Annotated in this window: 54 protein-coding genes, 1 tRNA gene and 3 riboswitches (1 of these 58 only partly in view); of the genes, 36 read left to right on the top strand and 19 right to left on the bottom strand. The window is 68.0% G+C overall.

Features of this window, described 5'->3' with window-relative positions; translation table 11 throughout:
- A partial coding sequence (locus tag ETC07_RS12780) for an ABC transporter permease family protein (RefSeq protein ID WP_497706968.1) occupies positions 1-244 on the bottom strand: 244 nt, incomplete at its 3' end.
- 397 nt (positions 245-641) lie between these two features.
- On the opposite strand from ETC07_RS12780, the gene ETC07_RS12785 reads away from it, so the two are divergent.
- The 7 genes from ETC07_RS12785 to ETC07_RS12815 all read left to right on the top strand — a co-directional run bounded on the left by ETC07_RS12785 (position 642) and on the right by ETC07_RS12815 (position 7,468).
- A complete protein-coding gene (locus tag ETC07_RS12785; RefSeq protein ID WP_136248910.1) occupies positions 642-1,103 on the top strand; it encodes an SUF system Fe-S cluster assembly regulator in 462 nt (153 codons plus the stop codon).
- 69 nt (positions 1,104-1,172) lie between these two features.
- The gene (gene sufB, locus ETC07_RS12790; protein WP_136248911.1) at positions 1,173-2,615 is read left to right on the top strand and encodes a Fe-S cluster assembly protein SufB; all 1,443 of its coding nucleotides are present in this window, start codon (positions 1,173-1,175) and stop codon (positions 2,613-2,615) included.
- A gap of 92 nt (positions 2,616-2,707) precedes the next feature.
- A complete protein-coding gene (gene sufC / locus ETC07_RS12795) occupies positions 2,708-3,460 on the top strand; it encodes a Fe-S cluster assembly ATPase SufC (protein WP_136248912.1) in 753 nt (250 codons plus the stop codon).
- Complete coding sequence (sufD, locus tag ETC07_RS12800; RefSeq protein ID WP_136248913.1) at positions 3,457-4,806, top strand: Fe-S cluster assembly protein SufD; 1,350 nt, start codon at positions 3,457-3,459, stop codon at positions 4,804-4,806. Before sufC ends, sufD begins: the two co-directional genes overlap by 4 nt.
- Positions 4,807-4,809: 3 nt before the next feature.
- Complete coding sequence (locus ETC07_RS12805) at positions 4,810-6,051, top strand: cysteine desulfurase (RefSeq protein WP_136248914.1); 1,242 nt, start codon at positions 4,810-4,812, stop codon at positions 6,049-6,051.
- A gap of 74 nt (positions 6,052-6,125) precedes the next feature.
- Positions 6,126-6,701 (top strand): putative Fe-S cluster assembly protein SufT, encoded by a 576-nt coding sequence (gene sufT, locus ETC07_RS12810; RefSeq protein ID WP_136248915.1) that lies wholly within the window; start codon positions 6,126-6,128, stop codon positions 6,699-6,701.
- A gap of 11 nt (positions 6,702-6,712) precedes the next feature.
- Complete coding sequence (locus ETC07_RS12815; RefSeq protein ID WP_240724649.1) at positions 6,713-7,468, top strand: SanA/YdcF family protein; 756 nt, start codon at positions 6,713-6,715, stop codon at positions 7,466-7,468.
- On the opposite strand, the gene ETC07_RS12820 is transcribed toward ETC07_RS12815, so the two are convergent.
- The 4 genes from ETC07_RS12820 to ETC07_RS12835 form a co-directional block, all read right to left on the bottom strand.
- Positions 7,389-7,835, bottom strand: coding sequence for a hypothetical protein (locus ETC07_RS12820; RefSeq protein WP_136248916.1), 447 nt, complete (start codon positions 7,833-7,835; stop codon positions 7,389-7,391). The two genes, ETC07_RS12815 and ETC07_RS12820, sit on opposite strands and share 80 nt — an antisense overlap.
- Positions 7,836-7,923: 88 nt before the next feature.
- The gene (rimK, locus tag ETC07_RS12825) at positions 7,924-8,832 is read right to left on the bottom strand and encodes a 30S ribosomal protein S6--L-glutamate ligase (RefSeq protein WP_136248917.1); all 909 of its coding nucleotides are present in this window, start codon (positions 8,830-8,832) and stop codon (positions 7,924-7,926) included.
- A gap of 26 nt (positions 8,833-8,858) precedes the next feature.
- Positions 8,859-9,296 carry an ATP-dependent zinc protease family protein gene (locus ETC07_RS12830; RefSeq protein ID WP_136248918.1) on the bottom strand — a complete coding sequence of 146 codons (438 nt, stop codon included), beginning with the start codon at positions 9,294-9,296 and terminating at the stop codon, positions 8,859-8,861.
- 28 nt (positions 9,297-9,324) lie between these two features.
- Positions 9,325-10,350, bottom strand: a complete 1,026-nt coding sequence (locus tag ETC07_RS12835) for a DUF3549 family protein (protein ID WP_136248919.1) — start codon at positions 10,348-10,350, stop codon at positions 9,325-9,327.
- A gap of 323 nt (positions 10,351-10,673) precedes the next feature.
- Here ETC07_RS12835 and ETC07_RS12840 point away from each other — a divergent pair, with 323 nt between their 5' ends.
- From ETC07_RS12840 to ETC07_RS12860, 5 genes are all read left to right on the top strand, one after another.
- Positions 10,674-11,432 (top strand): amino acid ABC transporter substrate-binding protein, encoded by a 759-nt coding sequence (locus tag ETC07_RS12840; protein ID WP_136248920.1) that lies wholly within the window; start codon positions 10,674-10,676, stop codon positions 11,430-11,432.
- Positions 11,433-11,450: 18 nt separating this feature from the next.
- Positions 11,451-12,125 (top strand): amino acid ABC transporter permease, encoded by a 675-nt coding sequence (locus ETC07_RS12845; protein WP_136248921.1) that lies wholly within the window; start codon positions 11,451-11,453, stop codon positions 12,123-12,125.
- Positions 12,122-12,877, top strand: coding sequence for an amino acid ABC transporter ATP-binding protein (locus ETC07_RS12850; RefSeq protein ID WP_136248922.1), 756 nt, complete (start codon positions 12,122-12,124; stop codon positions 12,875-12,877). Before ETC07_RS12845 ends, ETC07_RS12850 begins: the two co-directional genes overlap by 4 nt.
- A gap of 68 nt (positions 12,878-12,945) precedes the next feature.
- A complete protein-coding gene (locus tag ETC07_RS12855) occupies positions 12,946-13,278 on the top strand; it encodes a YqcC family protein (protein WP_136248923.1) in 333 nt (110 codons plus the stop codon).
- A gap of 124 nt (positions 13,279-13,402) precedes the next feature.
- Positions 13,403-13,903, top strand: a complete 501-nt coding sequence (locus tag ETC07_RS12860; RefSeq protein WP_136248924.1) for a gamma-glutamylcyclotransferase family protein — start codon at positions 13,403-13,405, stop codon at positions 13,901-13,903.
- 138 nt (positions 13,904-14,041) lie between these two features.
- Here the strand turns inward: ETC07_RS12860 and ETC07_RS12865 are convergent, their stop codons facing one another.
- On the bottom strand, positions 14,042-14,650 hold the full coding sequence (locus ETC07_RS12865) for an OmpW/AlkL family protein (RefSeq protein WP_136248925.1): 609 nt from the start codon (positions 14,648-14,650) through the stop codon (positions 14,042-14,044).
- A gap of 272 nt (positions 14,651-14,922) precedes the next feature.
- Between ETC07_RS12865 and ETC07_RS12870 the strand changes: the two genes are divergently transcribed.
- Positions 14,923-15,231: a hypothetical protein gene (locus ETC07_RS12870; RefSeq protein WP_136248926.1), complete on the top strand. Its 309-nt coding sequence runs from the start codon at positions 14,923-14,925 to the stop codon at positions 15,229-15,231.
- 79 nt (positions 15,232-15,310) lie between these two features.
- On the opposite strand, the gene putP is transcribed toward ETC07_RS12870, so the two are convergent.
- The 6 genes from putP to ETC07_RS12900 form a co-directional block, all read right to left on the bottom strand.
- Positions 15,311-16,798, bottom strand: coding sequence for a sodium/proline symporter PutP (gene putP, locus ETC07_RS12875; RefSeq protein WP_136248927.1), 1,488 nt, complete (start codon positions 16,796-16,798; stop codon positions 15,311-15,313).
- A 272-nt stretch (positions 16,799-17,070) separates the two neighbouring features.
- Positions 17,071-20,262: a bifunctional proline dehydrogenase/L-glutamate gamma-semialdehyde dehydrogenase PutA gene (putA, locus tag ETC07_RS12880; RefSeq protein ID WP_136248928.1), complete on the bottom strand. Its 3,192-nt coding sequence runs from the start codon at positions 20,260-20,262 to the stop codon at positions 17,071-17,073.
- A 174-nt stretch (positions 20,263-20,436) separates the two neighbouring features.
- Positions 20,437-21,249 (bottom strand): AraC family transcriptional regulator, encoded by an 813-nt coding sequence (locus ETC07_RS12885; protein WP_136248929.1) that lies wholly within the window; start codon positions 21,247-21,249, stop codon positions 20,437-20,439.
- A gap of 61 nt (positions 21,250-21,310) precedes the next feature.
- Positions 21,311-21,688: a hypothetical protein gene (locus tag ETC07_RS12890; protein WP_136248930.1), complete on the bottom strand. Its 378-nt coding sequence runs from the start codon at positions 21,686-21,688 to the stop codon at positions 21,311-21,313.
- A 115-nt stretch (positions 21,689-21,803) separates the two neighbouring features.
- Positions 21,804-21,877 (bottom strand) — tRNA-Gly (locus tag ETC07_RS12895).
- A 270-nt stretch (positions 21,878-22,147) separates the two neighbouring features.
- Complete coding sequence (locus tag ETC07_RS12900; protein ID WP_136248931.1) at positions 22,148-22,555, bottom strand: CBS domain-containing protein; 408 nt, start codon at positions 22,553-22,555, stop codon at positions 22,148-22,150.
- A gap of 243 nt (positions 22,556-22,798) precedes the next feature.
- Between ETC07_RS12900 and ETC07_RS12905 the strand changes: the two genes are divergently transcribed.
- From ETC07_RS12905 to ETC07_RS12935, 7 genes are all read left to right on the top strand, one after another.
- Positions 22,799-23,356, top strand: coding sequence for a YqaE/Pmp3 family membrane protein (locus tag ETC07_RS12905; RefSeq protein ID WP_136248932.1), 558 nt, complete (start codon positions 22,799-22,801; stop codon positions 23,354-23,356).
- A gap of 68 nt (positions 23,357-23,424) precedes the next feature.
- Positions 23,425-24,294, top strand: coding sequence for a carboxylate/amino acid/amine transporter (locus ETC07_RS12910; protein ID WP_136248933.1), 870 nt, complete (start codon positions 23,425-23,427; stop codon positions 24,292-24,294).
- 64 nt (positions 24,295-24,358) lie between these two features.
- Complete coding sequence (locus ETC07_RS12915) at positions 24,359-25,240, top strand: NAD(+) kinase (RefSeq protein ID WP_136248934.1); 882 nt, start codon at positions 24,359-24,361, stop codon at positions 25,238-25,240.
- A 16-nt stretch (positions 25,241-25,256) separates the two neighbouring features.
- The gene (locus ETC07_RS12920) at positions 25,257-26,243 is read left to right on the top strand and encodes a metallophosphoesterase (protein WP_136248981.1); all 987 of its coding nucleotides are present in this window, start codon (positions 25,257-25,259) and stop codon (positions 26,241-26,243) included.
- Positions 26,244-26,421: 178 nt separating this feature from the next.
- Positions 26,422-27,285 carry a rhomboid family intramembrane serine protease gene (locus ETC07_RS12925; RefSeq protein ID WP_136248935.1) on the top strand — a complete coding sequence of 288 codons (864 nt, stop codon included), beginning with the start codon at positions 26,422-26,424 and terminating at the stop codon, positions 27,283-27,285.
- 237 nt (positions 27,286-27,522) lie between these two features.
- The gene (locus ETC07_RS12930; RefSeq protein ID WP_136248936.1) at positions 27,523-27,807 is read left to right on the top strand and encodes a YeaC family protein; all 285 of its coding nucleotides are present in this window, start codon (positions 27,523-27,525) and stop codon (positions 27,805-27,807) included.
- Positions 27,791-28,630, top strand: a complete 840-nt coding sequence (locus ETC07_RS12935) for a DUF2797 domain-containing protein (RefSeq protein WP_240724651.1) — start codon at positions 27,791-27,793, stop codon at positions 28,628-28,630. Before ETC07_RS12930 ends, ETC07_RS12935 begins: the two co-directional genes overlap by 17 nt.
- A 310-nt stretch (positions 28,631-28,940) precedes the next feature.
- Here the strand turns inward: ETC07_RS12935 and ETC07_RS12940 are convergent, their stop codons facing one another.
- Entirely contained in the window at positions 28,941-30,551 is a 1,611-nt protein-coding gene (locus tag ETC07_RS12940; RefSeq protein ID WP_136248937.1) for an OpgD/OpgG family glucan biosynthesis protein, read from the bottom strand.
- A gap of 216 nt (positions 30,552-30,767) precedes the next feature.
- Positions 30,768-30,980: a hypothetical protein gene (locus tag ETC07_RS12945; protein ID WP_136248938.1), complete on the bottom strand. Its 213-nt coding sequence runs from the start codon at positions 30,978-30,980 to the stop codon at positions 30,768-30,770.
- Positions 30,981-31,199: 219 nt separating this feature from the next.
- A riboswitch (cobalamin riboswitch) is annotated at positions 31,200-31,401 on the top strand.
- A gap of 341 nt (positions 31,402-31,742) precedes the next feature.
- Between ETC07_RS12945 and cobT the strand changes: the two genes are divergently transcribed.
- The 12 genes from cobT (at position 31,743) to ETC07_RS13005 (ending at position 43,158) form a co-directional block, all read left to right on the top strand.
- The gene (cobT, locus tag ETC07_RS12950; RefSeq protein ID WP_168709225.1) at positions 31,743-32,780 is read left to right on the top strand and encodes a nicotinate-nucleotide--dimethylbenzimidazole phosphoribosyltransferase; all 1,038 of its coding nucleotides are present in this window, start codon (positions 31,743-31,745) and stop codon (positions 32,778-32,780) included.
- Positions 32,781-32,785: 5 nt separating this feature from the next.
- The gene (locus ETC07_RS12955; protein WP_136248940.1) at positions 32,786-33,538 is read left to right on the top strand and encodes an adenosylcobinamide amidohydrolase; all 753 of its coding nucleotides are present in this window, start codon (positions 32,786-32,788) and stop codon (positions 33,536-33,538) included.
- Entirely contained in the window at positions 33,535-34,515 is a 981-nt protein-coding gene (gene cbiB / locus ETC07_RS12960) for an adenosylcobinamide-phosphate synthase CbiB (RefSeq protein WP_136248941.1), read from the top strand. Before ETC07_RS12955 ends, cbiB begins: the two co-directional genes overlap by 4 nt.
- Before the next feature lie 14 nt (positions 34,516-34,529).
- Positions 34,530-35,615, top strand: a complete 1,086-nt coding sequence (gene cobD / locus ETC07_RS12965) for a threonine-phosphate decarboxylase CobD (protein WP_136248942.1) — start codon at positions 34,530-34,532, stop codon at positions 35,613-35,615.
- Positions 35,612-36,148, top strand: a complete 537-nt coding sequence (locus ETC07_RS12970) for a bifunctional adenosylcobinamide kinase/adenosylcobinamide-phosphate guanylyltransferase (protein ID WP_136248943.1) — start codon at positions 35,612-35,614, stop codon at positions 36,146-36,148. Before cobD ends, ETC07_RS12970 begins: the two co-directional genes overlap by 4 nt.
- The gene (gene cobS / locus ETC07_RS12975; protein WP_136248944.1) at positions 36,145-36,903 is read left to right on the top strand and encodes an adenosylcobinamide-GDP ribazoletransferase; all 759 of its coding nucleotides are present in this window, start codon (positions 36,145-36,147) and stop codon (positions 36,901-36,903) included. Before ETC07_RS12970 ends, cobS begins: the two co-directional genes overlap by 4 nt.
- 31 nt (positions 36,904-36,934) lie before the next feature.
- Positions 36,935-37,603, top strand: coding sequence for a histidine phosphatase family protein (locus tag ETC07_RS12980; protein WP_136248945.1), 669 nt, complete (start codon positions 36,935-36,937; stop codon positions 37,601-37,603).
- On the top strand, positions 37,555-37,977 hold the full coding sequence (locus ETC07_RS12985) for a bifunctional adenosylcobinamide kinase/adenosylcobinamide-phosphate guanylyltransferase (RefSeq protein WP_136248946.1): 423 nt from the start codon (positions 37,555-37,557) through the stop codon (positions 37,975-37,977). The genes ETC07_RS12980 and ETC07_RS12985 overlap by 49 nt, the downstream gene beginning before the upstream one ends.
- 279 nt (positions 37,978-38,256) lie before the next feature.
- Positions 38,257-38,501, top strand: a riboswitch (cobalamin riboswitch).
- A gap of 128 nt (positions 38,502-38,629) precedes the next feature.
- The gene (locus ETC07_RS12990; RefSeq protein ID WP_136248947.1) at positions 38,630-40,468 is read left to right on the top strand and encodes a TonB-dependent receptor domain-containing protein; all 1,839 of its coding nucleotides are present in this window, start codon (positions 38,630-38,632) and stop codon (positions 40,466-40,468) included.
- Positions 40,468-41,379, top strand: coding sequence for a cobalamin-binding protein (locus ETC07_RS12995; protein WP_136248948.1), 912 nt, complete (start codon positions 40,468-40,470; stop codon positions 41,377-41,379). The genes ETC07_RS12990 and ETC07_RS12995 overlap by 1 nt, the downstream gene beginning before the upstream one ends.
- Entirely contained in the window at positions 41,366-42,364 is a 999-nt protein-coding gene (locus tag ETC07_RS13000; RefSeq protein WP_205742551.1) for a FecCD family ABC transporter permease, read from the top strand. The genes ETC07_RS12995 and ETC07_RS13000 overlap by 14 nt, the downstream gene beginning before the upstream one ends.
- Positions 42,361-43,158 (top strand): ABC transporter ATP-binding protein, encoded by a 798-nt coding sequence (locus tag ETC07_RS13005; RefSeq protein WP_136248949.1) that lies wholly within the window; start codon positions 42,361-42,363, stop codon positions 43,156-43,158. The genes ETC07_RS13000 and ETC07_RS13005 overlap by 4 nt, the downstream gene beginning before the upstream one ends.
- Before the next feature lies 1 nt (position 43,159).
- On the opposite strand, the gene ETC07_RS13010 is transcribed toward ETC07_RS13005, so the two are convergent.
- The 5 genes from ETC07_RS13010 to ETC07_RS13030 are packed head-to-tail and all read right to left on the bottom strand — an operon-like array spanning position 43,160 to position 46,607.
- Positions 43,160-43,336: a DUF1289 domain-containing protein gene (locus tag ETC07_RS13010; RefSeq protein WP_136248950.1), complete on the bottom strand. Its 177-nt coding sequence runs from the start codon at positions 43,334-43,336 to the stop codon at positions 43,160-43,162.
- Complete coding sequence (locus tag ETC07_RS13015; RefSeq protein ID WP_136248951.1) at positions 43,336-43,698, bottom strand: hypothetical protein; 363 nt, start codon at positions 43,696-43,698, stop codon at positions 43,336-43,338. The genes ETC07_RS13010 and ETC07_RS13015 overlap by 1 nt, the downstream gene beginning before the upstream one ends.
- 46 nt (positions 43,699-43,744) lie before the next feature.
- The gene (locus ETC07_RS13020; RefSeq protein ID WP_136248952.1) at positions 43,745-44,509 is read right to left on the bottom strand and encodes an ABC transporter ATP-binding protein; all 765 of its coding nucleotides are present in this window, start codon (positions 44,507-44,509) and stop codon (positions 43,745-43,747) included.
- Complete coding sequence (locus ETC07_RS13025) at positions 44,506-45,561, bottom strand: FecCD family ABC transporter permease (protein ID WP_136248984.1); 1,056 nt, start codon at positions 45,559-45,561, stop codon at positions 44,506-44,508. The genes ETC07_RS13020 and ETC07_RS13025 overlap by 4 nt, the downstream gene beginning before the upstream one ends.
- A 29-nt stretch (positions 45,562-45,590) precedes the next feature.
- Complete coding sequence (locus tag ETC07_RS13030; protein WP_136248953.1) at positions 45,591-46,607, bottom strand: ABC transporter substrate-binding protein; 1,017 nt, start codon at positions 46,605-46,607, stop codon at positions 45,591-45,593.
- Positions 46,608-46,862: 255 nt separating this feature from the next.
- A riboswitch (cobalamin riboswitch) is annotated at positions 46,863-47,087 on the top strand.
- Between the two features lie 123 nt (positions 47,088-47,210).
- Between ETC07_RS13030 and ETC07_RS13035 the strand changes: the two genes are divergently transcribed.
- The 4 genes in view from ETC07_RS13035 to cobN are tightly spaced (each overlapping or abutting the next) and all read left to right on the top strand, a layout consistent with a single transcriptional unit that may run on beyond the window.
- Positions 47,211-48,986 carry an AAA family ATPase gene (locus ETC07_RS13035; protein WP_136248954.1) on the top strand — a complete coding sequence of 592 codons (1,776 nt, stop codon included), beginning with the start codon at positions 47,211-47,213 and terminating at the stop codon, positions 48,984-48,986.
- Positions 48,983-50,413: a cobyrinic acid a,c-diamide synthase CobB gene (locus tag ETC07_RS13040; protein ID WP_136248955.1), complete on the top strand. Its 1,431-nt coding sequence runs from the start codon at positions 48,983-48,985 to the stop codon at positions 50,411-50,413. Before ETC07_RS13035 ends, ETC07_RS13040 begins: the two co-directional genes overlap by 4 nt.
- On the top strand, positions 50,410-51,510 hold the full coding sequence (gene cobW / locus ETC07_RS13045) for a cobalamin biosynthesis protein CobW (protein ID WP_136248956.1): 1,101 nt from the start codon (positions 50,410-50,412) through the stop codon (positions 51,508-51,510). The genes ETC07_RS13040 and cobW overlap by 4 nt, the downstream gene beginning before the upstream one ends.
- Positions 51,510-54,618, top strand: partial view of a cobaltochelatase subunit CobN gene (gene cobN, locus ETC07_RS13050; RefSeq protein ID WP_136248957.1) — the 5' portion only. Its footprint extends 884 nt past the window's final position; 3,109 of the gene's 3,993 nt are visible here — the first part of the coding sequence; the start codon lies at positions 51,510-51,512; its stop codon lies off the right edge, out of view. Before cobW ends, cobN begins: the two co-directional genes overlap by 1 nt.

The following is a 54,618-nucleotide window of genomic DNA, read 5'->3' on the forward strand; positions in this document are numbered from 1 at the left end:
CCTGGCCGATCAGCGACAGCACCGGGATCATGATCCCGAACAGCGCGATGGAGGGCACCGTAACGATGATCGAGGCGGCGTAGAGGACGCCTTTGGCCAGGCGTTCATTTTTCGTGATGGCGATGCCGATGGGCACGCCGGTGAGGGTGGCGATGCCCACGGCGACACCGACCAGGGCGATGTGCTCGAGCGTTCTCGAGAACAGCAGGTCGAGGTTGTCCAGGGCGTACTGAATCAGTTCCAAATCCCTATCTCCTTGCGGGGCCTATGCCAAGGAAGCATAGCCGTTGGCGTACTTTGACGTCTCGGGCACCCCCTCGCGGTGAAATGGTTTGAGGCGCTAGGGCCCCGTGAAGCGAGCAGCAGCTTAACAAAGCTTCATATCACTTTGTTTTTCCATGGATGACGATACGCAATGGGTTAAATTGCGGAGCCTGATGAATGGGGCGGAGTCGGGGGTGGCGATAGAGTCATCAAAGAGTAGTGATAACGATTGTCGTTAACGTCTCTAACGGGGTCGAACATGTCGCCAACGGTGCGCTCGGTGGCGTTAAACGACATGGCGAGGGTTCACATCGTCGGCATACAGGACTAAAATGGTCCGCAATCGATCAACAGGGGTGTTCCCGGGGAGGCCTGCCTTGCTGAAGCTGTCCAGACTGACCGACTATGCGGCGGTGGTGATGGCGCAGATTGCCCGTCACCCGGAGCAGCCGCATGCGGCGGCGGAGCTTTCCGAGGCTGTGCAGGTTCCGCATCCGACGGTCAGCAAGACACTCAAGATGCTGGTACGCGCCGGGTTACTGGAGTCCCGCCGTGGCGCCCAGGGGGGTTACTCCCTGGCGCGCCCGGCCTCGCAGATCACCGCCGGCGACATCATCGCGGCGATCGAGGGGCCGGTGGCGATGACCGAGTGCAGCCAGGCCGAGGGCGACTGCGAGCTGGTAGACACCTGCGGGGTGTCCGACAACTGGCAGCGTGTGTCGCTGGCGGTGCAGACCCTGCTCCACAGCGTGACCCTGGCGCACCTGGCCGCCACCACCCCGATCAAGCTGCCGGTGCAGCTTCCCATACAGAGCGTGAGCCTGGCCGCCGAGGCCTGATCACCCGCGGATTCACCACCCGAGGCGAGCTCGCCTCGCCGACCCAACCAGCCCGGGAGGGGAGACATCATGGCAAGTCAGGAAATGGAACAGCTTGTCCGTCGCGAATACAAAGAAGGTTTCGTGACCGACATCGAGAGCGATACGGTACCGCCGGGTCTGGACGAGAACACCATCGCCTTCATCTCCAACAAGAAGGGCGAGCCGGAATGGATGCTGGAGTGGCGCCTCAAGGCCTACCACCAGTGGTTGAAGATGACGCCGCCCTCCTGGGCGCACCTGGACTATCCGCCGATCGACTATCAGGCGATCTCCTACTACAGCGCGCCCAAGCGTGAAGAGGATAAGCCGCAGAGCCTCGACGAAGTCGACCCCAAACTGCTCGAGACCTACGAGAAGCTCGGCATTCCGCTGCACGAGCGTGCGGCGCTGGCCGGGGTCGCGGTGGACGCGGTCTTCGACTCGGTGTCGGTGACCACCACCTTCAAGGACAAGCTCCACGAGGCGGGGGTGATCTTCTGCTCGATCTCCGAGGCGATCCGCGACTACCCGGAACTGGTCAAGCAGTATCTCGGCAGCGTGGTGCCCCAGGGCGACAACTACTTCACGGCGCTGAACTCCGCGGTGTTCACCGACGGCTCCTTCGTGTTCGTGCCGGAAGGCGTGACCTGCCCCATGGAGCTGTCCACCTACTTCCGCATCAACGCCGCCAACACCGGCCAGTTCGAGCGCACCCTGATCGTCTGCGAGAGCAGCGCCCAGGTCTCCTACCTGGAAGGCTGCACCGCGCCCCAGCGCGACGAGAACCAGTTGCATGCCGCGGTGGTCGAGCTGGTGGCCCTGGACGATGCCTCCATCAAGTACTCCACCGTGCAGAACTGGTATCCCGGCGACGAGGATGGCAAGGGCGGCATCTACAACTTCGTCACCAAGCGTGGCGACTGCCGCGGCGATCGCTCCCACATCAGCTGGACCCAGGTCGAGACCGGCTCGGCGATCACCTGGAAGTACCCCTCTTGTGTGCTGCGCGGCCGCGACAGCGTCGGCGAGTTCTACTCGGTGGCGGTGACCAACGGCCGCCAGCAGGCCGATACCGGTACCAAGATGATCCATATCGGCGAGGGCTCACGCTCGACCATCGTCTCCAAGGGCATCTCCGCCGGCCGCTCCGACCAGTCCTATCGCGGCTTGGTCAAGGTAGGGCCGCGGGCCAAGGGAGCGCGCAACTATACCCAGTGCGACTCGCTGCTGATCGGCGATACCTCCGGGGCGCATACCTTTCCTTATCAGGAGATCGGCAACAGCACCGCTACCGTGGAACACGAGGCGACCACCTCCAAGATCGGTGAGGACCAGCTGTTCTACTGCCAGAGCCGCGGTATCTCCGAGGAAGACGCGGTGAACATGATCGTCAACGGCTTCTGCAAGGACGTCTTCCAGGAGCTGCCGATGGAGTTCGCCGTGGAAGCCGAGGCGCTGCTGAACGTCACCCTGGAAGGCGCGGTGGGTTGAGGAAACGGCTGCGCGTTTCTCCGGGTTCGCGAAAAGGTCACAAATTTCAAGGAGTCGCGCCGTCGGCTCATCACGAATCAAGGGTAGTCAAGATGCTCGAAGTCAAGGATCTGCACGTCACGGTCGAGGGTTCCGAGATCCTCAAGGGCCTCAACCTGACCCTCGGCGCCGGCGAGGTGCACGCCATCATGGGGCCCAACGGCGCCGGTAAGTCCACGCTGTCCGCGGTGATCGCCGGCAAGGACGGCTACGAGGTCACCGCCGGCTCGATCACTTTCGAGGGCCGCGACGTGCTCGAGATGGAGATCGAGGAACGCGCCCGTGTCGGCCTGTTGCTGGGCTTCCAGTACCCGGTGGAGATCCCCGGGGTGAAGAACATCTACCTGCTCAAGGCCGCGCTCAATGCCAAGCGCGAGGCCGAGGGGCTGGGCGAGATTCCGGCGCCCGAGTTCATGAAGCTGATCAAGGAGAAGATCGCCTTCATGAAGATGGATTCAAGCTTCCTGCAGCGCGCCGTCAACGAGGGCTTCTCCGGCGGCGAGAAGAAGCGCAACGAGATCCTGCAGATGCTGGTGCTGCAGCCGAAGCTCGCGATGCTCGACGAGATCGATTCCGGCCTCGATATCGATGCCATGAAGGTGGTCGCCGAGGGCGTCAACTCGTTGCGCGCCGAGGATCGCAGCATCCTGCTGGTGACCCACTACCAGCGCCTGCTCGACTACATCGTGCCCGACCGCGTGCACGTGCTGGTCGGCGGTCGCATCGTCAAGAGCGGTGACGCCGAGCTGGCGCGTGAACTCGAGGAGCGCGGCTACGACTGGCTGGTGGAGGGCTCTGCGGCATGAATGACGACGTGCAACGCTTCCTCGATCGCCTGAGCGAACGCAACGCCGTCCGCGGCGATGAGCCGTCCTGGATCGCCGCGCGCCGCCAAGCCGGTGCCGCGCGTTTCGAGGCGGTGGGCTTCCCGCACCGTCGCGTCGAGGCATGGAAGTACACCGACGTGCGCGATATCGCGCGCACGGACTTCGTCCTGAGCGACGATGCCACGTTCTCCCCGGCTGCGGCGGCGGCGTTGACCCTGCCGCTGGAGGCGCACCGGCTGACCTTCGTCGATGGGGTCTTTGCCCCGGCGCTGTCGGATCTTGGTGAGCTGCCGGCCGGCGTGCAGGTGCTGCCACTGTCCCAAGCGCTCGCCGACAATCATGAAGCCGTGGGCGGTCCGCTCGGGCGGCTCACCGGCGTCGACTTCTCGGCCTTCTCAGCGCTCAACACCGCCTTCTTCGAAGAGGGCGCGCTGGTCCGCCTGGCGCCACGCACCGTGGTCGACAAGCCGATCGCGCTGCAATTCCTGTCGCGGGCCGGCGAACAGCCGGTGATGAGTCATCCACGCATCCTGGTCGAGGCCGGTAGTCGCAGCGAGGCGACCTTGATCGAGCACCATGCCGGGGAAGAGGGCGCGGCCAACTTCACCAACCTGGTGGAGGAGGTCATCCTCGACCGCGGCGCGATCCTGACCCATTACAAGCTGCAGGAAGCGCCGCTCAAGGATCGCCACGTGGCCAGCATCCAGGTGGAGCAGGGGCGCGACAGCCGCTACACCTCGTTCAACCTGAACCTGGGGGGCGGCCTGGTGCGCAACGACTTCATCAACGATCTCAACGGTGAGGGCGCCGAGGCGGCCCTGCACGGGCTGTTCTACGGCCAGGGCCGCCAGCACGTGGACAACCACACCGAGGTCAATCACAACGCGCCGCACACTCGCTCCAGCGAGAACTATAAGGGCATCCTCGACGATCGTGCCCATGGCGTGTTCAACGGCCGGGTGGTGGTCAAGCGCGACAGCCAGAAGATCGAGTCCGAGCAGAGCAACGCCAACCTGCTGCTCTCCGACCGCGCCGAGATCGATACCAAGCCTGAACTCGAGATCTATGCCGACGACGTCAAGTGCGCCCACGGCGCCACGACCGGCCAGCTCGACGAGGAAGCGGTCTACGCCCTGCGTGCCCGTGGCATCGACCAGCAGACCGCCCGCGGCCTGCTGACGCTGGCCTTCGCCGGTGAGGTCATGGACCTGGTCGATCTCGACGCCGTGGCCGAGCGGGTCGAGCTGACGGTCGCCGGCAAGCTGCCGGAACGCTTCAATCTGGCCGGGCTGGTGGAAGCCGCCGCGGCGCTCAACGAGGACTGATCCATGGTCGACTTCAGCGATCTGTTGCTCGACGTGGCGCGGGTCCGCCGCGACTTCCCGATCCTCGATCGGGAGGTCCACGGCAAGCCGCTGGTCTATCTCGACAACGCGGCGACCAGCCAGACCCCACGCCAGGTGATCGACGTCTTCGATGACTACTATCGCCGGCTCAATGCCAACATCCACCGCGGCCTGCATACCCTGGCCGACGAGGCGACAGCGGCCTTCGAGGGCACCCGGGAAACCGTGCGTGCCTTCCTGAGCGCCGCCGAGACCCGTGAGATCGTCTTCACCCGCGGCACCACCGAGGCGATCAACCTGGTGGCGAACAGCTGGGGGCGTGCCAACCTGGGCGAGGGCGACGAGGTCTTGATCTCGCGCCTGGAGCACCACTCCAACATCGTGCCCTGGCAGCTGCTGGCCGCCGAGCGCGGTTTCACCCTCAAGGTGATCCCGGTGGACGAGCGCGGCGTGCTCGACCAGGCCGCCTACCGCGACCTGATCTCCGAGCGCACCAAGCTGGTGGCGGTCAATCACGTCTCCAATGCCCTGGGCACCGTCAACCCGGTGGCGGAGATGGCCCGAGTGGCCCACCAGCACGGTGCGCTGATCCTGGTCGATGGCGCCCAGGGGGTGCCCCACCAGCCGGTCGATGTGCGTGAGCTCGATGTCGACTTCTATGCCTTCTCCGGGCACAAGATCTATGGCCCCACGGGGGTCGGCGTGCTCTATGGTCGTGCCGAACTGCTCGAGGCCATGCCTCCCTGGCAGGGTGGCGGCGAGATGATCGCCACGGTATCTCTCGATGCGCCGACCACCTTCGCCGGCATTCCGCATAAGTTCGAGGCGGGAACCCCGGCCATCGCCGAGGTCATCGCCCTGGGGCGCGCCCTGCGATGGGTCGACGAGATCGGCCTTGAGCTGATCGGCGCCTGGGAGGAACGATTGCTTCGGCATGCCACCGAGCGGGTGACACGCATCGATGGCCTGCGCATCCTCGGCACCGCTCCCGAGAAGGCCGGGGTGCTGTCCTTCGTGGTCGATGGTGCTCACTCCCAGGACATTGGGCTGTTGATCGATCAGCTCGGCGTGGCGATACGTACCGGCCACCATTGCGCGCAGCCATTGCTGTCGTCGTTCGGTGTCGATGCGACGTGCCGTGCTTCCTTCGCCGCCTACAACACGCCCGAGGAGGTCGACGTGTTCGTCGATGGCCTGGAGCGGGTCGTGGGCATGCTGCGCTGAGCGCCGCTTCTGCTGGATATCGGCCGGAGCGAGTGCTCGCTTCGGCCGCTGAGAAAGTCGCTTCAAGGAGTCCTATGAGCGAGATCGATGCCCCCCTGGCGAGCCTGAACAAGGGTCAGGTCCTGCCCCTTCAGCGCGACGTCGAGGCCATCTCGATCCCTTTCGGTAAGACGGTGACGCTGGCCGAGGATAGCGAGGTCAATGTCATGCAGGCCAAGGGAAGCTCGGTCAGTGTGGGCCACGAGGGGCGGCTCTACCTGATCGAGGGTAGCCATCTGGATGCCCTGGGGCTCGAGGCCTTGCCCCGCCCGACCCTGCCGCCAGAAGCCTCCGAGGAGGCGATCGAGCAGTTCGTCTGGGATCAGTTGCGGACCTGCTTCGATCCTGAGATTCCGGTCGATATCGTGGAACTCGGGCTGGTCTATGGCTGTCGTATCGAGCGCTTGATCGGTGGTGAGCGCATCGTCACCATCCGCATGACGCTGACCGCTCCCGGGTGTGGCATGGGCGACGTCATCGCCGCCGATGCGCGCCACAAGATCCTCGGTGCCCCGCAGATTCACCAGGTGCATACCGAGATCGTCTTCGATCCTCCCTGGAGCCGTGAGATGATGAGCGACGAAGCCAAGCTTGAGCTCGGCATGTTTTAACCGGTGAGGGGATGCCCATCTCAGTATGCAAGGGACTCAGGGGGCTGTTGATGTCGCTGGGGGCGTGCGCGCTTCTGGCGATTTTTCTGTTCGTGGGCGGCAACCTGTGGATACTGAGCGAGACGCGCGAGCGGATCGATCATGGACTCGAACAGTGCGTCCCCGAGCGGGTGGGGATCGTCTTCGGTACCTCCCACTGGACCCGCAGCGGTAAGCGGAACCCACACTTCGAGGGGCGCATGCAGGCGGCGGCCCGGCTGTATCGCGACGAGCGGGTGCAGCACCTGCTGCTCTCCGGCGATAACAGTACCCGTTATTACAATGAGCCGGTGACCATGTGGCGCGACCTGCGGGGGCGGGAGATACCCGATGCGGCCATGACGCTGGACTATGCCGGCTTCAGCACCTTCGACACCCTGTCCCGGGCCCGCCACGTCTTCGGGGTGGATCGAGCGCTGCTCGTCACCCAGTCGTGGCATCTGCCGCGGGCGCTGTTCATCGCCGAGGCGTTGGGCATCGAGGCGCGCGGCTGTGCGGCGCCGGAGCGCCCTGCGGATGGTGCGCTGCGTTTGAGGGCACGGGAATGGGTCGCGCGGGTGGCGACCCTGGGGGATCTCTACATCTGGGGGCGTGAGCCCCACTTCCTGGGGCCCAAGGAGCCGCTAAAGATCGTGCCCCGAGAGGCGCTCAGCGCCGCTGGTGTTTCTTCTGTTGCCGATAGAGCTCGCGAATCAGGGAGCGACAATGCTTCCAGCACTCCTCGATGACCGCTTCGATGGCATCGGGCAACGGGTGGGTGTAGAGGGTCGAGAGCGCCTGCATCAGCACCCTTTCCTGCTCCAGCAGCTCGTTGATCAATACCTGGCTGTCGTCGCCGACGAAGCTCTTCAGGCGGCTCCATAGCCACATGTAGTCGTCGCGCTCGACATCGGCATCGCGGGGGAGGAGGGCGAGATGCCGGCGGGCGAGTACCTGAAGCTTGCGCATCAGGCTTTTCCGAGTATCGAAATAGGGCTGCAGGACCTCACGCAGGCTCGGCCGCAGGCGCTCGTGGTTGTCCTGGAAATAATCGATGCTGTCGGCCAGCGCCTCGAGGACGCTGTCCATCGCCACCTGGCGATTATCGAGAAACATGGGCGGTCACCTCCTCCGGTGACGCAGATTGTGGGGGTGTCGACGGGCTTTTGCCACCCCTCGCCAGCAAATATTTAGGCGATTCGGCTTAACCTTTCGGCTTGGGTGGGGGCGAGCGTCGCGGGGTCGAGTTCTTCTCTAGATGTTCGATGACCAGCCCGGCGACATCCTTGCCGGTGGCGGTCTCGATGCCCTGCAGGCCGGGGGAGGAGTTGACCTCCATGATCACCGGGCCATGGTGCGAGCGCAGCAGGTCGACACCGGCGACCCCGAGCCCCATGGCCTTGGCTGCGCGGATCGCCGTGGAGCGCTCCTCCGGCGTGATACGAATCACGCTGGCGCTGCCGCCACGATGCAGGTTGGAGCGAAACTCGCCCTCCGCTGCCTGGCGCTTCATCGAGGCCACCACCTTGTCGCCGATCACGAAGCAGCGGATATCGGCTCCCTTGGCTTCCTTGATGTATTCCTGAACCATGATATTGGCCTTCATGCCCATGAAGGCCTGGATCACCGATTCGGCGGCCTGGTTGGTTTCGGCCAGCACCACGCCGATGCCCTGGGTGCCTTCCAGCAGCTTGATGACCAGCGGCGCGCCGCGAACCATGGTGATCAGGTCGGGGATATCGTCCGGCGAATGCGCGAAGCCGGTCACCGGCAGGCCTATGCCCTTGCGCGACAGCAGCTGCAGCGAGCGCAGCTTGTCCCGCGAACGGGTGATCGACACGCTGTCGTTGAGCACCGGGATGCTCATCATCTCGAACTGGCGCAATACGGCACAGCCGTAGAAGGTCACCGAGGCACCGATGCGCGGGATCACGGCATCGAAGGGCTCTAGTTCCGCGCCCTTGTAATGGATCGAGGGATGATGGGAGGCGATGCTCATGTAACAGCGCAACGTATCCACGACTCGGGTCGTGTGGCCCCGCTGCTCGGCGGCTTCGATCAGCCGGCGAGTGGAATAGAGCCCGCGATTGCGGGATAGCAGCGCGATATGCATAAGGCCTCCGGTGCCAGGGGGCGGGATCAGGGTTCGCCGTGTAGAAAGCCGGCGCCAGGTGCCACCAGAAGCCGCCGTAGCGCGCGGCGTCCGAGCAGCATGGGATGGCGCATCTGGCGGCGGTCGGTGAGCGTGAGCTCGACGTGGAATTCCAGGTCGCCGAGCTGAATCGGCGTGCGGATCACGTAGCGCCATTCGGCCTGGCCGTTGGAGCTGGTGATCCGGCGACGATCGTGCAGGTATAGACAGTGTACATGAGCCGGGCTTGCCGGCCCGCCGCCCCGGGTGGTGAAGTTGACCCACAGCTGCCCGTCGTCCTCGAAGGACTCGATATCCTCGGCGTGCAGCGCCGAGGTGCGGGCTCCGGTGTCGGCCTTGGCGCACAGCGTCAGGCCGAGTTCCGGCAGGGTCACCATTTCGCGGCGGCCGATGACCGCCTTGGCCTGGTAGGGCAGTTCCTTCATGACAGCGTTCCTCATGACCTCTTCGGCGTCAGCGGGGCAGGGCGCCCAGGCGGCGGCCAATGGCGGAGTCGGCGTCGGCGTCGCGTAGCGTCATCAGCAGTGGCAGACGCAGGCGCGGAATCAGCGCCAGGTCGCGAGCGACGACGGTGAAGTCCGCGTGCGGAGACTCGGCCAGCCGGTTCAGGAAGCGGGGCAGGCGCGTCGCATCCTCGAGATGCCGCCAACCGCGCCCGGCCATGGCCGCCAGCAGATCCGGTCCGCAGGCGTCGGGATCGACCAGCAGGGCGTCGAACCAGCTGCCGGTCGTCTCGGTATCGGCGCCGGACACCGCACGCACGCAGGCGCAGAAGGTCTCGACGTCGCCGGCCTCGGCGGCCGCCTCGCCCCGGGCGCGCAGCGCCCCGGCCAGCGCCGCGGGAATATCGACATGCTCGAGACAGTAACACAGCGAGTCTAGCACTTCGCCGGGCAGCGTCGGCAGGCGTGCCGCCAGACGCTCGGCCTGGGCATCGCTCATGCGTACCACGAAGTCGGCCAGGCCCTGCAGGCCCAGTGTGTGCCAGTCCAGATCCTGACGGCCTTCCAGATAGGTTTCCGCGAGTGCCAGGTGGGAGCTGGCGGCGCGCCCCGCATCGTGGCTCGCACGGGCGTGCAGGACGGCCTGGAAGGGCAGGGTGGGCGTGAAGGCCAGCGGGTTGTCCTGCATCAGGTTGTCGATCGCCTCGCCATCCTCGCGGCCGAGCTCCTGGACGTTGCGCCCCAGGGTCTCCAGCAGGCGTTGCAGGAAGGCATCGCGGGGCGCCGGGTCGAGCATGCCCTGTTCGTCCAGCGGCAGCGCCAGGAACCAGATCAGCGGGTCTTCCATCTGGCCCAGGCGCAAGACCATCGCTAACCGGGCCTTGCCCTGCCAGGGCTGAGGCCAGGGTTGCTCGTCGTGCTCCAGGGCCGTCAGGGTGGTGAGCTCACAAGGTTCTACGCGGCGTCCCAAATGGTAGAGCCGCACCTCGGCTCCGGTGCGCGCGAAGAAATCGTGAAAGCTGTCGATCGGCTGCATGCTGTGTCCCTCGTTTCCGAGCGTGCACTCTACCGCGGCACCCGGAACCTGTCAGCCCGAGGCACGAGATGGCCGTTCAAGAGGTTGATCAATTCCTGATCGATCGACCGATTCCCCCTTCACAGGGGCGGTTGGGCCGGCTTTCCAGTGGTTATCCACAGGGACGTTCAGCGTCACTGTGAATGAATGGCCGGCGCTCTCGGCGTCGACGGTCACACCTTCGTGATGGTCGCCGACGAGATTTTGCCTGGTTGATGCGCTACAATAGAATATGGTTTATTGTTTTTTATTCCAAAAACGCATTTAAGAAGCAGGAGGCCTTCATGTTTCGTACCCTCTCTTTCGCGCTGCTCACCGCCGGTGCCGTCGCCTTCACGGGCCCTGCCTTTGCCGAGGAGGATCCCTTGAAGGTCGGCATGTCCGGCGGCTACTTCCCGTTCACCTTCGTCGAACAGGATACCCTCAAGGGGTTCGAGGTCGATGTGATGGAGGCGGTGGCCGAGGAAATGCAGCGCGAGGTGACGTTCGTCACCGCTAACTTCTCCGGCCTGTTCGGCATGCTGGAGTCCGGTCGCATCGACACCATCGCCAACCAGATCACCATCACCGAGGAACGTGAAGCGAAATATACCTTCACACGACCCTACGTCTACGACGGGGCTCAGGTGGTGGTCAAGGAGGGCAACGACGCGGTCGCTGGTGTCGAGGACCTGCGCGGCAAGACGGTGGCCGTCAACCTCGGCTCCAACTACGAGCAGCTGTTGCGTGAACTGCCCTACGCCGATGACATCGATATCCGCACCTACGAGAGCAACATCGAACAGGATACCGCCCTGGGTCGCGTCGATGCCTTCGTCATGGATCGCATCAGTGCCAGCCAGGTGATCAAGGAGAAACCGCTGCCGCTGGCCCTGGCCGGTCAGCCGTTCTCCGAGATCCGCAATGCCCTGCCGTTTCGTGACACCGAACAGGGTCGCGCCCTGCGTGACGGCGTCGATGAGGCACTCTCAGCGCTGCGTGAGGACGGCACCCTGGCCGAGCTCTCCGAGCGTTGGTTCGGCACCGACATCACCCGGCACTGAGGAGCGTAGACGCCCGATATGAGCGTGCTCGATTTTGACTATATGCTGGGCCTCTTGCCCATCCTGCTGGGGTATTTGCCGCTGACGCTGGGCATGGCGATGGCGGGAATGGTGCTGGCCCTGGCGTTGGCCTGTGGCCTGGCGGTGATTCGGGTGCTGGAGATCCGGGGATTGAACGCCGTCACCCTGCTGTTCATCTCGTTCTTCCGTGGCACGCCGCTGCTGGTGCAGTTGTTCCTGTTCTATTACGGGCTGCCTCAGGTGCTGGCCTTCCTGACCCAGATCGATGGTGTCACCGCTACCATCATGGGGCTGACGCTGCACTTCTCTGCCTACATGGCGGAATCGATCCGCGCCGCCATCGTCGGGGTGGATCGCAGCCAGACCGAGGCGGCGCTGTCGATCGGCATGACCAATGCTCAGCTGATGCGACGCATCGTGCTGCCCCAGGCCACCCGTATCGCCGTGCCCACGCTGATGAACTACTTCATCGACATGATCAAGGCGACCTCCCTGGCCTTTACCCTGGGGGTGACCGAGTTGATGGGGGCGACCCAGAAGGAGGCCGCCGGCAGCTTCCTGTATTTCGAGGCCTTCGTCACCGTGGCGGTGATCTACTGGGCCATCGTCGAGGCCTTCGCCTGGTTACAGCGGCGCCTCGAAACGCGACTCAATGAGGCCTATCGCCGATGATCAAGGTAGCCAATCTCGTCAAGCGTTTCGGCGATGCCAGCGTCCTCGATGGCATCGACCTGGAGATCGAGCAGGGCGAGATCATCGTGGTGATCGGCCCCTCTGGCACCGGCAAGTCGACCCTGCTGCGTTGTCTCAACTTCCTCGAACAGCCCGACGCCGGCCGGCTGACTCTGGGTGACCTTGCGGTCGACGTCACCCGGGCCAGCCGCGCCGATATCCTGGCCGCGCGGCGCCACACGGCGTTCGTGTTCCAGAACTATGCGCTGTTCGCCAACAAGACGGCGCTCGAAAACATCGCCGAGGGACTGATCGTGGTCAACCGCTGGCCCAAGGCCCGCGCCCATGCCCGGGCTCGCGAGATCCTTGAGCGTATCGGCCTGCTCGACAAGGCCGACGCCTATCCGGCCTCGCTGTCCGGTGGTCAGCAGCAGCGGGTCGGCATCGGTCGTGCCATGGCCGCCCAGGCCGAGGTGATCCTGTTCGACGAGCCGACCTCCTCGCTGGATCCAGAGTGGGTCGAGGAGGTGCTGACGCTGATGAAGCGGCTCGCCGCCGAGCGCCAGACCATGCTGGTGGTGACCCACGAGATGAGTTTCGCCCGCGACGTGGCCGATCGGGTGGTGTTCATGGACGGCGGGCGCATCGTCGAGCAGGGCCCTCCCGCGCGGCTGTTCAACGCTCCCGAAGATCCGCGTACCCGCGACTTCCTGCGCAAGGTCCTGGCCGCCCAGCCTGGCGAACCTTCCTGAGTCGGGGTTGGCCCTCGGCGCTTCGAGGCGGGATAATGGGCGCACAGCCAGACGAGAGGTATTTTCCCATGACCGTTCATGACGAACTCGGGCAGGCGCTGCGCGAGCTCGAGTCCACCATGAAGGCCTCCGACCTGTGGCGCATGGAGCGTCCCGCGCCGGAGGCCTTCGACAGCACTCAGCCGTTCTGCATCGATGCCATGTCGCTGCCCCAATGGTTGCGCTTCGTGTTCATTGCCCGACTCGATGCGCTGGTGGAGGCGCGTGCTCCGCTGCCGGCCAGCTGTGATGTGGCACCCGCCGTGGAGGCCTATCTGGTTCAGGAAGGCGCGAAGACCAGTCAGCGAGTGATGATGAGCAAGTCGGTGGAGCGCATCGACCAGCTGGTCACCGAGAGCTGACGCGGTGATGGCTCACCTTGGCGCCCGCCCCTGAGGGGCGGGCGTCAGCCACCGTGGCTTGAGTGGCGATGTCGTCGTCCTGTCGGGCCTGGCTTCGTCACCCGATGCCCCCTCTGAGGTCGCTATGCCTTACTACTTCGCCTACGGCAGCAACATGAACACGGCCCGGGTGGAAGCGCGGATCGGCGCGACCCGGCGTGCCCTGCCTGGGGTCCTGCACGATCATGCCCTGTGCTTCGACAAGGCCTCCCGGGTGTCCGGCATCAGCCACGCCAATGTGGTGGCCATGCCGGGCGAGCGGGTGGAGGGTGCGCTATTCGAGCTGCTTGCCCCCGCGCAGATCGAGAGCATGGACCCCTTCGAAGGCTATCCTCACGACTATGATCGGCGCCGCATGAGCATTGATACCGGTCGGGGCCCCATCGAGGCCTGGGTCTACATCGCGGCGCCGGGTACTACCGGTGAGTCTCTCAGGCCGGCCCGAGAGTATCTCGAACATCTGCTGGCCGGCGAGGCCTTCCTGAGTGCCGACTATCACGCCCGCCTGTCCGGAGTGGCAAGCGTGGAAGGGCTCGACGATGCAACCCTCGAATCCCTGGGGCTATCTCGCCACTCCGCGCGGTAGTCGTTCGCTCCCCCACCCCTCATGCACAAGGCCCGCCGAATGGCGGGCCTTGTGCATGAGGGGTGGCAACAGCGTGCTCGACAAGATGACGCCGGGCACTGGGCCCGGCGTCATGGGGGTCACACATTGAAGCGCCGATCAGAAGCGGTAGGTGACACCGCCGCCGACGGTGACCGGGTCGACGTCGACATCGCCCGCGTCGCTGCCATTGACCTCGATATCGGGGCTGACATCGGCGTAGTTGGCGAAGGCGCCGATCATGAAGTTATCGGTCAGGGCGAAGTCCACGCCGAGCTGGGCGGCCGCGCCGTAGGAGTCGTCGACGTCGAGGCCATCGACCGTCACGTCGTTGAAGTAGGTGTAGTTGAGGCCCGCGCCGGCATAGGGCTGAACCCGCGAACCGGTGCCGCCCAACGGATAGTAGTTGAGCATCAGGTTGACCGGGCGACGGTCCAGGGAGCCGGCATCCCCGCCACCGATGCTGATGTCGTGCTCGATATCCTGGGTACCGTTGAGCTCGACGCCAAGCTTGTCATGGAACTGATAGCCCAGGCCGTAGGAGAAGCCGCGTTCGTCGGAGGCCTCGATGTCGTTGCCGTTCAGTGAGCCGATGTCATCGTTGACCTCGGACTTGGCGATGCCGCCGCGCACGTAGACGTCGCCGGCCTGGTTGGCCATGACGGACTGGGTTGCGACGAGACCGGCCGCGGTGAAGGCGGTGGCGGTGATCAAGCGGGTCATGTTCATGGGTAGCCTCTCTGTGTCGTCCAAGATGCCGATGTCGAAGTGTTCGACGTCCTTGCATGTGGTGATGAGAAGTATAAAAACACTGTTTCTAAATGTCTTGTAAAATTTCCCTATGACCATAAGCCCAGGAGATGCTCTTTCTTCATGAGCCTCCGGCTGGCGGGGGATGAGAGGCATAGGTTGTGTATAGGTTTTCACATTTCCTGCACACGACCTCGCCGAGGCGCGTGTTTTCGGCTTCACTGAAAGAAAAGGCGGTGTGGGGGGCGAGCATGCTGTTCAGGACACTCTTCGTCGGGATGCGTCGCGGTCGGGACGACCGGCCACTGGCGGCCTTGTTGTTGGCGTCGGGGTTGGCGGTGTGGCTGCTGTGGCAACCGGGGCTCATCCTGGGTCTGGCGTGGCCCTGGCGCTGGTCGATGGTCGTGCTGGGGAGTTGGGCGCTGGGCTGTGCCTTCGTGCGCCCCCTGGCCCTGGACGTCGGCGAACGGGGAGCCTGGCGGCTGGCCGGTATGGGCGGGAGTCGCGCGGCCTTGCCGGTCTTCGCGTTGTTGCTGGTGGGTCGTGGCCTCTTTGGCTGACGCCGTAGGCAGGCACCGGCACATAACCACGAAAAGGGGCTCCCGCAGGAGCCCCTTTCGTTCATTGCGTTGCCGGCGTTCAGCGCGTGATGTGCTGATACTCTCCGGCATCGGCTGTCACGCTGCTTACCACCATGATGGCGATGAAGGCGGCGATGAAGCCCGGAATGATCTCGTAGACGCCAGGCCCGCCCATGAAGGAGCCGTTCCAGCCCAGCGAAATCCAGATCATCACGGTGAGGGCACCGATTACCATGCCGGCGATGGCGCCCGCGCCGTTGGTGCGTGACCACATCAGCGACAGGATGATCAGCGGGCCGAAGGCCGCACCGAAGCCCGCCCAGGCGTTACTGACCAGCCCCAGGACCTGGGAGCCCGGGTCGGAGGCGATAACGGCGGCCACCAAGCCCACCAGGGCGACACAGACGCGGCCGACGGTGACGATTTCCTTCTCCGATGCCTCCTTGCGCAGGAACAGGCGATAGAAGTCCTCGGTCAGTGAAGAAGACGCCACCAGCAGCTGGCTGGAGATGGTGCTCATGACCGCCGCCAGCAGGGCGGCAAACAGGAAGCCGGTGATCAGCGGATGGAACAGCAGGTCGGCCAGCAGGATGAAGATCGTTTCGGGATCTTCGACATTCATGCCATTGCGCACCGCGTAGGCCCGGCCGAAGATGCCCAGAGAGACCGCGCCGATCAGTGAAATGAGCATCCAGCTCATGCCGATGTTACGAGCGGTGGGCACATCCTTGAGCGTGCGGATGGCCATGAAACGCACGATGATATGCGGCTGACCGAAGTACCCAAGCCCCCAGGTCACCGCCGACAACCAGCCGATCAGGGTCAGCCCGTCGGTCCACGACAGCAGGGTGGGGTCGACTTCGTTCAGGGTCTGTGATGCCTGAGCGAAACCGCCGCCGCCTTCGCCGAAGAGCACCACCGCCGGCATGATCACCAGGGCCAGCATCATGATGCAGCCTTGCACGAAGTCCGTCATGCTCACGGCCATGAAGCCGCCGACCACGGTGTAGGCAAGGACCACGCCGAGAGTGATGATGATGCCTGTGGCGTAGTCGCTAAGCCCGGTATTGATGACGCCGGAAAAGGCGCTTTCGAACAGCTTGCCGCCGGCCACCAGGCCTGAGGCTGTGTACACCGCGAAAAACACCACGATGACGATAGCGGATACCGTTCTCAGCGGGATAGCCTGAGTCGGGAAGCGGTTGGCCAAGAACGCCGGAATAGTGATCGCATTGCCATAGTGAACCGTTTGTTCACGCAGGCGCGGGGCGACCAGCAGCCAGTTGAAGAACGCCCCGACGAGCAGGCCGATACCGATCCAGGCCGAGCCCAGGCCGGAGGCGAACATGGCCCCGGGCAAGCCTAGCAGCAACCAGCCGCTCATGTCCGACGCGCCAGCCGACAGGGCCGCCACTTGTGGGCTGAGGGAGCGTCCCCCCAGGATGTAACCTTCCGATGTGGACGTGGACTTGCGCATGGCATACAAGCCGATGGCAATCATCAATGCAAAGTAAGCAAACAGGCTGATCCAGACACCAGTAGCCATAAAACGTCTCCTTCTTATCGATCCGGCTATAGAGCCGTCGGGTTATTGTTAGTACGCATGCAGGCCAGGCCACCGGAGGTAAGCCTTGTGGTCAGGGGAGGCGCGAATGTAACGCCGATGGCGATAGTGCTTTGAACCATGAGATTCATCCCTTGCGGTTGTTGTTGTCGAACGTCGAAACGTCTCTGTGTCATGCTGTTTTAGCACAAAGCGGTTTCGTACGCCCCCATCGGGCGGAGCAGGCTCCGCCCGATGGACAGCGTGCCAGGAGCTCAGTCGTCTCCCATGGCCAGCAGCGACGCGTTGCCGCCGAGGGCGGCGGTGTTGATGGTCAGGGTCTTTTCGGTGGCGAAGCGCAGCAGATAGTGCGGACCGCCCGCCTTGGGCCCGGTGCCCGACAGACCCTGGCCGCCGAACGGCTGCACGCCGACCACGGCACCGATGATGTTGCGGTTGACGTAGACGTTGCCGACGCGGATCCGGCGGGCGATATGTTCGGCGAAGGATTCGTTGCGGCTGTGTACGCCGAAGGTCAGGCCGTAGCGCCGTTCGTTGATCGACTCGATCACCTGGTCGATCTCGCTGGCCTGGTAGCGAACGATATGCAGCACCGGGCCGAACTGCTCGCGCTCCAGGGCGTCGATGCCATCGATCTCGAAGGCCGCCGGGGCGACGAAGGTGCCTTCGGCGGTGTGGGCCGGGTCGAGCCGGGTCTCGGCCAGTAGTCGGCCTTCGCCCTTGAGGGTCTCGATGTGTGCCTGGAGGCCCTGACGGGCGTCCTCGTCGATCACCGGGCCGACGTCGGTTCCCAGCTCCCGCGGGTCGCCCACATGGAGTTCTTCCATGGCGCCCTTGAGGATCTCGATGACTCGGTCGGCGACGTCGTCCTGGAGATAGAGGACACGCAGCGCCGAGCAGCGCTGGCCGGCGCTCTGGAAGGCCGACTGGATGACATCCGCGACCACCTGCTCGGGCAGCGCGGTGGAGTCGACGATCATGGCGTTCATGCCGCCGGTCTCGGCGATCAGCGTCGGCAGGGCGGCACCTTCCCGGTCGGCCAGCGAGCGGTTGATGACTTGGGCGGTGTCGGTGCCGCCGGTGAACACCACGCCGGTGATGCGCGAGTCGCCGCTCAGCACGCTGCCCACGGTGGGGCCGTCGCCGGGCAGCAGCTGAACCACGTCGCGGGGCATGCCGGCCTCATGCAGCAGCTCGATGACCCGATGGGCGACCAGCGAGGTCTGCTCGGCGGGCTTGGCCAGCACGGTGTTGCCGGCCACGGCGGCGGCCACCACCTGGCCGCAGAAGATCGCCACCGGGAAGTTCCAGGGACTGATGGCGGCGAACACGCCCTTGCCACCGAGCATCAGGTCGTTGGACTCGCCGGTGGGGCCGGGCAGGCGGGTCGGCTCGGCGAACAGCTCCTCGGCGCGGCTGGCGTAATAGCGGCAGAAGTCGACCGCCTCGCGGATCTCGTCGACCCCATCGGTGAGTAGCTTGCCGCCTTCACGGGAGCACAGCGTCATCAGCTCGGCGAGGTTGTCTTCCATCAGCTCGGCGAAGCGGCGAATGATCGCGGCGCGCTCGGCTACCGGGGTGGCGTCCCAGCGCGGGTAGGCCGCCCAGGCCGCGTCCACGGCCTGCGATGCCTGCTCCTGGGTGGTCCACTGCACGCTGCCGACGGTGGCTCGACGGTCGAAGGGGCAGCGCACCTCATGACTCGCCGTGGCATCGTCGGCGACGTCGAAGCCGAGTAGCGGCCGGGCCTGGTAGCTCTTGTCCATGAAGCCGGCCATGGCGTCGATGAGCGGACGGTACTGGCTGTTGATGTTCAAGTTCACTCCCTGGGAGTTCTGGCGGTTCGGTCCGTAGATATGCTTGGGTAACGGGATCCGGGTATTGGCATAGCGATCGTACTGGCGCAGCGTTTCCACCGGGTGAACGCACAGCGATTCCACCGGCACCCGCGGATCCACCAGCTGGTGAACGAACGACGAGTTGGCGCCGTTCTCCAGCAGCCGGCGCACCAGGTAGGGGAGCAGGTCCTTGTGAGCCCCTACCGGCGCGTAGATACGACAATAGGTGCCCTGGGGTGCGCGTTTGAGCGCGGCGTCGTAGAGCGCCTCGCCCATGCCGTGCAGGCGCTGGAACTCGAAGGGCCGCTCGGCGGCGTTGGAGAGCTCGAGAATCGCGCTGATGGTATGGGCGTTATGGGTGGCGAACTGCGGGAAGATCCGCCCGCGGCTCTGCTCGGAGAGCAGGAACTGCGCGCAGGCCAGGTAGGCCACGTCCGTGTTGGCCTTGCGGGTGTAGACCGGGTAGCCGTCGATGCCGAGCTGCTGGGATTCCTTGATCTCGGTATCCCAGTAGGCGCCCTTGACCAGCCGCAGGGGGATCTCGTCGCCCTGCTGGTCGGCCAGGCGGTTCAGGTAGTGCAGCACCGGCAGGGCACGCGTGGCGTAGGCCTGGACCACCAGCCCGAAGTGCCCCCAGCCACGACAGGTATCGCTCTCGTAGACGGCGCGGAAGACTTCCAGCGACAGCTCGAGGCGGTCGACCTCCTCGGCATCGATGGTCACCGCCACGCTGCGTTCGCGCGCCATGGCGGCGAGTTCGCGGACGCTGGCGACCAGTTCCTCGAGGATCTGGCTACGACGCCCGAACTCGTAGCGCGGGTGCAGGGCCGAGAGCTTGATCGAGATCGACGGGGCCGGAGTCGTGGAAGACAGCTCGCGGCTGGTCTTGCCGACACGCTCGATGGCGTGAGCGTAGTCATCGAAGTAGCGCTTGGCATCGCGGCGGGTGCGGGCGGCTTCGCCGAGCATGTCGTAGGAGTAGGTGTAGCCCTTGTCGAACAGCGGCTTGGAACGCTTCAGCGCCTCATCGATGTCGCGGCCGAGGACGAACTGCTTGCCCATCACCTTCATGGCTTCGACCATGGCGCGGCGGATCACCGGCTCGCCCATGCGATTGACCAGCTTGTTGATGAAGTGAGCCGGCTTGCCATCCTTGGAGTGATCCATCTTGATCACCCGGCCGGTCATCAGCAGCCCCCAGGTGGAGGCGTTGACGAACCAGGACTCGCTCTGGCCGAGGTAGGACTTCCAGTCGGCGGGGCCCAGCTTGTCCTCGATCAGCGCATCGGCGGTGGCCTTGTCGGGAATGCGCAGCATGGCCTCCGCCAGGCACATCAGCATCAGCCCTTCGTGGGTGTCGAGGCTGTATTGCTGGAGTAGTTCGTCGATGGAGTCTACTGCGGTATCCATTTCACGGACTTCGCGCACCAGCTCGGCGGCCTTGTCGGCGGTACGCTTGAAATCGTCCTCGTCGACGGACAGCAGGTTCACCAGCTCGCCGACGAAGGCATCCTCGTCGACCGTATAGTGTTCGCTGACGCGATCGAACAGCGTCTCGAGATCCTGGTTCCAGGTGGTGCTGTCCAGCATGGTGTTGGCGTTGAGCATGTCGTTCCCCGATGGAAGCCGGTCGTCACAGGGTCGTCATGTCATCGGCGCGTCAGGGAGCGCCGACGGTATGACGGTATCTTGCAAGCGTAGGGCGCATGAATGGGCTCTGCTTGTCGATTCCGTTGGCGGATTTGACGAATTCATGGGAGATGGGCCGGAGAAGGGAACTTCCTACGACCTATGTCTAAGGAGGTGGGCGTCACCGGCGAGTGGCTGGGAGGCCGCTCGGCGCAATTGGCTGGGCGGGTAGCCGTAGTCGCGGCGGAAGGCGCGGGACAGGGCGCTCTGGCTGGCGAAGCCGGTGAGTGCGGCGATCTCGGACAGCGGGAGGTGGCTCTCGCGGATCAACTGCTGGGCCATCTGCAGGCGCCGGCGCATCACATAGCGCCAGGGCGGCAGGCCGGTCTGGTGACGGAAGCGGACCGTGAAATGAGCCTCGCTGAGACAGGCCTGAGCCGCCAGGTCGGCGACCCGCAGGCCGCTCGCCAGGTGGCGGTCGATGAAGCGATCCAGCGCCGCCAGGTCGAGGGGGCGTCCCGCGGGGGATATCTCGCCGGACAGTCGGGCATGCAACGTGCCCAGCAGGGTGGTGGCCAGGCGCTCCTGCTGCAGACCATTCAGGGCACCCTGGCCGGCGAGCAGGTGCAACTCGCGAAGCATGAAGTCCAGGTAGCGGGACAGCGAGTCATCCAGCTCGAAGAAGCGCGGCGCATCGAACAGGCGAGCCAGCTCATGGTGATGGCCGGTCAGCGACAAGGCGTCTCGCGGTAGGTCGAGCACCAACTGATGATTGTCGCCGGTGCCGGCGTAGTAGTGCAGGTGATTGGCCGGCACGATGCAGCCGGAAAGTGCCGAGATAGAGCCGCCGAGGCCCGCGATCTCGAACTCCGCCTGGCCATTGAGCCCGATCACGATCTGGTGGAAATCGTGAGCATGGTGATGGATGGCGGTATCGAGCGGAAACTGGCGGATTGCGCTGGTCATCGTCGCCCTCCGGTGCGGCGTTCACGACATGACGCCAGTGTACCGGATGACGCGGCGTGTCTCATTCTCGCCCGTCTCCCGCCCCTTGGCGCAGCGCCGTGCGGGCGGCAAGGTGATCGCGCAGCGCGCCCAGTTCGGCATGTCCTGCGTCGTCCAGCAGTGGCTTGCCGCGGGCGACCCGGCCGTGGCGGCCATGATCATCCATCAGCCGCTGGGCGCGGCGACGTACGCGCTCCAGGTAGTCATCATGGCGGATCGGGTAGCCGGCAATCGCGTTCCACTCGGTCTCGCTGACCCGGCTCTCGAGGGCCCGGTCGAACAGGTCGAGCAGGTGTTCGGGGTCGGTGCGGTAACGGGGCGTGCGTGCGGTCATCAGGATGGCAATCATGCCGCCGATGATCAGCAGGCAGACGGCCAGAACAGTCAGGAATAGGGCCATGAGGGTGCTGATGGTTGGGAAAGGGCAGGGAGGCCGGTGCTGCTCCCGAACGTGTCGTCTCTCGAAGAGGGTGACATCGGATGATACGGCGTTGGACGATGCCAGGGAGGGCCATTGGAGCGGGTGAAGGGAATCGAACCCTCGTCTTAAGCTTGGGAAGCTTCTGCTCTACCATTGAGCTACACCCGCTGGGCGATTTCATAGTATATCCAACGGTTTAGTGATTACAACAGGGGGCGACGTCGGTCGACGGACAAGTAGCGTGGAATTTTTTCGTCACGGCCCGAACTTTTCCTGCCAAGACTGTCATAACAGGTGCAGACGACAGCGGCGATGGCAGTCGCTAGCACTGTCGCTCTAGCTTGCGATTCGATCCTTGACCGCCTCATCCCCGATGAGGCGGTTTTTTTATGTGCCAGGAATGCCGACACCCGACGGGCCGTCGGCTGTCGGGAAGGTTCAGGCGTGGCGCATGCGCAGGATGGCGTTGAGCACGTCGCGACGGGTCACGATGCCGACCAGGCGCCCCTGCTCGGTGACCGGATAGATCTTGGGCTTGGCACCCAGCATCTCCTGGGCCAGGTCGGTGATGCTCTTGGATGGCGAGACGGAGAGCACCTCGTTGCGCATCAGTTCGTGGACCAGGGGAGGTTCGTCGTCGAGGTAGGCGCTTTCCAACAGTTTGCCGAGTACGTCCTGTTCCGAGATGAAGCCGATCAAGTGGTCGCGCTCGTCGACGACCGGCGCTCCAGGCAGCCGGTGCAGGGCCAGGCCCTGGGCCAGGGTGGTAGTCGACGTCTTGTCGGTGACCCGGTAGCAGTCGCGAGACATGATCTCGCGTACGATGGTAGGAGCCTTGCTGGGCATGGCGGTTCTCCTCGTCCTGGTGGAACCTTGTGCCTGGGCGCCCGGCGCGGAGCACTTCCCGTGCCCTGGTCGGTGCTCATGGGGCGGCCGGTGACCTCGGCGTGTCTCGCGTTCAGCTTAGCCGACTGTCGAGGCACTGCCTGCCGGCGCCTACCAACGGTGAGCGTCCTGTGAGGAACCGACCCTTGAGACATCGCTCCAATGAGGCACAATGCCGCCACCTTCGAGTGATGGAGATCCGCCATGGATGCTCGTGAATACCTGGCCCGCAAGGGGCTGGATGGAGAACGCGACCAGGAACGCCCCAATACCCTGGAAGAAAAGGCCTGGGAGCGCGCCCGGGAATCCGGGGATCATCGACCCCGGGCAGGCACGCCCCATGACTGGGAGGACTGGGAGCGCTATCACGATCAGCTCGCCGAGGGCGCCGACGACCTGGAACAGAAGATCGACCACGAGGCGCATCGCCAGGCTCGCGAGCCCGAGCCGACGGGCGTTCAGCATTTCGTCCCTGAGCCCGAGCCCGAGCCCGAGCCCGAGCCCGAGCCCGAGCCCGAGCCCGAGCCCGAGCCCGAGGCGCCGGCGACCAGCGAGCCGCCCCAAGCGTCTGCGGAGCCGGCCCCGCGAGCCGAGCCTTTCGCCGCCCTGGTGACGCTGGCGGTGCTATTGCCGCCGTTGGCCATGGGGCTCGCCGGCGGTGGCGCGCGCCGTGTGCTGATCGCCTTGGGGCTGTGCGTGCTGGGTTGGTTGCCTGGGATCGCCTATGTGCTGCACTTCCTGCGGTACCGCTCACGCGATTAGGCACTTGGCAGGTCGGATACCGACGGTATAATCCGCCGGCGCCTCGCTTTTCCAAACGGAGTGGAATCTTGGGCTATCTCGTGGCTATCACCGTCCTCTGGGCGTTCTCCTTCTCGTTGATCGGCGTTTACCTGGCCGGTCAGGTGGACAGCTATTTCTCGGTGATGTCCCGCATCGTGCTGGCGGCCCTGCTGTTCCTACCGCTGTTGCGTCCGCGCCGGTTGCGCGGTCGCCAGCGCCTGGTCCTGATGGGCCTCGGGGCGGTTCAGCTCGGGGTGATGTACATCTTCTTCTACCAGTCCTTCCTGTTGCTCTCGGTCCCCGAGGTGCTGCTGTTCACGGTGCTGACGCCGCTCTATATCACGTTGCTCGATGATCTGATGTTCCGGCGTTTCTCGCCGTTCCATCTGGTGACCGCCGCGATGGCGGTGCTGGGGGCCGCGGTGATCCGTTATCGCGGCCTCGACGGGGACTACTGGCTGGGTTTCCTGGTGGTCCAGGGGGCCAACTTCTGCTTCGCGCTGGGCCAGGTCGGCTATCGCCGCTTTTCGGCGGGCCTGCCCGATGAGCTGCCGCGCTTCTCGGTCTTCGGCTGGTTCTACCTGGGGGCTGCCATCGTGGCGCTACCGGCCTTCCTGTGGTGGGGCGATGCCACGGCCCTTCCGGCCACGCCGTTACAGTGGGGCGTGTTGATCTGGCTTGGCCTGGTGGCGTCGGGTGTGGGGTACTTCCTGTGGAACATCGGGGCGACCCGGGTCGATGCCGGATCGCTGGCGGTCATGAACAACGCCCTGGTGCCCGCGGGGTTGCTGGTCAATCTGTTGATCTGGAACCACGACGCCGATCTGCTGCGTCTCACGTTGGGCGGGCTCATCATCCTGGCTTCGCTGCTGGTCAACGAGTGGTGGCAACGCCGCCGCGCGCCGCATTCTGCGTGAGGGCGGTTTGCCCGGCCGAGAGCCAATCGCCATAATAAGCCGTCGCGAAGCGAAGGACCCGCTCATGCACGCCTTCAAGAACATCGGTCTGATCGGCCGTTTGGGTAGCGCCAAGGTCGTCGAGACCCTCAAACGACTGAGCCGCTTCCTCGACGATGCCGGCTATCACGTCATCCTCGAGGATCGCACGGCCACCGTGCTGCTCGATCACGGCCATCCCGAGGCCAGCCGTCGTCGGCTGGGCGAGCTGTGTGACCTGGTGATCGTGGTCGGCGGCGACGGTAGCCTGCTCGGCGCCGCCCGTACCCTGTGCCATAGCGGCACCCTGGTGCTGGGCGTCAACCGCGGGCGGCTGGGCTTTCTCACCGATATCTCTCCCGACGAACTCGAGGAGCGCGTCGGCGAGGTGCTGGCCGGGCAGTACGAGCTGGAGGAGCGTTTCCTGCTCGATGCGGAGCTCTATCGCGACGGCGTGATGGTGGGCGAAGGCGATGCCTTGAACGAGGTGGTGCTGCATCCCGGCAAGGCCGTGCGCATGATCGAGTTCGAGCTGTTCATCGACGATCAGTTCGTTTACAGCCAGCGCAGCGACGGGCTGATCATCGCCACGCCCACCGGCTCCACGGCCTATGCGCTGTCCGGTGGCGGGCCGATCATGCACCCGCGGCTGGAGGTCGTGACCCTGGTGCCGATGTTCCCGCATACGTTGTCGAGCCGGCCCATCGCCATCGATGCGGCCAGCGAGATCCGCATTCATATCGGCGAGACCAACCAGACCTACCCGCATATCAGCTGCGATGGCCAGACCCGTGCCGTGGCCAAGCCCGACGACGTGCTGGTGATCCGCCGCAAGCCTCAGCGCGTGCAGCTCGTTCATCCCGTGGGACACAACTTCTACGAGGTCCTGCGCAGCAAGCTGGGCTGGAGCAACCGCCTGGGAGACTGAGGTGAGCAAAGTGCCCCTGGAAGGCTACGACCTGATCGGCGACGTGCACGGTTGCGGCGCGACGCTGGCGGCCCTGCTCGAACGCCTCGGGTATCACCAGCGCGGCGGCGTCTACCGTCATCCGCGTCGCAAGGTGATCTTCCTTGGCGATCTCATCGACCGCGGGCCGCGCATTCGCCTGGCGGTCAGCATCGCCCGGCGCATGGTGGAGGAGGGCGAGGCGCTGATCGTGATGGGCAACCACGAGATCAATGCCCTGGCCTATCACCACCGCGCCCCCGCCGCTCTGGGCCGCGAGTGGCTGCGTGAGCATACTCCGCGTCACAACCGCATCGTCCGCGAGACCCTCGAACAGTACCGCGACCATCCCCAGGAATGGGACGAGACGCTGGCCTGGTTCCTCGACATCCCCCTGTTCCTCGAGTGCGATGGCCTGCGCGTGGTGCACGCCTGCTGGGACCAGGCGCGGATCGACGAGCTGCGCCGCTCGCACCCGGAGGGGCGCATCGACCTGGATTTCCTGGCCGCCGCGGTATGCCACGGGACCCGCGAGTTCGAGATCCTCGACCGGCTCACCCGGGGCAGCCATATCACGCTACCCGAGGGCGTGCAGATCCACTCCGGCGATGGCTTCACCCGGCGCAGCTTCCGCACGCATTTCTGGGCGCGTCGCCCGCGTACCTGGGGCGACGTGGTCTTCCAGCCCGACAACCTGCCAGGCGAACTCGAGCGGCGCCCACTCAGCGCGGCCGAGTCGGCCTGCCTGACGCACTACGGCCCCGAGCAGCCTCCGCTGTTCATCGGCCACTACTGGTGCGAAGGCATTCCGGCCCTGCCGGCGCCGAACATCGCCTGCCTGGACTACAGCGCGGTGAAGTTCGGCCGACTGGTGGCCTATCGCTGGAGCGGTGAGACGCGGCTCGATGCCAATCGTTTCGTATGGGTCCGTGTGCCGCGGGAGGAGCGGGCGCGTCCGGCGCCCTGGGAAATCGATGTCGACTGATACAAAACGTTACCTAAATATCCGGAATCGTGGCGAACTTGTCGCCCGCCAGGCCATCAGAGTAAGTGTTCCCTTGAACGATCCCTTGCTCTTGTCCGGCGGCCCCTTCCGCCGGACTTTTTCTTGTGGCCCGGTATGCGGAGTTCGCCCACTGGATTCGCCCACCTGAGGAGAGGCCATGTATCGGGTGATGCTGCTGCCCCATGACACCGACACCCGCGAACTTCGCCAGGCGCTCTGGGCGCAGCGTATCGGGCACCGCGTCACCGACGAGGGCGAAGGCCAGGTGCTGTGGCTGGCCGACCCCCGGCAGCAGGAGGCCATGCAGCGCCTGGTGATGCGCTGGCAGCGCGGTGAGCCGCTGGCGCCCGACGGGCAAGAGACGCGCGGTCGGCCGCCCATGCGCGATGGCCTGTCGGCCTGGCTGACGCCGTTGCGCCAGGTGCCGGTCACCGCATCCGCCCTGGTGCTATGCCTGCTGGTGTTCGTGGTGATGAGCATGCTCGGCGACTCGGTGATCGCCGCCATGACCATCGTGCCGGTGAGCGTGTCGGGCGGTCAGCTGGCCTTCGGTGGCCTCGGCGAGACGCTGGGCTCGGGCCAACTGTGGCGGCTGCTGTCGCCGGCCTTCCTGCATTTCGGCTGGATGCATCTGGTCTTCAACATGCTGTGGCTGTGGGTGTTCGGTCGCCAGGTCGAGGCGTACCACGGCCGCGGACGCATGCTGACGCTGCTGCTGGCCGCCGGTATCGGCGGCAATCTGGCTCAGTACGCCACCGGCACGGTGCTGTTCGGCGGCATGTCGGGCGTCGACTTCGCGCTGCTCGGCTATGTCTGGCTGATGGCGCGCCGTCGCCCGGGCGATGGTTTCTTCGTGCCCCAGATGCTGGTGGTCTTCATGCTCGGCTGGATGGTCTTCACGATGACCGAAATGGCCGGGCTGTTCGGCTTCGGCAACGTGGCCAACGAGGCTCACCTGGGCGGGTTGGTCGTGGGCCTGGCGCTGGGCTGGTATCATTCCCGCCGCACCCAGTCGCACTGAGGAGTGGCTGCGTTCGGCCGTACGGCGTTAAAAACCCTCCTAGAGGGCTCATCGACGGCTCGTAAGCTCCGCCTTTTCGCCGCTTTTGCCCTGCGACCCACATGAACGTGGGAAGTGCGTCGGCCCGTAGGAAGCGAGCCTGGCCCTGGCCTTCGCTCGCCGGCCTTTTCGAGCCTAGAGACACCGTCAATGACTGGCGTGTCTCGTCCCGATCCGTTTCTTCCGAGAGATCCCGCCATGAGCGATATGACCTTCGAGCGCATGATTCAACAGATGACCCCGGCCATCTACGAGAGCCTCAAGCAGGCGGTGGCGCTGCGTAAATGGCCGGATGGCCGCTTCTTGACGGCCGAACAGACCGAGCTGTGCCTCGAGGCGGTGATGCGTTTCGAAGCCGAGAACAACGTGCCCGCGGAGCAGCGTGTCGGTTACCTGGAACGCCGTACCTGCGGCGCCGACAGCAGCGGCGCCGGCGTCGACCCCGAGCAGGCCGGCCTCGGCCGGGATGTCGGCCGTGACTGAGGCCATCGCCGTGACAGGCTGTCTGACCAAGATGGCCGTGACGCCGGGCTCACCGGCACGTTATACCCTGCGCACCGGCGACCAGCGCCTCGACCTCAACGGCCTGCTGGGCCAGCCGCTGCGATTGAGCTGGAGCGGTGCCATCGCCTGCACCCACTGTGGCCGGGCGACCCGCAAGAGCTTCGGCCAGGGCCACTGCTACCCGTGTTTCAAGAAACTGGCTCGCTGCGACACCTGCATCATGAAGCCGGAACTGTGCCACTACTTCCAGGGCACCTGTCGCGAGCCCGAATGGGGCGAGACCCACTGCTTCCGGCCCCATGTGGTCTACCTGGCCAACGCCTCCGGACTCAAGGTCGGCATCACCCGAGACACCCAGGTGCCGACCCGCTGGCTCGACCAGGGCGCCGTCCAGGCGTTGCCGATCCTCGAGGTCGATACCCGTCAGCAGTCCGGCTTCGTCGAGATGCTGTTCAAGGGTGAGGTCTCGGATCGCACCAACTGGCGCGCCATGCTCAAGGGCGACACCCAGGAACTGGACCTGCCCGGCGAGCGCGACCGCCTGCTCGAGCGCCTCGCCCCGGGGCTCCTGGAGCTGCGCGAGCGCTTCGGTCATGAGGCCATCCGCGAGCTGGACACCACGCCCTACGCCTTCGAATACCCGGTGCTCGAGCATCCCACCAAGGTCGTCTCGCACAACTTCGACAAGCACCCCGAGGTGGCCGGCACCCTGCTCGGCATCAAGGGCCAATACGTGATCCTCGACAGTGGCGTGATCAATCTGCGCAAGTTCACCGGCTACGAGGTCACGGTCGAATCCTGAAGACGGCGCGTCGCTCGTGGTGTCGGCCCGGCTGTCATCCTGGCGCTAGTATACCGAGCCGAGTGCCTCGACTCGGTGTGTCTCGGCCGGTGGTTGCCAGCATCCTTGCCGGGGCGTGCCACCGAATCGCCTTTCCGTACCCGCACCTGTCCAGGATCCAGAGATCTAGGCGGCCCATGGGCCGGCGAAGGCCTCCGTCTCGTCCGGCGGCGGAGAGGACCATGCCTTCCTGAGATTGTCGGCACACGAAGAGGGCGCTACCGGAGGCCCCGGCAACCGAGGGTGCCGGGGCGTTTTGCAGGATCGTGGCTCAGAGGTGGGCAGGGTTGTGCAGGTCGCGCTCGTCGGCGGGCGGCGGCGTCCACTGGTAGATCCAGGTCTCGGTCAGCGGCTGGCCGTTGCCCTTCAAGTAGAGGCGCAGGTTGATCGGCTCGGTGCCGTCGTCCGGTGGTACCACATCGAACATGGCGCGATAGCCCTGGATCGCCTCCAGAGGACGGGCCGAGGTGATCTCGACGCGGCCCGCGGAGGCCTCGATGACCGGCTCGACCTCGAGATCCGTCTGGTCGTCGAGGGGGAAGGGGCCGCCCTGGAAGTCGACCACGAAGCGCCAGCTGAAGTATTCCCGCGGCTGGCCGACGACCCCGCCGAGGCCGGTGCGGGTGGCGACGCAGCGCGCCCGGGGCGACTGGTGGGGCGGGTAGGCGTGCCAGTAGAGGCGGTAGCCGAACAGCTGTTCCTGGCCTGGCTCGACGCGAGCCTCCGGGTGCCAGAACGCGGCGATGTTGTCGAAGGTCTCGTCGAGGGCGGGGATCTCGGCCAGCTGCACCGCGCCGGGGCCCCAGTCGCCCTTGGGTTCGACCCACAGGCTGGGCCGGCGGTCGTAGAAGACGCCGTCGTCCTGGTAGTGGTCGAAGTCGTGGTCGCGCTGGACCAGGCCGAAGCCTCGGGGGCTGGTGTCGCCGTAGCTGTTGAAGCGTAGCTGGCGGGGATTCACGAGCGGGCGCCACAGCCATTCGCCCTCGCCGGTGTGCATCGCCAAACCGTCGGAATCATGGATCTCGGGGCGCCAGTCCCAGCCGGCGTCGCGGTCGTTCTCGCCGACCAGGTACATGCTGGTCAGCGGGGCGATGCCCAGACGCTCGATGCCCTGGCGCGGGTAGAGGGCGGCATCGACATCCATGACCACGCCGGCCTCCGGATTGGTGATGCGGAAACGGTAGGCACCGGTGACGCTGGGCGACTCGAGCAGCGCATAGACGTTGACGGCCTCGCCGTCGTCATCGGGTTGCTCCAGCCAGAAGCGGGTGAAGTCGGGAAACTCCTCGGGGCGATTCATGGCGGTGTCGATGGCCAGGCCGCGCGCCGACATGCCGTACTGCAGGGAGTCGCTGACCGCGCGGAAGTAGCTGGCGCCGAGGAAGGCGGCGATGTCTCGCTGCCAGTCGTCGCGGTGGTGGAGGCGAAAGCCGGCGAATCCCAGCCGCTCGGAGAGCGCCTCGCCCTCGACGCCAGATTCCCCGAAGTCGAACATCGCCGGGTCGTAGGCGATCTCCTGGGCCTGGCCGTCACGCAGCGTGTAGATCCGTACCGGTCGCTTGAAGTTGCGGCCCAGGTGGAAGAGCTGAGCGCGAAAGGGCGAGGCCTCGTCCTTGGCCCAGAGGGCGTGATCGGGGCGGAAGCCGATGGCTTGGTACTGATCCCAGCTCAAGTCCTTGAGGCTTACGGGCAGCTCGGCGCCGGCCTCCCGCGGGGCCTTTTCGGAGAGCTGGCGGGCCAGGCCCTTGAGCCAGGCGTAATCGAAGGGCTCGCGGGGGCCGGTGGTGGGAACCCGCTGCGCCGTGGCGGCGAGCAGGGGGGAAATGGGCAGGAAGGCGCCGCCGAGGGCGGTGGTAGCCTTCAGGAAGTCGCGTCGGTTCATCGCTGTCGTCCCTGGGGTCGTGATTCCATGGTGGCTGGTCGTCGTGGGGCCAGAAGCGCCTGGCCGGCTAGTTCAGTGACAGGCGATGGCGCCGAGAGGTTCCGAAGGCGTTCATGCGAGGGCGCCACCGGTCGAGTGGCCGGTGGCGAGTGAGAGGCGGTGAGTGGGCGACGAGCGGCCAGTGATGCAGGCTGCGGCGAGGTAAAGAGGTGAGGCTCAGCCGGCGGCGCCGACCTGCTCGCCGTCCTTTGCGTCATCCTGTCGATAGGGGTTGTCGGGCATCAGGCAGCGGGGCAGGGCCTGGCGGCGCGAGTCCTCCTTGGGCCCGTAGTGCTTGGTCAGGTAGTCGAGGATGGTGGCTTCCTGCTCCGCTCGCCGTAGAGTTCGTGCAGCCCACGCTGACGTGGCGGTGTCTGGGGCATGGCCCACCTCCTGGCTGGCCCGGTATGGCTGGCGAGTCGGTCGGACCGTGATGATATGGGTGATAGGTGGGTAGCAACATTCAGCGTAGCAGCTGATCGATGCTTCACAGGCCAATGCCGACGAGAGGGTATGGGCATCATGGCCATATGCGGGGTTCGGGGCGATCGCGTTGACGCCCGGGGAGGCGGTTGCTAGCTTATCCGGGCTCTCGGGTGGCCCGCGAACCTGCCTAGAACGGTTGCTGGCCCGCCAGTGCGGGCCGAGGTGAAACGGGAAGTCGGTGATGTGTTCCGACGCTGCCCCTGCGACGGTGATCGAGTCAATCTCCGCCTCACGCCACTGTGCCTTGCACGGGAAGGCGGCGGAGACGAGGTGCGCCAGCGCCCCGCTCGTCAGCCCGGAGACCGGCCTGGGAGACAGCGCCATGGGGCACGATGCGACGATGTCATGCCCCGGGCTCGATGATAACCGAGTTGTCGTGCGGGTGAGCACGACACGGTGAGCAAGGACTCACATGCACCCTATTCCTCCCCCCCGTGGCCTGGCATTTTCCCTGGCCGCTCTGCCGCTGGCCAAGGCCCGCCGAGCCAGGCGAGGAGCTGTTGTTCGGCTACCGGCTAAGCTGGTGCGACCTGTCCGGGGGAGTGTGGCATCCGATGGCGGCGGCCCGCGCCGGCCGTCTGGTACGCGGGGCCACTGCCATCCCGAGGGCTCTGGTAGGGTGGGCGTCTCGCCAAGGATGCTCGGAGACGCCCCGTGACCGATGCCATGACGCCCATTCCCGCGCCGGATACCGCCTGTGCCGGGCGCGTGACCCACTATCTCGACACCCTGACCAAACCTCCGGGTAGCCTGGGGCGACTGGAGTCTCTGGCGGTGAGCCTGGCGGCGATCACCGGCGAGGACTTCCCCCGCGTGACGCCGCCCGCGGTCGTGGTGTTCGCCGCCGACCACGGCGTGGCGGCGGAGGGCGTATCGGCCTTTCCCCAGGCGGTGACCGCCCAGATGGTGGCCAACTTCGTCGCCGGCGGGGCGGCCATCAATGCCTTCGCCCGTCGCATCGGCGCGCGGCTCGAGGTGGTCGACGTGGGCGTGGCGGGGGCGCTGCCTGACGAGGGCATCGTCTGTGAGCGGGTGCGCCCGGGCACCGCCAACCTGGCTCGAGAGGACGCCATGACCCGCGACGAGGCGCTGGCCGCCATCGCCGCCGGCCGTCGCGCCGCCGAGCGGGCCGTCGCGGCGGGTGACCGCTGCCTGATCGTCGGCGAGATGGGCATCGCCAACACCACCGCCAGCAGCGCCATGCTGGCGGCGTTGACCGGCATTCCCGTCGCCGAGCTGGTGGGGCCGGGCACCGGCGTGGCCGGCGAGGCACTCGCCCACAAGCGCTCGGTGATCGAGGCGGCCCTGGCCGCGCGCGCGGCCGATCCCGCTGATCCGCTGGACGTGTTGGCGAAGCTCGGCGGGCTCGAGATCGCCGCCATGGCCGGGGCCTACCTGGAGGCCGCGGCGAGGCGACTGCCGGTGCTGGTCGATGGCTTCATCGCTACGCTGGCCGCGCTCGTGGCCTGCCGGCTCGACCCGGCGCTGCGCCCCTACTTGATCTTCGGCCATCGCTCCCACGAGCCCGGACACGCCCACGTCCTGGCGGCGCTGGACGCCGAGCCGCTGCTGGCCATGGAGTTGTGCCTGGGCGAGGGAAGCGGCGCGGCCCTGGCCTTCCCGCTGCTCGAGGCGGCCACGGCGATGCTTGCCGAGATGGCCACCTTCGGCACCGCCGGCGTCGACGACCGCGAGGCGCCCTGAGTCCGATGGAAGCCCCGCTGCGCCACGACCTTGACCACGATCAGCCCCCTCGGCCGCTGGCCTTCGGCGACGGCCTGTGTCTCGTCGCCGAGGCCGGCTGCCTGCACTTTCGGTCTCCCGAGCCGCTGCGCACCCTCAGCAACGCCCTGCTCGGCGAGGGGCTCGGCTGGGCCCGCGACTTCTGCAATTTCCACGTGGACAAGGACTATGCCGGCCGAGCCCCGGCCGACGACCTGCGCCGTTGGCTCGCCGCGCGCGGCCTGAACGAAGGCAGGGTGAAGGGCCGAGCCGAGGGCGGGCCCCTGGCGATGATGACCGCGGTGCCGCTGGTGCGGCTGGCGCTGGTGCCGGCCGACGCCGACGAGGCCGGCAGGCCACGGGTGCTGGCGGCGGTCACCGCCGGGGTGGGCAACGCCGTGGACATCACCGCGCCGGCGGCCGGTGACCCGCGCCCGGTGGCGGGCACCATCAACGTCTTGGTGTTCGTCGACGGCCATCTCACCGACGGCGCCCTGGTCAACGCCGCGCTCTCCGCCACCGAGGCCAAGGTCCAGGCCCTGGCGGCCTGCGGGGTGCGCGATCCCGAGCATGGCACCCCGGCCACCGGCACCTCCACCGACTGCCTGGCCATCGCCGCCACCCAGCGCGGCGCACCGACACCCTATGCCGGATCGGGTACGCGGCTGGGTCGGGCCATCGGCGCCGCGGTGTACCGCGGCGTGTGTGAGTCTCTGGCGGCGGGGGAGGGTGCGTCATGACGCTGGCGCCGCTGTCCTGGGAGCTGCTGGCGCTGATCGGTGTGGCGCTGGCCCTCGACCTCGCGCTGGGCGATCCGCCCTGGTGGCCCCATCCGGTGGTGGGCATCGGCCGGGTGATCGCGCGGCTCGAGCGGGCCTGGAACCATGGCCCCGCCGAGGCCCGACGACGGCGGGGCCTCTGGCTGGCGGCGCTGGTGGTCGGCGGCACCTGGGCGCTGGCCTGGGGCCTGCTGACGGCGCTGGCCTGGGCATCGCCCGGCCTGGCGCTGGTGATGGAACTCGTGCTGTTGGCCACGGCCTTCGCCACCCGGGGGCTCGCCGAGGCGGCCCGAGCGGTGGCCGTGCCGCTGCGGCGTGGTGACCTGCCGGCGGCGCGCCGCGCCCTGGGGCGTATCGTCGGGCGCGACACCGAGGCGCTGGACGAGGCGGGCCTGGCGCGCGGCGCGGTGGAGACCGTCGCCGAGAACACCGTGGATGGCATCACCGCGCCGCTGTGCTGGGCGCTGCTCGGCGGCGCGCCCCTGGCACTGGCCTACAAGGCGGTCAATACGTTGGATTCCATGGTCGGCTATCGCAGCCCCCGCCATGAGGCCTTCGGCCGCGCCTCGGCGCGCCTCGACGATGCCGTCAACTGGCTGCCGGCGCGGCTCACGGCCTTCGCCATGTGGCTCGCGGCGCGCCTCGTCGTCGGTGGCCGCACGCGGGGGGCAATGGCCGCCACCCGCCGCGAGGCGCCACGCCACCCCAGCCCCAACGCCGGCTGGCCGGAGGCGATGGTGGCGCAGCTGCTGGGCGTGCGGCTCGGCGGCCTCAGCCACTACGATGGGCGCGCCTCGCATCGCGCCACCCTCGGCTGCGCGCGGGAGCCGCTGGCGGTCGGCCACATCGAGGCCGCCATCCGCCATATGCACGGCGGCTGGCTGGGCGTGCTGGCGTTGCTGGCGCCTCTGGTGCTGGTGCGGGAGTGGCTGATATGACGTCGGACGCAATAATGGAAAACGCATCAGGCTGGCCGGGCCATGGCGGGCGCATCGCGCCGCTGCTGGCACGCTTCGGGCTGCCCTCGGACCACTCGGTGATCGATTTCAGCGCCAACCTCAACCCGCTGGGGCCACCGCCCTGGCTGGGCCAATGGCTGGCCGGCGCCGGCGAGGCGCTGTCGCGTTACCCGGACCCGGACGACGATCGGGCAAGACGCGCCATCGCCGCCTGCGACGGCGTGGCGCCGGAGCGGGTGCTGGTCACCAATGGCGGCATCGAGGCGATCCACCTCGCCGCCGCGCTGCATGCCGGCGGTCGCGCCCTGGTGATCGAGCCTACCTTCAGCGAATACGCCCTGGCCTGCCGCCGGCACGGCCTGACGATCGACCGGCTGGCGCTGGAGGCCCCGGCCTTCCGGCTCGATCTCGAGGCCGCCGAGGCGGCGATGGCCGGCGTCGACGTGGCCTTCCTGTGCCGCCCCAATAATCCTACCGGTACGCTGATCCCGCGCGGCGACGTCGAGAGACTGCTGGAACGCGCGCGGGAGACCGGCACCAGCCTGGTGGTGGACGAGGCCTTCGTGGATTTCACCGAAGGCGAGGAGCGCCTCACGCCGCTGCTCGAGAGGGCACCACACCTGCTGCTGCTGCGCTCGCTGACCAAGCTCTACGATGTGCCGGGGCTCCGGCTCGGTTACCTGCTCGGCGCCCCGGAAAGGGTCCGTCGCCTCGCCGAGGCGCAGATGCCCTGGAGCGTCAACGCCCTGGCGTTGGGGCTGGCGGCGCCGCTGCTCGCCGACCGGGACTATCTCGCCCGTACTCGCGCCTGGCTCGCCGCCGAGCGCGGCCTGTCGGCAAGTGTTCGTGCGCTCGGCTACGACGTGCCGGAGACCCACGCCAACTTCCTGCTGCTGCGCGGCGGGCGCGATGCCGCCACGGCCGGGGCGTTGTTCGCCTTCTTGCTCGAGCGTGGCCTGCTGGCCCGCCACACTCATGGTTTCACCGGCCTCGACGGCGCCTGGCTGCGCCTGGCGCTGCGCGGAGCGGACGACAACGCCCGGCTGCTCGAGGCCCTGGCGGCCTGGAGGCGACCATGATCGCCTTCGTTTCCGGTGGGGCGCGCTCAGGCAAGAGCGGCGTGGCCGAGACGCTGGTCGGCGACTGGCAGGCGGCCCGCGGCGGGGAGCGCCACTATCTGGCCACGGCCCGGGCCGGCGACGACGAGATGGTCGCGCGGATCGCCCGCCACCGCCGCGAGCGCGGCGAGGGCTGGGTGACCCTCGAGCCGCCGCTGGCCTTCGCCGAGGCGCTGGCGGCGCTCCCCCCGGGTGGCACGGTGCTGCTCGATTGCCTGACCCTGTGGGCCAGCCGGGTGATGTTCGAGGCCGGCCTCGCGGAAGACGAGGGCCGGGCGATGCTGGCGGGCGGGCTCGACGAGGCGCGCCGCCGCGGGTTGGCCCTGGTGGTGGTCTCCAACGACCTCAACGAGGACCTGCCGCCCCGTGATCCGCTGGTGTGGCGCTACCTGGCCTTCCTGCAGGCCCTGCATCGCGACCTGGCCGCCGAGGCGGACCGGGTGATCGAGGTGGTGGCCGGCCGGGCCATCGACTGGAAGGGAGAGGAGAGATGAAGGACGCGACCTTCGGCGCGCTGCTGGCCATCCAGTTCCTGACCCGGCTGCCGGTGACGCTTGCCTGCCCGTGGACGCCGGCCACCCGGCGCTGGGCGGCGCGGGCCTATCCGCTGGTGGGCGCGCTGGTCGGGGCGATCCTGGCCATCGCCGGCACGCTGCTCGCGGGGCTCTTGCCGCCGCCGCTGCTGACGCTTTTGCTGCTCAGCCTGTGGGTGGCGCTGACCGGCGGACTGCACCTCGACGGCCTGATGGACCTGGCCGATGCGCTCGGCAGCAACGCGCCGCTCGAGAAGCGTTGGGCGATCATGAAGGACCCCCAGGTGGGCAGCTTCGGGATGCTGGCACTGGTCTTCCAGCTGGCCTGGAAGGCGGCGTTGCTGTGGGCCCTGCTGGCCGCCGGGGCGAGCCCCTGGTGGCTGGCGCCGGTGATCGCGCTGGGCCGGCTGGGCGCGGTCGGCCTGCTGGTGGCGGTGCCCGCCGCCCGCCCCGAGGGCCTGGCCCACGCCTGGCAGCAGAGCCTCGGCGTGCGCGACCTGGCCCTGGCATCGCTGCCCATGCTGCCGGGCCTTTTCATCGCGCCCGGCATGGCCTGGCTGCTGGCCGGCCTGGCGGTCTTCATCATCATCTACGGCCGGGCGGTGCGCCGGGCCTTCGGCGGCATCAATGGCGACATCGTCGGGGCCGCCATCGAGGGAGGAGAACTATGGCTGCTGTTGATCGCCTGGAGCGTGTGGTCGTTCGTCACGATCTGACGCACCGGGCCTGTGAAGAGGGAGCGCGCCGATGAGTGACTTTCACCCGGACGATACTCGCTTCCTCGACGTGGTGGTCGTTCGTCATGGCCTGACGAGCTGGAACCAGGAGCGTCGCTATCAGGGCCATCGCGATATCCCGCTGCTGCTGCCCGAGGCGATGGCCGGTATCGAGCGGTTGCGCGAGGGGCTGGCCGAGGTCGCGTTCGATGCCGTGCACTGCAGCGACCTGACGCGCTGTCGTCAGACCCTGGCCCATGTGCTGGAGGGCCGGGTGCACGAGGGGCTGGCGACCCCCGAGGCCCGGGGCGACGCCCGGCTGCGTGAGCTGCACTTCGGCGACTACGAGGGCCAGACCTGGGCCGCGCTCAAGGACGATCCCGGCTACCGGGCCTGGGTCGACAGCCAGGGCCGGCTAGCCACCCCGGGCGGCGAATCCGCCGACGATCTTTGGGCGCGGTTATCGGTGTGGCTCGAGGAGGTGCTGGCCGAGGCGCATGAATCCGGGCATCGCCGCGTGCTGGCGGTCAGCCACGGCGGCGTCATCCGCGAACTGCGCCGGCGCCTGGAGGCGACGGACTTCTGGGACGGCGTGGTCGGCCAGGCCCAGGGGCGTTGTTTCACGTTCACACGCGAGAGGGACGGCTGGACATGCAGCTCTTCATCGGTGGTGCCCGCGCCGGCAAGCGCGACCTCGTAGCCGCGCGCTTCCCCGATGCCGCCTGGCATCGGCTGGACGAGGCGGGGCTCGAGGGCCGGAAGGCGCGTCGGACCCCGCATGTCCCGCTGGTCCTCACCGGCTGGACGGGCTGGCTGGCACATTCCCTGGCGGCCGAGCCCGACGACGACCGCCTGCGCGCGGGGCTGGCGGCGGCGCTCGAGGCGTTGGTCGAGGCGGAGCGGGGGAGCGACGCTGAGGTCGTGCTGATCCTGCCCGAGATGGGCCGCGGTATCGTGCCCATGGACCCCGCCGACCGCCGCCTGCGCGACCTGGCCGGCTGGCTGGCCCAGGACGCCGCCGCCCGCGCCGAGGCGGTCTGGTACGTCCGCCATGGCCTGGCGCGTAGGCTGTGAGTGGTCGGGGACTCTCGCCAGGGGCACCGGTGACAAGCCGAAGACGCACGCCGACGCCAGGGGTGAGGAGGATTCCTCCGAACGGGCTGGCCATGGATGGCCGGCACCGGCCCTGCCAGCGACGCGGCCGCGAGAGCTTCGCAGGGTGGCGGGAGCTTACAAGAAAGCCTTCACGGCGTGTCTGCGTCGGCGTGTCGACGGGATAGCCCCGAGCGTATCGGGTAGCGGTGATCTTGGGTCAGAGCCCACGCCGCGTTGACGCCCCGTCGGCCGGTTGCTAGCTTACGCGCACTCTCAGGTGACCCAGACCCGCCACGGCGGGCCGGGTTGAAACGGGAAGTCGGTGACGCTCACCTATCAGCCCAGTGAGCCAGTTCGACGCTGCCCCCGCAACGGTGATCGAGTGAAGGGCCGCCACTACCGGCAACGGTAGGCCACTGTGCCGACACGGCACGGGAAGGCGGCGGTCCGAGGCGCACGCCTCGCTCGTCAGTCCGGAGACCGGCCTGTGAGCGCATGCCAGGACGCGGTGGGCGAACCTCGGGCAGGGCGACTCGCCGAGGTCATGTCGATGCTCCCTTCCCGCGCCCCGCGTCCGGCCTTTCAAGGGATCATCGCCGCACGGGTGAGTGCGGCCCTGGGGACACACGACATGACAAGCTCTCCCTCTCGCCGCTGGCCGCTGGCCGCCCTGTTCCTGGGCGCGGCGCCGCTGGCCGCCGGCCAGGATGCTGGCGCCGACGAGGCCAGCGCCTCCGAGACCCTCAACCCGCTGGTGGTGACCGCCGCCCTGGCGCCGCGTACCGCCGACGAGAGCCTGGCCTCGGTCACCGTGATCGACGAGGCGCAGCTCCGGCGTCAGGACCCGACGGACATCACCGATGCGCTGCGTGCCCAGCCCGGCGTCGACGTCTCCTCCAACGGCGACTTCGGCAAGAATTCCGGCGTCTACCTGCGTGGCGCCGGCAGCCAGTCCACGCCGCTGATGATCGACGGCATCCGCCTGCGTTCCGCCACCACCGGCGGCCCGGCCTGGGAGTTTCTCGAGCCGCGCATGTTCGAGCGCGTCGAGATCGTGCGCGGCCCCCGCGGCAGCCTCTACGGCGCCGACGCCGTGGGCGGCGTGGTCCAGCTGTTCACGCCCGAAGGCGAGGGCGTGCCGACCCCGCGTATCACGCTCGGCGGCGGCAGCTTCGATACTCGCCGTGCCAGCGCCTCGCTCTCCGGCGCCGAGGGCGGCACCCGCTACTACGTGGCTGCCAGCCGCCTGGAGAGCGACGGCTACGAGATCGTCGACGGCGAGGGTGACAAGGGCTATGACAACACCACCGGCCTGATGCGCCTCTCGCACACCTTCGCCGGTGGCGCCGAGCTGGGCGTGCTGGCGCTGCGGGCGCGCGGCAACACCGAGTTCGATTCCTTCGGCGCGCCACGGGACACCGACTATGCCCAGCAGGTGGCCGGCGTTTACGGCGAGCTACCGATCACCGAGGCCTGGCGCAGCCGCCTGACCCTCAGCGAGGCGCGCGATGAGCGCGAGACGCACGGCGGCAGCAGCACCTCGGTCTTCGACACTCGCACTCGCACCGCCCGCGGGGAGAATACCCTGGCCCTAGGCCGCCACGAGCTGATCGCCGGTGCCGAATACCAGGAAGATAACATCGATGGCAGCGACACCGGTTTCGGCACCTACGCCGAGGGCAGCCGCGACAACACGGCGGTCTTCACCCAGGCGCTGCTGGACTTCTCGCCGCTGAGCGTCCAGGCCTCGCTGCGCCACGACGACAACGAGGCCTTCGGCGAGGAGACGACCGGCAGTCTGGCGCTGGGGATTGCGCTCGACGATATCCACACCCTGCGCGCCAGCTACGGCACCGCCTTCCGTGCGCCGACCTTCAACGAGCTCTACTATCCCGGCTTCGCCAACGCCGACCTCGCCCCGGAAACTTCGGCCACCTATGAACTGGGCCTTCGAGGCCAGCTCGGCCGCGGCTTCTGGGATCTCGCGGTCTACCGCAGTGAGGTTGACGACCTGATCACCAATATCGACACCGATGGCGACGGCTTCGTGGATACGCCGGAGAACGTCGAGCGTGCTCGCATCCGCGGCGTGGAGCTGGCCACCGGTGCCGACGTCAATGACTGGACGCTGCGCGCGGCTCTGACTTACACCGACCCCGAGAACCGCGAGACCGGCAAGCGCCTGGCCCGCCGCGCCTCGCATAGCCTGCGCTTCGATGCCGACCGCGAGCTGGGCGACTGGAACCTGGGCGGCTCGTTGATCGCCCAGGGCGAGCGCTTCGACGATGCGGCCAACAAGGAGCGCCTCGGCGGTTTCGCCACTCTTGACCTACGCGCCGGCTGGAATTTTGCCCCGGGCTGGTCGACCCGCCTGACGCTGGAAAATGTCTTGGACAAGGAGTATGAAACCGTCCGTGGCTATAACAGCTCGGGCCGCGCGGCCTTTGTCAGTCTGAGCTTCGGCGGCTGATGTCGATCTGGCGACACTCGGCGTGGTTGGCCGCCGTGGCCATGTTGTGGCTGACGGCTGGGCTGTCTTTCGCGCAGGCCCAGGCCGCCGACGAGGTCTGTGTCACCGACGATGCCGCCCGCAAGGTCTGCCTGGACGCCCCGGCGCAGCGCATCGTGGCGCTGTCGCCCGGCGTCACCGAGCTACTGTTCGCCGCCGGCGCCGGCGAGCGGGTGGTGGGGGCGGTCAGTTTCAGCGACTATCCCGCTGCGGCCGAGGCGTTGCCCCGGGTCGGCAGCTACGACCGCCTCGACCTCGAGGCGCTGCTGGCCCTCGAGCCTGACCTGATCGTGGCCTGGGCCGGCGGCAATCCCCGCGAGCAGGTCGACCGCCTGGCCGCGCTCGGCCTGCCGGTGTATTTCTCCGATGCCGGCGACTTCGCCGATATCGCCGCGAGCCTCGAGCGCCTGGGCGCGTTGGCCGGCAGCGAGGCGCAAGGCCAGGCCGCGGCCGACACGCTGCACGGCGAGGTGGCCGAGCTGCGCGACCGCTACGCCGACGCCGCCCCGGTGCCGGTCTTCTACCAGGTCTGGGACGAGCCGCTGATGACGGTCAACGGCGAACACTGGATCAGCCAGGCGCTGTCGCTGTGCGGCGGCGAGACCCTGTTCGCCGACGAGGCGCCGCTGGCGCCGCGCCTCGGCCGCGAGGCGGTGCTGGCCCGCGATCCCGAGGCGATCATCACCGGTGGGATGGGCGAGCCCGACGCCACTTGGCTCGAGGCCTGGCGCGAGTTTCCCGAGCTTTCCGCGGTGCGCCGCGACAACCTGTTCTTCGTCGATCCCGATCTGGTCCAGCGTGCCACGCCGCGGCTGGTCGAGGGCACTCGGGCGTTGTGTGCTCACCTGGAGGTCGCCCGTGAGCGGCGCTAGGTCGCGCGGTCTGTCGCCGCAGTGGCGCCACCCGCTGGTCTGGCTGGCGCTGGCCGCGCTGCTGTCGCAGAGCCTGGCGCTGTCGCTCGGCAGCGTGTCGATCGGCCCGGGCGAACTCGTCCAGGTGCTCGCCGGCGGCGGCGAGGCGCTGCATCGCACCTTGGTGCTGGAGCTGCGCCTGCCCCGTGCGCTGGCGGCCTTCGGCACCGGCGCGCTGCTGGCCATGGCCGGGGCGCTGATGCAGATTCTGCTGCGCAATCCGCTGGCCGATCCCTACGTGTTGGGACTCTCAGGCGGCGCCTCGGTGGCGGCGCTTCTGGCCATGCTGGCCGGGCTCGGCGCGACCCTGGTGGGTGGCGCGGCCTTCGCCGGGGCGCTGGCCTCGACGCTGATCGTCTTCGGCCTGGCCCATGGGGGCGGCAGCTGGACGCCGACCCGGCTGCTACTCACCGGCGTGGTGATGGCGTCGGGCTGGGGCGCGGTGATCACCTTCCTGCTGGCGATCAGCCCGGTGGAGCGGCTGCCCGGCATGCTCTACTGGCTGATGGGTGATCTGGCCTATGCCGCCAGCCCCTGGCCGGTGCTGGTGATGACCATGGTGGCCCTGGTCGTGGTGCTGCCGCTGGGGCGCACGCTCAACGTGCTGGCCCGGGGCGGGCAGCAAGCCGCCGCCCTGGGCGTGGCGGTGCGGCCGCTGGAGTGGACCCTCTACCTGCTGGCGAGCCTGGTCACCGCGGTGGCGGTGACCACCGCCGGCAGCGTCGGCTTCGTGGGTTTGATGGTGCCGCACATGCTGCGCCTGAGGCTCGGCAACGACCAGCGACGCATCCTGCCGGCGAGCCTGCTGGCCGGCGGGACCCTGCTGACCCTGGCCGATACCCTGGCGCGGACCCTGATCGCCCCGCAGCAGCTGCCGGTGGGCGTGATCACCGCGCTGATCGGGGTGCCCACCTTCCTCTTCCTGCTGCAGCGGAGCCGGCGATGACGGACCTGGCGACGAAGGGTTGGAAAGCGAAGGGGCTGGAGGCGAGGGGCCTGGTGATCGACGTGCCGGGTCGGCCGGACGGTCGGGCGCTCGACCTGGCCATCGAACCCGGTCAGCGCTGGGGTGTGCTCGGGCCCAACGGCGCCGGCAAGACCACGCTGCTGCATACCCTGGCCGGGCTCCGGCCGCCGCGGGCGGGGGAGGTCTGTCTCGACGGGCGGCCGCTGCCGCGCTGGCGGCGCCGCGCGCTGGCCCGGCGGCTGGGTGTGGTGTTCCAGGAACGTCACGACGACTTTCCGGCCACGGTGCGCGAGACCGCCTTGATCGGCCGCCATCCGTTCCTCTCGCCCTGGCGACAGGAGAGGCCCGCGGATCACGCCCTCGCGGCGGCGGCGCTCGAGCGCCTCGAGCTCTCGCACCTGGCCGAGCGCGAGCTGGCGACGCTCTCCGGTGGCGAGCGCCAGCGGGTCAGCCTGGCCACGGTGCTGACCCAGGCGCCGGACGTCTGGCTCGCCGACGAGCCCACCAACCACCTCGACCTGCATCACCAGGTGGCGGCCATGGCACTGCTCGCCGAGCAGGCCGACCGCGGCCACGGCGTGATGATGTGCCTGCACGACCTCAACCTGGCGGCGCGCTGGTGCAGCCACCTGCTGTTGCTCTACCCCGACGGCGAGGCCTGCTGGGGAGAGGCGCAGGCCATGCTGACGGTCGAGACCCTCGAAAGCCTCTATAACCAACAACTGATGTGTGTCGAAGCCGACGGGGCGCCGGTCTTCGTGCCGATCCGCTGACTCAATCTCGTTTGAGCTTCTTCAGCCGCTGTGCCGCGAGTTGGTTGGACTTCATGCGCTCCGGGCGCTTCATCGACTGCCAGCGGGTGATCTCCTCGGTGGTGCGACCGCAGCCCACGCACAGCCCACCCTTGAGCTGGCAGATCGAGACGCAGGGGCTCTCGATGCGCTTGGCCATCAGTGCCGCTCCAGCACGGCCAGCCGCCGCTCCCAGTCGCCGCCCTGCACGCGGCGGCACTCCTCCTCGCTGTCGGCGTCCAGATGGGCGTCGATATCGCGAACCTCCACGTCCACCTCGAAAAGGGCGGCCTGGGTCAGCTCGCGCATTCGCCGGCGACCGTCGCCCTTGAGGGCGCGGGTCAGGTCGTCCTGCTTCTCGAATACCCAGACCACGCGCAGGCTGGCCGGGAAGCGCCGGTAGTCCACCAGATGGGTGAGCCAGGCGAAGCCCGGCAGCAGCGGTTTGGCGGTCTCGCAGGCGTCGGTCAGGGCCTGGGTCAGGCGGCGTTCCATCTGCCGGCTGGCTTTCTTGTCGAGCATATCGAGCCCTCTCGTGTCATGTCGTGTGGCGGGGCAGGGTAGCGATCTACAGGGCGTGGCGGAAGCGCAGCACCGGTCGATCCTGTTCGGGATCGTCGAGGAAGTCGGCATGCACGCCGAAGGTGTCTCGCAGCCGCTCGAGGGTCAGCACCTCCCGGGGCGGGCCGATGTCGACCAGCCGACCGCCGTCCATCACCCCGATGCGGTCGCAGTCCATGGCCTGGTCGAGGTCGTGAAGGGCGATGACCACGGTGATCGGCAGCTGTCGCACCAGGCGCAGGATCGACAGCTGGTGGCGGATGTCCAGATGATTGGTGGGTTCGTCGAGCAACAGGGCCTTCGGCTGCTGGGCCAGGGCTCGGGCGATGTGCACGCGTTGGCGCTCGCCGCCGGAGAGGGTGTGCCATAGTCGCTCGGCCAGCGTCTCGAGGCCGACCTCGGCCAGGGCTCGGTCGACGATGGCGTCGTCCTCCGCGGTCCAGGGGCTCAGTGGCGATAGGAAAGGCGTGCGTCCCAGCGCGACCGCCTGGCGAACCTCGAGGCGGTCGAGGGTGTCCGCCTGCTGCTCGACGAAGGCGATGGCACGGGCGATCTCGTGGGGCCGCATGTCACGCATCGCCCGGCCATCCGCCAGGGCGCGTCCGGTCCTGGGGCGGCGCAGCCCGGCCAGCACGCGCAGCAGGGTGGTCTTGCCCGAGCCGTTGGGACCGACCAGGCCGAAGGTCTCGCCCGGCTCCACCGTCAGGCTGACGTCGTCCAGCAGCCGGCGGCCGTGGACCCGCCAGTCGACGCGTTCGGCGCAGAGCCTCATCGCGTCCTCGCCCCGCGGATCAGGATCAGGGCGAAGGCCGGGGCGCCGATCAGCGCCGTGACCACGCCGATCGGCAGCACCTGGCCGGCGACCAGGGTGCGCGAGAGCACGTCGGCGCCGATCAGGAAGACGGCCCCGGCCAGCGCCGAGGTCGGCACCAGTCGGGTGTGACGGCTGCCGACCAGAAAGCGCATGGCATGGGGAATCACCAGCCCGACGAAGCCGATGGCACCGACCATCGACACCATGGCCGCGGTGACCAGCGCCATGGCGGCGATCAGCACGCCGCGCACCCGACGCACGGGGATGCCCAGCGAGGCGGCGCTGTCGGCGCCGAAGGTGAAGGCGTCCAGGGCGCGCCGGTACCATAGGCAGATCGCCAGGCCGGCCAGGGCGGCGGGCAGCCCCAGGGCGACGTCGTCCCAGCGGACGCCGGAGAGGTTGCCCATCAGCCAGAACATGATGCCGCGGGCCTGCTCGGCGCTCGCCGACTTGGCGATGATCAGCGCGGTGAGGGCGTTGAACAGCTGCGAGCCGGCGATGCCGGCGAGGATGATGGCGCCGGCGGCCTGGGTCGCACGGCCGCCACCGGTGCCGCTGCCGGCGGCGTGGGCCAGCACCACCACCAGGCCGAAGGCCAGGCCGGCGCCGGCGAAGGCGCCCAGCGACAGCGTCAGGGTGCCGGCGCCGAGGCCGAGGATGGCCACCGAGACGGCGCCGGTGGACGCGCCGGCGGAGATGCCCATCAGGAAGGGATCGGCGAGCGGGTTGCGCAGCAGCGCCTGGAGTACCACGCCCGCGAGGGCAAGCCCGGTACCGCAGCAGGCGGCGAGGATCGCCCGGCTCAGTCGGTAGTTCCAGACGATGCCGGCGTCGATGCGGTCCACCGCGAAGGCCGCGCCGCCGAGGTGGTTGGCCAGCACCTTGAGGATGGTGTCGAACGGTATCGCCGTCTCGCCGATGGCGGTGCCCGCCATCACCGCGGAGAATAGCAGCAGCGGTGCCAGCCAGCCCCAGTGCCAGGCGGAGCGAGGCGGTCTCGCGCTGGCCATGGCCGGGTGCGATAGTCGGACGGCGCCGTTCATCGCTCTAAGGACATCCCGGACAGGGCATCCACCAGCGTCTCGAGGCCATGGATCGTGCGCATCGTCGCACTCATGGCGTGGGCATCCATCTCGATGATGTGGCCATTCCTGACCGCCGACATGTCGCGTGCCACGGGATCGTTGTGCAGGAACTCTCGTTTGGCCTCGACGCTGTCCGCCGCGTAACGACGGCGATCCATGGTGGCGATGACGATGATGTCCGGATCGGATCTGGCGATCGACTCCCAGCCGACGGTCGGCCATTCCTCATCGGATTCGATGACATTCTGGAGGCCGATCTTGTCCATAATGTAGCCTGGTGCGCCGAGCCTTCCAGCGACGTAGGGGGCCGATGATTCGTCGGGGGATGAGAACCAGAAGACCGCCGAAAGATTGTCGGGAAGGGACAATGATTCGGCCCGGGAAATGGCCTCATTCTCGCGGTCTTTAAGATCATTGATCAGGCTGTTTCCGGCATCCTTTACATCGAAGACGGTGGCCAGTTCCTGGATGCCCTTGTAGACCGAGTCGGTGGAGAAGGCGGCGGTACGGGTGCCGTCGCCGCCGGTGGCATTGTCCTTGGTGTCGCAGTCGGCGGGCATGATGTAGGTGTCGATGCCGAGGTCATGGAACTGATCGCGGGTCGCCACGCTTCCGGTGGGGCCGATGTGCCACTCATACTGGGCCGCGACAAGGTCTGGCCGCCTGTTGACCACCGCTTCGAAGCTTGGGTCATTGTCGGAAATTCGCTCGATATCGGCGTTGGTTTTCTGGAACTGTGGCAGCACCGGTGTGAACCAGACAGAGGTCCCGACGATGCGGTCGGCGAGCTCCAGTGCGTAGAGAATTTCGGTCGCCGACTGACCGACAGTGACGGTGCGATCGGGTGCGGCATCGACACGAATTTCGCGGCCACAATTCATCATCGTCAGCGGATAATGTGTCGCCTCCGCCACGGCGGATGACGCTGGAATGAGCGAGAGCACTGCGAGTAGTCTGCGAGCGAGAGTCATGCGTCGGTGTCCAGGTGGGGAGGGGAAGAGGCCGACCGGCGACGGGAGATTGCCACGAGTTTCGTGGCGTTTTCCACTCCCATCGACGCCCGTGTCGATACCTGCATCAACGAGAGGCCGGTAGCCTGCGCGGGAGGCTTTTCCGTGGAAAGATATAGTTATGTTATAACGTAACAAAAATATCTGACAAGGGGGTTGCTCGCCGGCGCCGGTCGAGTGCGCGGGCAATTGCGTGGGGTAGGGCCGGTCCATTACGATAGCCCTCCGAAGACAGGTGCCCCTGAGGTCCAGGGGATAATCGGGAAGTCTGGTAAGGCCACGGCCGATCCCAGCGCTGCCCCCGCAACGGTAATGAAGCGCGATCCGCGATGACCACTGGCGACATGCCGGGAAGGTGCGGATCACGGCACGACGCCCACGGCCATGCCCCGGCGAGTGCCCCTTCTGAGCCCGGAGACCGGCCTGTCACGTCGAGTCATTCCATGCCGGTGCGGTGGGCACCGAGAGGATCAACATGCCCGTGTTTGTCGATTCCCCCTCCCGGCGGAGCCTCCGCCGTGGTGCGCGTCCCGCGTCCGTCTGCCGTATCCCGGCCGTGACGCCATGACCGCCGTTCCCGAATTTCCCTTCGTCGCGGTCGTCGGCCAGCCGGCGCTCAAGACCGCGCTGCTGCTCAGCGTCATCGATCCGCGCCTCGGCGGCGTGCTGATCAGCGGCCCCAAGGGCAGTGCCAAGTCGACCCTGGCCCGGGCCCTGGCGGCGATCCTGCCGTGTGATGCCGAAGGGCGGCGCCCGTCGCTGGTGCCCCTGCCGCTGGGTGCCAGCGAGGAGCGCCTGACCGGCAGCCTGGACTTGCAGCGGGTGCTCGCCGACAGCGAGGCGCGTTTCCAGGAGGGCCTGCTGGCCCGCGCCCACGGCGGCCTGTTGTACGTCGACGAGGTCAACCTGCTGCCGGATGCGCTGGTCGACCTGCTGCTCGACGTGGCCGCTAGCGGCGTCAACCGCGTCGAGCGCGACGGCTTGAGTCATGCCCACCCGGCGCGCTTCAGCCTGATCGGCACCATGAATCCCGACGAGGGCGAGCTGCGCCCGCAGCTGCTCGACCGCTTCGGCCTGTGCGTCGAACAGGCCGCGATCCCCGGCGTGGCCGAGCGCGTGGCGATCCTGCGCCAGCGCGAGGCCTTCGACCGGGATCCGTGCGCCTTCGTCGACGCCCACGAGGCCGAGCAGGCAACGCTGGCCCGAGGCCTGGCCGAGGCCCGCGAGCGGCTGGCCGAGATCGTCGCCGACGACCGGGTCTACGAGCGCATCGCCGAGCGCAGTCAGGCCGCCGGGGTCGAGGGCCTGCGCGCGGACGTCACCTGGCACCGCGCCGCCCGGGCTCATGCGGCGTGGCGGGGCGCGACACGCGTCGAGCGCCAGGACCTGGACGCCGTCGAGCCCTGGGTGCTCGCCCATCGCCGCACCGTCGTGCCCGAAACGCCCGACCGGGGCGATCCGCCCGCGTCCGGCGATGGCGGCGGCTCTAGCCGGCAGGGTTCCGGGCGCGAGCCTCAGGGCGGCGCCCCGCAGGCACCGGCCTCCGGTAGCGCGAAGGAGCCAGAGCCGCAGGGTCAGTGGGGTGCCATGCCGCCGGTGGCGCAGTCGAGCGTCGCTACGTCGATGCCGTCGCTACCCGATGGCACGGTCGCTCCCACGACGCCCAAACCGTCGCCGTCTTCCTCCGCCAGCCATCGCCCAGGCCGTCAGGCGGGTCGCCGCCGGGATCGTCGGAAGGCCGAGTCCGCCGCTCCCGCGCCGCGCCCGGACTGGTTCGCCACCCTGGTCGAGCATCGCGGCCGTCGGCCCTGGCGTCGCCTGTGCTATCGCCGTCCGCGCAGTGGCCAGCCGATGCTGCACCTGGTGCTGCTGGATACCTCCGCCTCGACCCTTGGCCGGCGCCTGCTGGGCCGGGCCAAGGGCGCGGTCGACGCGCTGGCGCGCCGGGCCTACGCCGCCCGTGAGCAGATCGCGGTGCTGGGCTTCGGCAACGACGGTATCGAGACCCTGCAGCCCCGGCGTCGCGCGCCTAAGAACCTGTTCGAGCGGCTCGACGCCGTGTCCGGTGGCGGCGGCACGCCGCTGCGCGAGGCCGTGTGCCACGCCGCGCAGCTGGTCCGCCGCTGGCGTCGCCAGGACGCCGGCCTGCACGTGCGCACCTACCTGATCACCGACGGCCGCACCCGCCAGCCGCTGAGCGGCCTGCCGCCGCTCGGCGACTGCGTGGTCGTCGATACCGAATCCGTCGCCGTGAAGCGCGGCCACGGCCGCGACATCGCCCGAGCCTTGGGCGCCGATTACCGGCCGCTGGCCGGCCTGGAGGCCGGGGCATGGGCATGAACGTCAAGAAAGCGAAGGCGATGCGCGAGCACGCCGCCGCCATCAGCTGCCCGGCGGTATTCATCGCCGCCCCGGCCTCGGGCCAGGGCAAGACCACCGTGACCTCGGCGCTGGCGCGGATGCTGTGCCGCCAAGGCAGGGTGGTGCGGGTGTTCAAGACCGGCCCGGACTACCTGGACCCGCGGGTGCTGGCCCAGGCCTCCGGCCAGCCGGTGGACCAGCTCGACCTGTGGATGGCCGGCGAGGCCTACTGCCGCCAGCGGCTGTTCGAGGCCGCCCGGGAGGCCGATCTGATCCTGGTCGAGGGCGCCATGGGGCTGTTCGACGGCGAGCCCTCTAGCGCCGATCTCGCCGCGCTGTTCGGCCTGCCGATGGTGATCGTGATGGACGTCAAGGGCATGGCCCAGACCGCAGCGGCGCTGGTGGCCGGCCTGGCCGGCTTCCGCGATGACGTGCGCATCGCCGGGCTGATCGCCAACGCTTGCGGCTCGGCCCGTCATCGCGAACTGATCGAGGGCGCGCTGCCGGCGACCGTGCCGCTGCTGGCGGCGATGCCCCGCGATCCGGCCCTGGCGCTGCCCGAGCGCCACCTGGGGCTGGTCCAGGCCGAGGAGATCCGCGACGACCTGGAGGCTCGTTTCGACGCCGGTGCCGAGGCGCTGGCCGCCGAGGGCCTGGCGGAAGCGCTGCTAACACTGCCGCCGGTGGTCTTCACCCCGACGCCCAGCGAGGCTGTCTCGCCGCCGGCCTGGCTGGCCGGCCGCACCATCGCCGTGGCGCGGGACGCCGCCTTCAGCTTCGTCTACCAGGCCAACCTGGACCTGCTCGAGCGCATGGGCGCGACGCTGCGTGTCTTTTCTCCGTTGGCCGATACGAGCCTGCCGGACTGCGACGCCCTGTGGCTGCCGGGCGGCTATCCGGAGCTGCACGTCGAAGGCCTGGCCGCCAACGCCGGGATGCGCGACGCCCTGCGCCGCGCCTTCGAGGGCGATCTGCCGATCCTCGCCGAGTGCGGCGGGCTGCTCTACTGCCTGGAGACCCTGGCCGATCAGGACGGCGAGACCCACGCCATGCTGGGGCTATTGCCCGGCGACGGCACGATGCGCGGGCGGCGCGGCTGCCAGGGCATGCAGACCGCCGACCTGCCCGAGGGGCCGGTGCGCGGCCATGCCCATCATCGCTCTCAGGCCAGCGGCACGCCGGAGCCCATCGCCTATTGCCGCCGCCAACGCCATCCCGCGCCGGGCGAGGCGATCTATCGCGCGCGAGGCCTGACGGCGTCCTACCTGCACCTGTTCTTCCCCGACAACCCCGCCGCCGTGGCCCGCCTGTTCGGCGCGGTCGCGGCCGCTGACGATTCGTCTTTTTCTTCCGACGCTCCGCCGAGCGATCTGACCCTCGATCAGCCAAAGGAATGCCACGCATGAAACTCGACAAGATTCCCGCCACGGTGGTGACCGGCTTCCTCGGCAGCGGCAAGACCACGCTGCTGGCCGGCATCCTGCGCCGCATCACCGGCAAACGTATCGCCGTGATCGTCAACGAGTTCGGCGAGCAGGACATCGACTCCAGCCTGCTGCGCGGCTGCGCCATCGGCTGTGAAGAGGAGGGCGCCCAGGCGCTCGACGAGGACGGCAGCATCTTCGAGCTGGCCAACGGCTGCATCTGCTGCACGGTGGAGGAAGAGTTCCTGCCGGTGATGAAGAAGCTGGTGGCCCGCCGCGACGACATCGACCACATCCTGATCGAGACCAGCGGCCTGGCGCTGCCCAAGCCGCTGGTGCAGGCCTTCAACTGGCCGGAGGTGCGCCAGCACTGCACCGTCGACGCCATCATTACCGTGGTCGACGGCCCGGCGGTGGCGGCCGGCCGCTATGCCAGCGACGTCGAACGGGTCGAGGCCCAGCGCCGCGCCGACGACAGCCTGGATCACGATCCCAGCCTGCGCGAGCTGCTGGACGACCAACTGAGCGCCGCCGACCTGGTGTTGGTCAGCAAGAGCGATCTGCTCGCCGAGGACGAGCGCCGTCGGGTCGAGGCGCTGGTGGCCGACAAGGCCCCCGAGTCCGTGAAGACACTCTTTATCGACCCGCGCCTGGCCGACGATCCGGCCCGCTTGGAGGCGCTGATGGGCATCGGCGCGGCGAGCGAGGAGGGCATCGACCGCATCGACAACCACCACGATCGCCATCACGCCGAGGGCGCCCACCACGATCACGCCCATGACCACTTCGACGGCGTGACGATCCGCCTGGGCGAGGTCGACGCCGAGGTGCTGGAGGCGCGCCTGGCCGCGCTGCTCAAGGAACACGAGATCTACCGCGCCAAGGGCTTCGCGGCGATCCCCGGCAAGCCCATGCGCCGGGTGATCCAGGCCGTGGGCGAGCGTCTGGACGGCTACTTCGACCGGCTGTGGGCGCAGGACGAGCCGCGCCGCACCGAGCTGGTGATCATCGGCCGTCACCTGGACCGCGAGGCCCTCGAGGCGGCGCTGGCCGGCGCCGAGCGCGCGACGCCCGCCTGATGCACCTGTTCGCCGCCAAGCCCGGAGGCTTCGTCGACGAGGAAGGTATCGTCGACCTGCAGCAGAGCCCGGCCGAGGTCGTGATTCTGTCCGCCGCCGACAGCAGCCTGTCGGCGCTGGCCCAGGCGGCCGAGCGGCTGGGCGACGCCTATCCTACGGTGCGCCTGGCCAACTGGATGAACCTGGTCAAGCCGGCCGCCTATGACCTCTACGAGGATCGGGTGCTGGAGCACGCCCGGGTGGTGATCGTCTCGCTGCTCGGCGGCAGCGCCTACTGGCAGTACGGCCATGAGCGCCTGCTGGCCTGGGCGGCGGCGGACCTGACGCGGCGGCTGATCCTGGTGCCGGGCTGCGATGCCGCGGACGACGCCCTACTGGAGGCGTCCAGCGTGGCGTTCGAATCGGCGCATCGCGTATGGCGTTACCTGCGCGAGGGCGGCGCCGACAACGCCGAGCAGCTGCTGCGCTGTGTCGGGGCCGAATGCATGGAGATGCCGCTCGACTGGCGTGAGCCGCGGGCGATTCCTCCCGCCTTGATCTATCTCTCCAAGGCGTCCGACCCCGCGCCTGCCAAGGCGCCTGGCGCCTCGCTTTCACCAGCGTCCGACCCCGCGCCTACCAAGGCACCCGTCCCCGCGCCGAGGAGTAGGCAGGACGCGACGCTGGCGGACTGGGAGGCACAGCGCGATCCAGCGCGGCCCGTCTGCTTGCTGCTGTTCTATCGCAGCCATCTGCAGGGGGCGAATACCGCGGTGCCGGACGGTCTGATCGCAGCGCTCGAGGCCGCGGGCCTGGCGCCGCTGGCGGTGGCGGTGGCCTCGTTGAAGGAAGACGCCTGCGTGGCCTTCGTGAATCACCTGCTCGAGCTCACCGGCGCTGGGCTGGTGGTCAACACCACCGGCTTCTCGGTCAACCGCGAGCCCGACGAGGGCGGTATCGACGGCGGTGCGCTCGGTGAAGGCGGGGATGACGCGCTGGACGGCATGTTCGTCGGCCGTCCGGTGGTGCTGCAGGCGATACTGGCCAGCAGTCCCGAGGACGACTGGCGCGACAAGGCCGCCGGCCTGCACAGCCGCGACGTGGCCATGCAGGTGGTGCTGCCGGAGATGGATGGGCGCGTCATCACCCGGGCGGTGGGCTTCAAGGCCGAGGCTCACTACAGCGAGCGCTGCCAGCTGTCGGTGACTCGCCATGAGCTGCATCCCGAGCGTGCCGCCTTCGTCGCCGCCCTGGCCCGGCGCTACGCGTGGCTGCGCCACACCGCCAACGCCGACAAGCGCCTGGCGCTGGTGCTGGCCAACTATCCCACGCGGGACGGCCGCATCGGCAACGGCGTCGGCCTCGACACCCCGGCCTCCACCGTCAACCTGCTGCGTGCCCTCGAGGACGCCGGCTATCCGCTGGCGGACCTGCCTGAGGACGGCAATGAGCTGATCCGCCGGTTGCAGGGCAGCGTGACCAACGACCCGCAGTCGCTCGCCTGGCGCGGCAGCTGGCAGAGCATTGGCGTCGACGATTACCTGGCCTGGTTCCGCACCCTGCCGGAGTCCCTGCAGCAGGCGGTCTGGCGGCGCTGGGGCGCCCCCGAGGACGATCCCAAGCATCGCCAGGGAAGGCTTGGGATCGCCGGCATCCGCCTCGGCGAGACCTTCGTCGGCATCCAGCCGGCTCGCGACGTTGAAGCTGGCCCGGACGCCGATCCGATTCGCAGCTACCACGACACCGAGCTGGTGCCGCCCCACAGCTACCTGGCCTTTTATCTGTGGCTGCGCGAGCACTACCGGGTGGACGCGGTGATCCACGTCGGCAAGCACGGCAACCTGGAATGGCTGCCCGGCAAGAGCACCGCGCTGTCGGCCGAGTGCTGGCCGGATGTCGCTTTGGGGCCGCTGCCGCACTTCTACCCATTCATCGTCAACGACCCGGGCGAGGGCGCCCAGGCCAAGCGCCGCAGCCAAGCGGTGATCATCGATCACCTGATGCCGCCGCTGGCCCGGGCCGAGCTCTACGGCGAGCTGGCCGAGCTCGAGTCGCTGACCGACGAGTACTATCAGGCGCTGGGCATGGACCCGCGCCGTGAGGCGCTGCTGCGCGAGCGCATCCTCGAGCACCTCAAGCGCACCGGCATCGACGCCGAGCTTGGCCAGTCGGCGGTCAACGCCGATGACGCCTGCCAGGGCGACGACGGGCGCCTGCTGAACGAGCTCGACACCTTCCTCTGCGATATCAAGGAGGCTCAGATCCGCCACGGCCTGCACGTGCTCGGCACCCTGCCGCCGGCGGAAAAGCGGGCCGCGACCCTGGTCGCCATCCTGCGGCTGCCGAGAGGCGATACGCCGACGCAGCAGGGCCTGCTGCACGCCCTGACCGATGATCTGGGGCTGCGCGAGCCGGGCGTCACGGATGAGGAGGGCGCGCGCTTCGATCCGCTGGCCGCCGGCGCCGAGCCCTGGACGGGGCCGCGACCGTCGGCCTTGAGTGACTTGGACGCGCTGAGCGAGGCGCCCTGGCGCAGCGCCGCCGACACCCGCGAGCGGCTCGAGAGGCTGGCCGAGCGGCTGGTCGAAGCGTTCGTGCTGGAAGACGGCGATCTCGAGTCGCTGGCCCGTGACTGGCCGGCTACCGCGGCGCTGTGTCGCCACGCCCGCGACGGCCTGTGGGCCGCCATGCGCCACGGCGCCGAGCGCGAGCTCGGCGCGCTGCTCGACGGCCTCGCGGGGCTTGCCGTGCCGCCGGGGCCGAGCGGGGCGCCCAGCCGCGGCCGCCTCGACGTGCTGCCCACCGGGCGCAATTTCTTCAGCGTCGACAACCGCGCCGTGCCGTCGTCCGCCGCCTGGTCGCTGGGCGAGGCCTCGGCCCAGGCCTTCGTCGAGCGCTACCTGCAGGATCACGGCGATTACCCGCGCCGGCTGGGGCTGTCGATCTGGGGCACCGCCACCATGCGCACCGGCGGCGACGACATCGCCCAGGCCCTGGCGCTGATGGGCGTGCGGCCGATCTGGTCGCTGGGCTCCCAGCGGGTGGTCGACGTGGAGGTGATTCCCAGCATGCTGCTGGGCCGGCCGCGGGTGGACGTCACCCTGCGGGTGTCCGGCTTCTTCCGCGACG

Origin of the sequence: Halomonas borealis, from assembly GCF_004798905.1 — a bacterium.
GTDB classification, from domain to species: domain Bacteria; phylum Pseudomonadota; class Gammaproteobacteria; order Pseudomonadales; family Halomonadaceae; genus Halomonas; species Halomonas borealis.

What these genes read in the sequence shown, in the direction of transcription:
- ETC07_RS12995 (WP_136248948.1), top strand. Translation starts at nt 40,468, where the DNA reads ATGTCGATCTGGCGACACTCGGCGTGGTTGGCCGCCGTGGCCATGTTG.
- ETC07_RS13025 (WP_136248984.1), bottom strand. Translation starts at nt 45,561, where the DNA reads ATGGCCAGCGCGAGACCGCCTCGCTCCGCCTGGCACTGGGGCTGGCTG.
- ETC07_RS13040 (WP_136248955.1), top strand. Translation starts at nt 48,983, where the DNA reads ATGAACGTCAAGAAAGCGAAGGCGATGCGCGAGCACGCCGCCGCCATC.
- ETC07_RS12855 (WP_136248923.1), top strand. Translation starts at nt 12,946, where the DNA reads ATGACCGTTCATGACGAACTCGGGCAGGCGCTGCGCGAGCTCGAGTCC.
- ETC07_RS12915 (WP_136248934.1), top strand. Translation starts at nt 24,359, where the DNA reads ATGCACGCCTTCAAGAACATCGGTCTGATCGGCCGTTTGGGTAGCGCC.
- sufC (WP_136248912.1), top strand. Translation starts at nt 2,708, where the DNA reads ATGCTCGAAGTCAAGGATCTGCACGTCACGGTCGAGGGTTCCGAGATC.
- rimK (WP_136248917.1), bottom strand. Translation starts at nt 8,832, where the DNA reads ATGCATATCGCGCTGCTATCCCGCAATCGCGGGCTCTATTCCACTCGC.
- ETC07_RS13015 (WP_136248951.1), bottom strand. Translation starts at nt 43,698, where the DNA reads ATGCTCGACAAGAAAGCCAGCCGGCAGATGGAACGCCGCCTGACCCAG.
- ETC07_RS12985 (WP_136248946.1), top strand. Translation starts at nt 37,555, where the DNA reads ATGCAGCTCTTCATCGGTGGTGCCCGCGCCGGCAAGCGCGACCTCGTA.
- ETC07_RS12830 (WP_136248918.1), bottom strand. Translation starts at nt 9,296, where the DNA reads ATGAAGGAACTGCCCTACCAGGCCAAGGCGGTCATCGGCCGCCGCGAA.
- ETC07_RS12900 (WP_136248931.1), bottom strand. Translation starts at nt 22,555, where the DNA reads ATGCCCAGCAAGGCTCCTACCATCGTACGCGAGATCATGTCTCGCGAC.
- cobS (WP_136248944.1), top strand. Translation starts at nt 36,145, where the DNA reads ATGAAGGACGCGACCTTCGGCGCGCTGCTGGCCATCCAGTTCCTGACC.
- ETC07_RS12940 (WP_136248937.1), bottom strand. Translation starts at nt 30,551, where the DNA reads ATGAACCGACGCGACTTCCTGAAGGCTACCACCGCCCTCGGCGGCGCC.
- cobW (WP_136248956.1), top strand. Translation starts at nt 50,410, where the DNA reads ATGAAACTCGACAAGATTCCCGCCACGGTGGTGACCGGCTTCCTCGGC.
- ETC07_RS12840 (WP_136248920.1), top strand. Translation starts at nt 10,674, where the DNA reads ATGTTTCGTACCCTCTCTTTCGCGCTGCTCACCGCCGGTGCCGTCGCC.
- cobD (WP_136248942.1), top strand. Translation starts at nt 34,530, where the DNA reads ATGGAAAACGCATCAGGCTGGCCGGGCCATGGCGGGCGCATCGCGCCG.
- ETC07_RS12815 (WP_240724649.1), top strand. Translation starts at nt 6,713, where the DNA reads ATGCCCATCTCAGTATGCAAGGGACTCAGGGGGCTGTTGATGTCGCTG.
- ETC07_RS12845 (WP_136248921.1), top strand. Translation starts at nt 11,451, where the DNA reads ATGAGCGTGCTCGATTTTGACTATATGCTGGGCCTCTTGCCCATCCTG.
- cbiB (WP_136248941.1), top strand. Translation starts at nt 33,535, where the DNA reads ATGACGCTGGCGCCGCTGTCCTGGGAGCTGCTGGCGCTGATCGGTGTG.
- ETC07_RS12820 (WP_136248916.1), bottom strand. Translation starts at nt 7,835, where the DNA reads ATGTTTCTCGATAATCGCCAGGTGGCGATGGACAGCGTCCTCGAGGCG.
- ETC07_RS12890 (WP_136248930.1), bottom strand. Translation starts at nt 21,688, where the DNA reads ATGGCCCTATTCCTGACTGTTCTGGCCGTCTGCCTGCTGATCATCGGC.
- ETC07_RS12860 (WP_136248924.1), top strand. Translation starts at nt 13,403, where the DNA reads ATGCCTTACTACTTCGCCTACGGCAGCAACATGAACACGGCCCGGGTG.
- sufB (WP_136248911.1), top strand. Translation starts at nt 1,173, where the DNA reads ATGGCAAGTCAGGAAATGGAACAGCTTGTCCGTCGCGAATACAAAGAA.
- sufT (WP_136248915.1), top strand. Translation starts at nt 6,126, where the DNA reads ATGAGCGAGATCGATGCCCCCCTGGCGAGCCTGAACAAGGGTCAGGTC.
- ETC07_RS13035 (WP_136248954.1), top strand. Translation starts at nt 47,211, where the DNA reads ATGACCGCCGTTCCCGAATTTCCCTTCGTCGCGGTCGTCGGCCAGCCG.
- cobT (WP_168709225.1), top strand. Translation starts at nt 31,743, where the DNA reads ATGACGCCCATTCCCGCGCCGGATACCGCCTGTGCCGGGCGCGTGACC.
- ETC07_RS12850 (WP_136248922.1), top strand. Translation starts at nt 12,122, where the DNA reads ATGATCAAGGTAGCCAATCTCGTCAAGCGTTTCGGCGATGCCAGCGTC.
- ETC07_RS12980 (WP_136248945.1), top strand. Translation starts at nt 36,935, where the DNA reads ATGAGTGACTTTCACCCGGACGATACTCGCTTCCTCGACGTGGTGGTC.
- ETC07_RS12955 (WP_136248940.1), top strand. Translation starts at nt 32,786, where the DNA reads ATGGAAGCCCCGCTGCGCCACGACCTTGACCACGATCAGCCCCCTCGG.
- ETC07_RS13020 (WP_136248952.1), bottom strand. Translation starts at nt 44,509, where the DNA reads ATGAGGCTCTGCGCCGAACGCGTCGACTGGCGGGTCCACGGCCGCCGG.
- ETC07_RS12905 (WP_136248932.1), top strand. Translation starts at nt 22,799, where the DNA reads ATGGATGCTCGTGAATACCTGGCCCGCAAGGGGCTGGATGGAGAACGC.
- sufD (WP_136248913.1), top strand. Translation starts at nt 3,457, where the DNA reads ATGAATGACGACGTGCAACGCTTCCTCGATCGCCTGAGCGAACGCAAC.
- putA (WP_136248928.1), bottom strand. Translation starts at nt 20,262, where the DNA reads ATGCTCAACGCCAACACCATGCTGGACAGCACCACCTGGAACCAGGAT.
- ETC07_RS12925 (WP_136248935.1), top strand. Translation starts at nt 26,422, where the DNA reads ATGTATCGGGTGATGCTGCTGCCCCATGACACCGACACCCGCGAACTT.
- ETC07_RS12935 (WP_240724651.1), top strand. Translation starts at nt 27,791, where the DNA reads ATGTCGGCCGTGACTGAGGCCATCGCCGTGACAGGCTGTCTGACCAAG.
- ETC07_RS12930 (WP_136248936.1), top strand. Translation starts at nt 27,523, where the DNA reads ATGAGCGATATGACCTTCGAGCGCATGATTCAACAGATGACCCCGGCC.
- ETC07_RS13010 (WP_136248950.1), bottom strand. Translation starts at nt 43,336, where the DNA reads ATGGCCAAGCGCATCGAGAGCCCCTGCGTCTCGATCTGCCAGCTCAAG.
- ETC07_RS12865 (WP_136248925.1), bottom strand. Translation starts at nt 14,650, where the DNA reads ATGAACATGACCCGCTTGATCACCGCCACCGCCTTCACCGCGGCCGGT.
- ETC07_RS13030 (WP_136248953.1), bottom strand. Translation starts at nt 46,607, where the DNA reads ATGACTCTCGCTCGCAGACTACTCGCAGTGCTCTCGCTCATTCCAGCG.
- ETC07_RS13005 (WP_136248949.1), top strand. Translation starts at nt 42,361, where the DNA reads ATGACGGACCTGGCGACGAAGGGTTGGAAAGCGAAGGGGCTGGAGGCG.
- ETC07_RS12870 (WP_136248926.1), top strand. Translation starts at nt 14,923, where the DNA reads ATGCTGTTCAGGACACTCTTCGTCGGGATGCGTCGCGGTCGGGACGAC.
- putP (WP_136248927.1), bottom strand. Translation starts at nt 16,798, where the DNA reads ATGGCTACTGGTGTCTGGATCAGCCTGTTTGCTTACTTTGCATTGATG.
- ETC07_RS12970 (WP_136248943.1), top strand. Translation starts at nt 35,612, where the DNA reads ATGATCGCCTTCGTTTCCGGTGGGGCGCGCTCAGGCAAGAGCGGCGTG.
- ETC07_RS12805 (WP_136248914.1), top strand. Translation starts at nt 4,810, where the DNA reads ATGGTCGACTTCAGCGATCTGTTGCTCGACGTGGCGCGGGTCCGCCGC.
- ETC07_RS12835 (WP_136248919.1), bottom strand. Translation starts at nt 10,350, where the DNA reads ATGCAGCCGATCGACAGCTTTCACGATTTCTTCGCGCGCACCGGAGCC.
- ETC07_RS12885 (WP_136248929.1), bottom strand. Translation starts at nt 21,249, where the DNA reads ATGACCAGCGCAATCCGCCAGTTTCCGCTCGATACCGCCATCCATCAC.
- ETC07_RS12990 (WP_136248947.1), top strand. Translation starts at nt 38,630, where the DNA reads ATGACAAGCTCTCCCTCTCGCCGCTGGCCGCTGGCCGCCCTGTTCCTG.